Origin of the sequence: Oscillibacter sp. ER4 (assembly GCF_000765235.1) — a bacterium.
Lineage (GTDB): Bacteria > Bacillota > Clostridia > Oscillospirales > Oscillospiraceae > Hominicoprocola > Hominicoprocola fusiformis.
On sequence record NZ_JPJG01000019.1, the window covers coordinates 1 to 57080 of the forward strand.

The 57080-nt window shown below is 60.2% G+C and carries 49 protein-coding genes, 3 tRNA genes and 1 riboswitch; of the genes, 34 read left to right on the forward strand and 18 right to left on the reverse strand.

The window, feature by feature from the left end; all coding sequences use genetic code 11:
* Window positions 1-245 precede the first annotated feature (245 nt).
* From NI20_RS0103625 to NI20_RS0103670, 10 genes are all read left to right on the forward strand, one after another.
* Complete coding sequence (locus NI20_RS0103625; protein ID WP_033120094.1) at window positions 246-947, forward strand: RadC family protein; 702 nt, start codon at window positions 246-248, stop codon at window positions 945-947.
* Complete coding sequence (uvrB, locus tag NI20_RS0103630; protein ID WP_033120095.1) at window positions 937-2907, forward strand: excinuclease ABC subunit UvrB; 1971 nt, start codon at window positions 937-939, stop codon at window positions 2905-2907. The genes NI20_RS0103625 and uvrB overlap by 11 nt, the downstream gene beginning before the upstream one ends.
* 19 nt (window positions 2908-2926) lie before the next feature.
* Window positions 2927-3787: a DMT family transporter gene (locus tag NI20_RS0103635; protein WP_033120096.1), complete on the forward strand. Its 861-nt coding sequence runs from the start codon at window positions 2927-2929 to the stop codon at window positions 3785-3787.
* A 33-nt stretch (window positions 3788-3820) separates the two neighbouring features.
* Window positions 3821-4312, forward strand: coding sequence for a Cys-tRNA(Pro) deacylase (gene ybaK, locus NI20_RS0103640; RefSeq protein ID WP_033120097.1), 492 nt, complete (start codon window positions 3821-3823; stop codon window positions 4310-4312).
* 72 nt (window positions 4313-4384) lie between these two features.
* Window positions 4385-7210, forward strand: coding sequence for an excinuclease ABC subunit UvrA (gene uvrA / locus NI20_RS0103645; protein WP_033120098.1), 2826 nt, complete (start codon window positions 4385-4387; stop codon window positions 7208-7210).
* Window positions 7211-7258: 48 nt separating this feature from the next.
* A complete protein-coding gene (locus NI20_RS0103650; protein WP_033120099.1) occupies window positions 7259-7591 on the forward strand; it encodes a hypothetical protein in 333 nt (110 codons plus the stop codon).
* A gap of 9 nt (window positions 7592-7600) precedes the next feature.
* On the forward strand, window positions 7601-9817 hold the full coding sequence (locus tag NI20_RS0103655; protein ID WP_033120100.1) for an ATP-dependent RecD-like DNA helicase: 2217 nt from the start codon (window positions 7601-7603) through the stop codon (window positions 9815-9817).
* Entirely contained in the window at window positions 9814-10458 is a 645-nt protein-coding gene (locus tag NI20_RS0103660) for a ComF family protein (protein ID WP_033120101.1), read from the forward strand. Before NI20_RS0103655 ends, NI20_RS0103660 begins: the two co-directional genes overlap by 4 nt.
* Before the next feature lie 320 nt (window positions 10459-10778).
* On the forward strand, window positions 10779-11807 hold the full coding sequence (locus NI20_RS0103665; protein WP_033120102.1) for a rod shape-determining protein: 1029 nt from the start codon (window positions 10779-10781) through the stop codon (window positions 11805-11807).
* An 18-nt stretch (window positions 11808-11825) separates the two neighbouring features.
* Window positions 11826-13274 (forward strand): aminoacyl-histidine dipeptidase, encoded by a 1449-nt coding sequence (locus NI20_RS0103670; RefSeq protein WP_033120103.1) that lies wholly within the window; start codon window positions 11826-11828, stop codon window positions 13272-13274.
* 67 nt (window positions 13275-13341) lie between these two features.
* Here NI20_RS0103670 and NI20_RS0103675 read toward each other — a convergent pair whose 3' ends face one another.
* Window positions 13342-14721 (reverse strand): S1C family serine protease, encoded by a 1380-nt coding sequence (locus NI20_RS0103675; protein ID WP_052084404.1) that lies wholly within the window; start codon window positions 14719-14721, stop codon window positions 13342-13344.
* Between the two features lie 222 nt (window positions 14722-14943).
* Here NI20_RS0103675 and NI20_RS0103680 point away from each other — a divergent pair, with 222 nt between their 5' ends.
* The 3 genes from NI20_RS0103680 to NI20_RS0103690 are packed head-to-tail and all read left to right on the forward strand — an operon-like array spanning window position 14944 to window position 18399.
* Window positions 14944-16539 (forward strand): NAD(P)/FAD-dependent oxidoreductase, encoded by a 1596-nt coding sequence (locus NI20_RS0103680; RefSeq protein WP_033120104.1) that lies wholly within the window; start codon window positions 14944-14946, stop codon window positions 16537-16539.
* Window positions 16532-17500 (forward strand): D-2-hydroxyacid dehydrogenase, encoded by a 969-nt coding sequence (locus tag NI20_RS0103685; RefSeq protein ID WP_033120105.1) that lies wholly within the window; start codon window positions 16532-16534, stop codon window positions 17498-17500. The genes NI20_RS0103680 and NI20_RS0103685 overlap by 8 nt, the downstream gene beginning before the upstream one ends.
* Before the next feature lie 56 nt (window positions 17501-17556).
* Entirely contained in the window at window positions 17557-18399 is an 843-nt protein-coding gene (locus NI20_RS0103690; RefSeq protein WP_033120106.1) for a DUF368 domain-containing protein, read from the forward strand.
* A gap of 34 nt (window positions 18400-18433) precedes the next feature.
* Here NI20_RS0103690 and NI20_RS0103695 read toward each other — a convergent pair whose 3' ends face one another.
* Together NI20_RS0103695 and NI20_RS14030 are read right to left on the reverse strand one after the other, a co-directional pair.
* Window positions 18434-19531 (reverse strand): GGDEF domain-containing protein, encoded by a 1098-nt coding sequence (locus NI20_RS0103695; protein ID WP_033120107.1) that lies wholly within the window; start codon window positions 19529-19531, stop codon window positions 18434-18436.
* Window positions 19532-19628: 97 nt separating this feature from the next.
* A complete protein-coding gene (locus tag NI20_RS14030) occupies window positions 19629-20081 on the reverse strand; it encodes an HAD hydrolase-like protein (protein WP_052084405.1) in 453 nt (150 codons plus the stop codon).
* Between the two features lie 325 nt (window positions 20082-20406).
* On the opposite strand from NI20_RS14030, the gene NI20_RS0103705 reads away from it, so the two are divergent.
* Window positions 20407-24159: a M14 family metallopeptidase gene (locus NI20_RS0103705; RefSeq protein ID WP_033120108.1), complete on the forward strand. Its 3753-nt coding sequence runs from the start codon at window positions 20407-20409 to the stop codon at window positions 24157-24159.
* A gap of 130 nt (window positions 24160-24289) precedes the next feature.
* On the opposite strand, the gene NI20_RS0103710 is transcribed toward NI20_RS0103705, so the two are convergent.
* The 4 genes from NI20_RS0103710 to NI20_RS0103725 all read right to left on the reverse strand — a co-directional run bounded on the left by NI20_RS0103710 (window position 24290) and on the right by NI20_RS0103725 (window position 25948).
* Window positions 24290-24366: transfer RNA gene (locus NI20_RS0103710), tRNA-Val, on the reverse strand.
* A gap of 4 nt (window positions 24367-24370) precedes the next feature.
* A tRNA-Glu gene (locus tag NI20_RS0103715) sits at window positions 24371-24445 on the reverse strand.
* A 36-nt stretch (window positions 24446-24481) separates the two neighbouring features.
* Window positions 24482-24558: transfer RNA gene (locus NI20_RS0103720), tRNA-Met, on the reverse strand.
* Window positions 24559-24688: 130 nt separating this feature from the next.
* Entirely contained in the window at window positions 24689-25948 is a 1260-nt protein-coding gene (locus NI20_RS0103725) for an amidohydrolase family protein (RefSeq protein WP_033120109.1), read from the reverse strand.
* Between the two features lie 57 nt (window positions 25949-26005).
* Window positions 26006-26105: riboswitch (purine riboswitch) on the reverse strand.
* Window positions 26106-26207: 102 nt separating this feature from the next.
* Between NI20_RS0103725 and spoIIP the strand changes: the two genes are divergently transcribed.
* Window positions 26208-27362 (forward strand): stage II sporulation protein P, encoded by a 1155-nt coding sequence (gene spoIIP / locus NI20_RS0103730; protein ID WP_081958361.1) that lies wholly within the window; start codon window positions 26208-26210, stop codon window positions 27360-27362.
* Window positions 27363-27522: 160 nt separating this feature from the next.
* Entirely contained in the window at window positions 27523-28098 is a 576-nt protein-coding gene (locus NI20_RS0103735; protein WP_033120110.1) for a xanthine phosphoribosyltransferase, read from the forward strand.
* Window positions 28099-28478: 380 nt separating this feature from the next.
* On the opposite strand, the gene NI20_RS0103740 is transcribed toward NI20_RS0103735, so the two are convergent.
* The 6 genes from NI20_RS0103740 to NI20_RS0103760 form a co-directional block, all read right to left on the reverse strand.
* The gene (locus tag NI20_RS0103740; protein ID WP_033120111.1) at window positions 28479-28928 is read right to left on the reverse strand and encodes a hypothetical protein; all 450 of its coding nucleotides are present in this window, start codon (window positions 28926-28928) and stop codon (window positions 28479-28481) included.
* 46 nt (window positions 28929-28974) lie between these two features.
* Window positions 28975-29169 carry a hypothetical protein gene (locus NI20_RS15595; RefSeq protein WP_242842910.1) on the reverse strand — a complete coding sequence of 65 codons (195 nt, stop codon included), beginning with the start codon at window positions 29167-29169 and terminating at the stop codon, window positions 28975-28977.
* Between the two features lie 66 nt (window positions 29170-29235).
* Window positions 29236-29469 carry a hypothetical protein gene (locus tag NI20_RS15600; RefSeq protein ID WP_242842911.1) on the reverse strand — a complete coding sequence of 78 codons (234 nt, stop codon included), beginning with the start codon at window positions 29467-29469 and terminating at the stop codon, window positions 29236-29238.
* A gap of 38 nt (window positions 29470-29507) precedes the next feature.
* Complete coding sequence (locus NI20_RS0103750; protein ID WP_033120139.1) at window positions 29508-30296, reverse strand: carbon-nitrogen family hydrolase; 789 nt, start codon at window positions 30294-30296, stop codon at window positions 29508-29510.
* Window positions 30297-30590: 294 nt separating this feature from the next.
* Window positions 30591-32474 carry a heavy metal translocating P-type ATPase gene (locus NI20_RS0103755; RefSeq protein WP_033120112.1) on the reverse strand — a complete coding sequence of 628 codons (1884 nt, stop codon included), beginning with the start codon at window positions 32472-32474 and terminating at the stop codon, window positions 30591-30593.
* 91 nt (window positions 32475-32565) lie between these two features.
* Window positions 32566-32784, reverse strand: coding sequence for a cation transporter (locus NI20_RS0103760; protein WP_033120113.1), 219 nt, complete (start codon window positions 32782-32784; stop codon window positions 32566-32568).
* Between the two features lie 189 nt (window positions 32785-32973).
* Here NI20_RS0103760 and NI20_RS15965 point away from each other — a divergent pair, with 189 nt between their 5' ends.
* Entirely contained in the window at window positions 32974-33741 is a 768-nt protein-coding gene (locus NI20_RS15965) for a metalloregulator ArsR/SmtB family transcription factor (protein ID WP_033120114.1), read from the forward strand.
* 70 nt (window positions 33742-33811) lie between these two features.
* On the opposite strand, the gene NI20_RS0103770 is transcribed toward NI20_RS15965, so the two are convergent.
* The 3 genes from NI20_RS0103770 to NI20_RS0103780 form a co-directional block, all read right to left on the reverse strand.
* A complete protein-coding gene (locus NI20_RS0103770; protein ID WP_033120115.1) occupies window positions 33812-34099 on the reverse strand; it encodes a hypothetical protein in 288 nt (95 codons plus the stop codon).
* A 24-nt stretch (window positions 34100-34123) separates the two neighbouring features.
* Window positions 34124-34672 (reverse strand): hypothetical protein, encoded by a 549-nt coding sequence (locus NI20_RS0103775; RefSeq protein ID WP_033120116.1) that lies wholly within the window; start codon window positions 34670-34672, stop codon window positions 34124-34126.
* A 67-nt stretch (window positions 34673-34739) separates the two neighbouring features.
* Complete coding sequence (locus tag NI20_RS0103780; RefSeq protein WP_033120117.1) at window positions 34740-36284, reverse strand: hypothetical protein; 1545 nt, start codon at window positions 36282-36284, stop codon at window positions 34740-34742.
* Between the two features lie 179 nt (window positions 36285-36463).
* Here NI20_RS0103780 and miaB point away from each other — a divergent pair, with 179 nt between their 5' ends.
* The 13 genes from miaB (at window position 36464) to NI20_RS0103845 (ending at window position 50417) form a co-directional block, all read left to right on the forward strand.
* The gene (gene miaB, locus NI20_RS0103785; protein WP_033120118.1) at window positions 36464-37882 is read left to right on the forward strand and encodes a tRNA (N6-isopentenyl adenosine(37)-C2)-methylthiotransferase MiaB; all 1419 of its coding nucleotides are present in this window, start codon (window positions 36464-36466) and stop codon (window positions 37880-37882) included.
* Between the two features lie 19 nt (window positions 37883-37901).
* Complete coding sequence (locus tag NI20_RS0103790; RefSeq protein ID WP_033120119.1) at window positions 37902-38729, forward strand: MBL fold metallo-hydrolase; 828 nt, start codon at window positions 37902-37904, stop codon at window positions 38727-38729.
* 38 nt (window positions 38730-38767) lie between these two features.
* Entirely contained in the window at window positions 38768-41359 is a 2592-nt protein-coding gene (gene mutS, locus NI20_RS0103795) for a DNA mismatch repair protein MutS (RefSeq protein ID WP_033120120.1), read from the forward strand.
* A 24-nt stretch (window positions 41360-41383) separates the two neighbouring features.
* Window positions 41384-42097: a CPBP family intramembrane glutamic endopeptidase gene (locus tag NI20_RS0103800; protein WP_033120121.1), complete on the forward strand. Its 714-nt coding sequence runs from the start codon at window positions 41384-41386 to the stop codon at window positions 42095-42097.
* 13 nt (window positions 42098-42110) lie between these two features.
* The gene (gene mutL, locus NI20_RS0103805; protein WP_033120122.1) at window positions 42111-44201 is read left to right on the forward strand and encodes a DNA mismatch repair endonuclease MutL; all 2091 of its coding nucleotides are present in this window, start codon (window positions 42111-42113) and stop codon (window positions 44199-44201) included.
* A gap of 16 nt (window positions 44202-44217) precedes the next feature.
* On the forward strand, window positions 44218-45156 hold the full coding sequence (gene miaA / locus NI20_RS0103810) for a tRNA (adenosine(37)-N6)-dimethylallyltransferase MiaA (protein WP_033120123.1): 939 nt from the start codon (window positions 44218-44220) through the stop codon (window positions 45154-45156).
* Between the two features lie 47 nt (window positions 45157-45203).
* Window positions 45204-45443 (forward strand): RNA chaperone Hfq, encoded by a 240-nt coding sequence (gene hfq, locus NI20_RS0103815; protein ID WP_033120124.1) that lies wholly within the window; start codon window positions 45204-45206, stop codon window positions 45441-45443.
* A 24-nt stretch (window positions 45444-45467) separates the two neighbouring features.
* A complete protein-coding gene (locus tag NI20_RS0103820; RefSeq protein ID WP_033120125.1) occupies window positions 45468-46700 on the forward strand; it encodes an HlyD family efflux transporter periplasmic adaptor subunit in 1233 nt (410 codons plus the stop codon).
* Window positions 46701-46702: 2 nt separating this feature from the next.
* A complete protein-coding gene (locus NI20_RS0103825; RefSeq protein WP_033120126.1) occupies window positions 46703-47398 on the forward strand; it encodes a YggS family pyridoxal phosphate-dependent enzyme in 696 nt (231 codons plus the stop codon).
* Window positions 47399-47417: 19 nt separating this feature from the next.
* Window positions 47418-47873: a cell division protein SepF gene (locus NI20_RS0103830; RefSeq protein WP_033120127.1), complete on the forward strand. Its 456-nt coding sequence runs from the start codon at window positions 47418-47420 to the stop codon at window positions 47871-47873.
* A gap of 21 nt (window positions 47874-47894) precedes the next feature.
* A complete protein-coding gene (locus tag NI20_RS0103835; RefSeq protein ID WP_033120128.1) occupies window positions 47895-48626 on the forward strand; it encodes a DivIVA domain-containing protein in 732 nt (243 codons plus the stop codon).
* Between the two features lie 97 nt (window positions 48627-48723).
* Window positions 48724-49602 carry an HAD family hydrolase gene (locus tag NI20_RS0103840; protein WP_033120129.1) on the forward strand — a complete coding sequence of 293 codons (879 nt, stop codon included), beginning with the start codon at window positions 48724-48726 and terminating at the stop codon, window positions 49600-49602.
* Window positions 49602-50417 carry a putative RNA methyltransferase gene (locus NI20_RS0103845; RefSeq protein WP_052084407.1) on the forward strand — a complete coding sequence of 272 codons (816 nt, stop codon included), beginning with the start codon at window positions 49602-49604 and terminating at the stop codon, window positions 50415-50417. The genes NI20_RS0103840 and NI20_RS0103845 overlap by 1 nt, the downstream gene beginning before the upstream one ends.
* 618 nt (window positions 50418-51035) lie before the next feature.
* Here NI20_RS0103845 and NI20_RS0103850 read toward each other — a convergent pair.
* Window positions 51036-52154 (reverse strand): class I SAM-dependent RNA methyltransferase, encoded by a 1119-nt coding sequence (locus NI20_RS0103850; protein WP_033120131.1) that lies wholly within the window; start codon window positions 52152-52154, stop codon window positions 51036-51038.
* A 263-nt stretch (window positions 52155-52417) separates the two neighbouring features.
* Between NI20_RS0103850 and NI20_RS14475 the strand changes: the two genes are divergently transcribed.
* A complete protein-coding gene (locus NI20_RS14475) occupies window positions 52418-53257 on the forward strand; it encodes an NfeD family protein (protein WP_197055349.1) in 840 nt (279 codons plus the stop codon).
* A 36-nt stretch (window positions 53258-53293) separates the two neighbouring features.
* Window positions 53294-54232 carry an SPFH domain-containing protein gene (locus NI20_RS0103860; RefSeq protein WP_033120132.1) on the forward strand — a complete coding sequence of 313 codons (939 nt, stop codon included), beginning with the start codon at window positions 53294-53296 and terminating at the stop codon, window positions 54230-54232.
* 248 nt (window positions 54233-54480) lie between these two features.
* Here NI20_RS0103860 and NI20_RS0103865 read toward each other — a convergent pair whose 3' ends face one another.
* Window positions 54481-54957, reverse strand: coding sequence for a hypothetical protein (locus NI20_RS0103865; RefSeq protein WP_033120133.1), 477 nt, complete (start codon window positions 54955-54957; stop codon window positions 54481-54483).
* Between the two features lie 272 nt (window positions 54958-55229).
* On the opposite strand from NI20_RS0103865, the gene NI20_RS0103870 reads away from it, so the two are divergent.
* Together NI20_RS0103870 and NI20_RS0103875 are read left to right on the forward strand one after the other, a co-directional pair.
* The gene (locus NI20_RS0103870; RefSeq protein ID WP_033120134.1) at window positions 55230-55655 is read left to right on the forward strand and encodes an EamA family transporter; all 426 of its coding nucleotides are present in this window, start codon (window positions 55230-55232) and stop codon (window positions 55653-55655) included.
* A gap of 64 nt (window positions 55656-55719) precedes the next feature.
* Window positions 55720-56955, forward strand: coding sequence for a class I SAM-dependent rRNA methyltransferase (locus tag NI20_RS0103875; protein WP_033120135.1), 1236 nt, complete (start codon window positions 55720-55722; stop codon window positions 56953-56955).
* Window positions 56956-57080: the final 125 nt, after the last annotated feature.

Below are 57080 nucleotides of genomic sequence, written 5' to 3' on the forward strand. Positions count from 1 at the left end.
TTGGTCGTTAGGGGGTGCAGGGGGCGAAATCGAAACGCCCCCTGCCTTTCTCTTGGGGGATTCAAAGGGGGAGGTTCTCTTTTGAAAGAGAACCTCCCCCTTTGTCTGCGCATCTCCCCGCGGGAGATAAAATTCAAAAAACACTTGTACGATTTTTCTCTCCGTGATAAAATACAATATTAAGACAAAAATAGGAGAAGACTGCCGCGTTTTGCGGCAAAAACGCCCCGGAAAGGAGAGCACACATGCCGGTACACGAAGGACATCGCTCGCGCAAAAAAGAGCAGTTCCGCGCCCACGGGCTCGATGCGTTCGCCGACCACGAGGTGCTCGAGCTTCTCCTTTACTACGCCGTGCCGCGGCAGGATACGAACCCTATCGCGCACCGGCTGATGGAAAAATTCGGTTCGCTCGACGCGGTGTTTGCCGCCGATCGCGCGGCGCTTGAGGAGGTCGAGGGCATCGGCGAGAACGCCTCGACGCTCATCTCTCTCATGTTCCCGCTGATGCGCCGCATCCGCGCGTCCTCCGGCGCGCACGAGACGATACTCAGCGATACCGAGCAGGCGGGCGCGTACTTTTTAGACCTCTTTTTCGGCGAGCGGGAGGAAAAGCTCTACGAGGCGTGCCTTGACGCCAAGGGCCGGCTCCTCGCTTGCCATTTGGTCGCCGAGGGCGACACTGAGAGCGTCCAGCTCAATATGCGCAGAATTGTGGAAAATGCGCTCAAGTGCGGCGCGAGCAGCGTGCTTCTTTCCCACAACCACCCGAGCGGCGTGGCGCTCCCCTCCCCCGCGGACAACGCGACGACGCTGTCGGTCTTCGACGCGCTGCGTACCGTGGGCGTTGAGCTCGCCGACCACATCATCGTCGCGGACGACGACTTTGTCTCCCTGCGGCACAACGGACTTCTGCCCGAAAGAAAGGGAAACGGATATGGAATTTAAGCTGCACGCGCCCTTCAAGCCCACGGGCGACCAGCCTGAGGCCATCGAAAAGCTGGCGCAGGGCGTGAAGATGGGCCTCGACGAGCAGGTCTTGCTCGGCGTCACGGGCTCGGGCAAGACGTTCACGATGGCGAGCGTCATCGAAAAGGTCCAGCGGCCGACGCTCGTGCTGGCGCACAACAAGACCCTCGCCGCGCAGCTGTGCGCGGAATTCAAAGAGTTTTTTCCCGAAAACGCGGTGGAATACTTCGTTTCGTACTACGACTATTACCAGCCCGAGGCCTATATCCCCCACACCGACACCTATATCGCCAAGGACGCCTCGACGAACGAGGAGATCGACCGCCTGCGGCTATCGGCCACCTGCGCGCTGCTCGAGCGGCGCGACGTGATCGTCGTCTCGTCCGTCTCGTGCATTTACGGCCTCGGCGAGCCGGAGGACTTTGAAAAGCTGATGATCTCGCTCCGCCCGGGCATGACGATGGAGCGCGACTTCCTATTAAAGCGGCTCATCGAAATTCGCTACGAGCGCAACGACGTCGCATTTGAGCGCAACCGCTTCCGCGTGCGCGGCGACACGGTGGAGCTCTACCCTGCGTACTACCGCGACAAGGCCGTGCGCGTCGAGTTCTTCGGCGACGAAATTGACCGGATCAGCGAATTCAACCCCGTCAACGGTCAGGTGACGCGCACGCTCCAGCACATCGCCATCTATCCCGCGTCGCACTATGTCACGACGAAGGACAAGCTCGAGCGCGCCATTGTTGAGATCGACAAGGAGCTTGACGAGCGCGAGGCGCAGTTTTTGGCTGAGGGCAAGGCCGTCGAGGCCCAGCGCATCCGCCAGCGCACGCGCTATGATATCGAGATGCTGCGCGAGCTGGGCTACTGCACGGGCATCGAGAACTATTCCCGCGTCATCAGCGGGCGGCCCGTCGGCTCGCCGCCGCTGACGCTCATCGACTACTTCCCCAAGGATTTCCTGCTTTTTGTGGATGAATCGCACGTCACGCTGCCGCAGGTGCGCGCGATGTACAACGGCGACCGCGCGCGCAAAGAGAGCCTTGTCGAGTACGGCTTCCGCTTGCCCTGCGCGTTTGACAACCGCCCGCTCAAATTCGAGGAATTTGAGCAGCGCGTCCACCAGCGCATCTACGTTTCGGCCACGCCCGGCGACTATGAAAAGGACCGCGCGGGCCAGATCGTCGAGCAGGTCATCCGCCCGACGGGCTTACTCGACCCGAAGGTCGAGGTGCGCCCTGTCGAAAACCAGATCGATGATCTCGTCGGCGAGATCAACGCCCGCGCGGCGCGCAATGAGCGCGTGCTCGTCACCACGCTGACGAAAAAGATGGCCGAGGACCTGACGCAGTATCTGACCGGCGTCGGCATCCGCGTGCGCTACATGCACGCGGACGTCGAGACCATCGAGCGCATGGAGCTCATCCGCGGCCTGCGCCTCGGCGAGTTCGACGTGCTCGTCGGCATCAACCTCCTGCGCGAGGGCCTTGACATCCCCGAGGTCTCGATGGTTGCGATTCTGGACGCGGATAAGGAAGGCTTCCTCCGCAGCGAAACGAGCCTCATCCAGACCATCGGCCGCGCCGCGCGAAACGCCGACGGCCTTGTCGTGCTCTACGCCGACACCGTCACCCCCTCGATGCGCCGCGCCATGGACGAGACTGAGCGCCGCCGCAAAATTCAGGACGACTACAACAAGGCGCACGGCATCATTCCGCAGACCATCCGAAAGGACGTGCGCGAGATCATCGAAATTTCGAAGAAGGACGAGGAATCCGCCCGCCGCCGCGGCAAGCGCAAGATCTCCGAGCGCGAGCGGGACGAGGAGATCAGAAAGCTCGAAAAGCAGATGCAGGAGGCAAGCAAAATGCTCGAATTCGAGTACGCCGCCATCCTGCGCGACCGTATCATCGAGCTGCGCAAGGAAAATACGAAATAACAAGAAAGAGACAAAGCCTGTGAAAAAATACGCTTCCTATGCCTGCATTTTAGCGGCCGCCGCCTGCTGGGGCTGCATCGGCCTATTCAACCGCCCGCTGCTCAATGCCGGCATCGCGCCGGAAAACCTTGTCGTCATCCGTAATCTGGGCGGTCTTGCGGTGCTCGCGCTCTTCTTCCTCTGCACCGACCGCAGCGTCTTTAAGATGCGAGCAAAGCACCTGCCGATCTTTGCTGCGACAGGCATCATCAGCGTCGTTCTGTTTACGCTCTGCTACTTCAACGCGCAGAAGCTTTGTTCCATCTCAGTCAGCGCGATTTTGCTCTACACCGCGCCCGCGATGGTGGTTCCGATGAGCGCGCTCGTCTTCAAAGAGAAGATCACGGGCAAAAAGCTCCTTGCCCTCGCGCTGGCGCTGCTCGGCTGCGCGCTCGTGACGGACATTTTTACGGGCGGACTGTCGCTGACGACGAAGGGGCTTCTCTTCGGCCTCGGCGCGGCATTTTTCTACGCGCTCTATTCGATTTTCGCGCCCTTCGGCCTGCGGCACTACAGCCCGCTCGCCGTCGTATTCTGGACGTTCGTGTTCGCCGCGCTCGGCGCGCTGTTCGTCGCCGACTGGGGCAACCTTATGACGGTTCTGAGCGTGCCGCAAAACGCCCTCCTCGCTGCGGGGCTGGTGCTGCTCTCCACCGTCGCGCCCTACATCCTCTACACCAAGGGCCTTGCCAACGTCGAGAGCGGCAAGGCCAGCATCATGGCGAGCATCGAGCCGGTCGTCGGCACGCTCGTCGGCACCCTCGTCTTCGGCGAGCCCATCAGCGCGGGTGTGTTCTTAGGCCTTGCCTGCATTTTGGCTTGTGTTTACATTCTGCGGTGATTTTATCCCCGTTTTCCACATAGGAGGTCCCTTATGGCAAAGAATAAAGAAGAAAAAACCAACGTCATGCGCGTTTTGGAGCAGAAGAAAATCGCCTACACCGCGCACACCTACCCGCATGAGGAGGGCGTCGCGGTCGACGGCGTCACGGTGGCGAAGTCCATGGGCTTTGACCCCGCCATCGTCTTCAAGACCCTTGTTGCGCGCGGCGCGAGCAAACAGTATTACGTCTTCGACGTGCCGGTCGCGGAGAATCTTGACCTCAAAAAGGCCGCGAAGGCTGTGGGCGAAAAGTCCATCGAAATGATCCACCAGAAAGAGCTGCTGCCGCTCACGGGCTACGTCCACGGCGGCTGCTCGCCCGTCGGGATGAAGAAACTCTTCCCCACGGTGTTCCATGAAACCGCGGAAAACCTTGAAACAATGATCGTCTCGGCGGGCAAGATCGGCTATCAGGTCGAGCTTGCGCCGCACGATCTCGCCGCGCTCGTGCGCGCAAAATTTGCGGATATCATTGTTGAATGAGGTTGACATAAAAAATTCAGAAGAGTACGCTGGTCTCGCAGCTGCGAATCCAGCAACAGGAGTTATCGATTCATGCCAAGTAATATTTTTGTCAAAGGCGCAAGAGAAAATAATCTCAAGAACATCGACGTTGAGATCCCACGCGACGCGCTGACCGTCATCACGGGCCTGTCCGGCAGCGGAAAGTCGTCGCTCGCGTTCGACACCATCTATGCCGAGGGCCAGCGCCGCTATGTGGAGAGCCTGTCGTCCTACGCCCGTATGTTCCTTGGGCAGAAGGAAAAGCCCGACGTCGACTATATCGAAGGCCTCTCCCCCGCCATTTCCATCGACCAGAAGACCACCTCGCAGAACCCCCGCTCCACCGTCGGCACGGTGACGGAGGTGTACGACTATCTGCGCCTGCTCTGGGCGCGCGTCGGCACGCCGCACTGTCCGAACTGCGGCAAGGAGATCCGCCAGCAGTCCATCGACCAGATCATCGACCAGCTCATGGCGCTGGGCGAGGGGACGCGCGTGCAGATCATGGCGCCGGTCATCCGCGGCAAAAAGGGCGAGCATGTAAAAATTTTCGAGGACGCGCGCCGCTCGGGCTATGTCCGCGTCCGCGCCGACGGGAACATGTATGACCTCAGCGAGGAAATTTCCCTCGAAAAGAACAAAAAGCACAATATCGAGGTCGTCGTCGACCGCCTCATCCTCCGCCCCGACGTCGTCCACCGCCTGACGGACTCGTGCGAGACCGCGGCGGCGCTTTCGGGCGGTCTCATTCTCGCAAATATCCTGCCAGATGACCGCGATATCCTCTTTTCGCAGAACTACGCGTGCGAGGACTGCGGCATCTCCATCGAAGAGCTGACGCCGCGCATGTTCTCGTTTAACAACCCGTTCGGCGCGTGCCCGACGTGCACAGGCCTCGGCACGCAGCTCAAGGTCGACCCCGAGCTCGTCATCCCGAATAAGAGCGTTTCCCTGCTCGACGGCGCGATCTGCGCTTCGGGCTGGAACAACGTGCGCGGCGACGGCATCTCGCGCATGTACTTTGAAGCGCTGTCGAAAAAGTATCATTTCTCGCTCCGCGACCCTGTGGAAAAGCTCTCCAAAGAGGTCATGGACGTCATTCTCTACGGCACAAAGGGCGAAAAGCTGGAGCTCCAGTATGACCAGCCGCGCGGCAAGGGAGTTTTGTATCAGGCGTTCGAGGGCGTTATCCCCAACCTGGAGCGCCGCTACAAGGAGACGCAGAGCGACGGCGTGCGCGAGGAGTTAGAGTCCTGCATGAGCGAGTGTCCCTGCCCCGCCTGCGGCGGCAAGAGACTGCGCCGCGAATCTCTCGCGGTCACGGTCGGGGACCTTAGCATCAGCGACTACTGCGAAAAATCCGTCGTCGACGCGCTCGACTTTGTGGATAAGCTGACGCTGACCGAGCAGCAAATGCGCATCGGCGAACGCATTTTAAAGGAGATCAAAAACCGCCTCGGCTTCCTGCGCTCGGTAGGTTTGGAATACCTGACGCTCTCGCGCGCGAGCGCGACGCTCTCCGGCGGCGAGGCGCAGCGTATCCGTCTCGCGACGCAGATCGGCTCAAGCCTGATGGGCGTGCTCTATATCCTCGACGAGCCGTCCATCGGATTGCACCAGCGCGACAACGACAAGCTGCTCGCCACCTTGAAACGTTTGCGCGACCTCGGCAACACGCTCATCGTCGTCGAGCACGATGAGGACACGATGCGCGCGGCGGACTACCTCATCGACATCGGCCCCGGCGCGGGCGCGCACGGCGGCCAGGTCGTGGCCTGCGGCACGCCGGCAGAGGTCATGGCAAACCCGAATTCCCTGACCGGCCAGTATTTGAGCGGAAAGAAAAAGATCGAAGTGCCGAAAGAGCGCCGAAAAGGCAACGGCAATTTCCTCACCGTGCGCGGCGCGCAGGAAAATAACCTCAAAAATCTCGACGTCTCGATCCCGCTCGGCACGTTCACGTGCGTCACGGGCGTGTCCGGCAGCGGCAAATCGTCGCTCGTCAACGAGATCATCTATAAAAAGCTCGGCGCGGACTTAAACCGCATGAAGGTCCACCCCGGCCGCTGTAAGGCTATCGAGGGCGAGGAATTCCTCGACAAGGTCATCTGCATCGACCAGAGCCCCATCGGCCGCACGCCGCGCTCCAACCCCGCAACGTATACGAATTTATTTAACGACATCCGCGACCTCTTCGCCTCGACCCCGGACGCGAAGGCGCGCGGCTATGCCGCGGGCCGCTTCAGCTTCAATGTCCGCGGCGGCCGGTGCGAGGCCTGCTCGGGCGACGGTCAGCTCAAGATCGAGATGCACTTCCTGCCCGATATCTACGTGCCCTGCGAGGTCTGCAAGGGCAAGCGCTACAACCGCGAAACGCTCGAGGTTCACTACAAGGGCAAGAGCATCGCGGACGTGCTGGAAATGACCGTGGAGGAGGCGCTTGAATTCTTCCGCGACCTTCCAAAGCTCGAAGCGAAGCTCCGCACGCTCAGCGAGGTCGGCCTCGGCTATATCCGCCTCGGCCAGTCGTCTACGACGCTCTCCGGCGGCGAAGCCCAGCGCGTCAAGCTCGCGACCGAGCTTTCTAAGCGCTCCACGGGGCGCACCATCTATATCCTCGACGAGCCGACCACGGGTCTCCACACGGACGATGTGAAAAAGCTCCTTGAGGTTTTGCAGCGCCTTGTCGACGCGGGCAACACCGTGCTCGTCATTGAGCACAATCTGGACGTCATCAAGTGCGCGGATTATCTGTTCGACCTCGGCCCCGAGGGCGGCAGCGGCGGCGGTACGCTCGTCACCTGCGGCACGCCCGAGGCGGTCGCCGCGTGCGAGCAGTCCTATACGGGCCAGTATCTCAGAAAAATGCTGCGTTAAGATTCACCCATCGCCCGTCCGCGCCGTAGAATGGCGCGAGGTGATGATATGCGGCTTTTACAGGACGGCGTTGTCGCGGCGCTCGCTGCCATCGGCTTAACGGCGGTGATCTTTCTGCTCGTTTCGGCCATCGTGCACCCGCGGCGGCGCGGCACCATCCCCGCCACGGCGGTCATCGAGACGTGCGGCGAGGCAAAGACGCTCGAATACACGGTGCGCGCGCTGCTGAGGTCGCGCTATGAAGAGGGCGGCTTTTCGCGCGTCGTCATCGTGGACTGCGGCCTTGCCGACGAGCCGCGCCGCGTGGCGGAGCTCTTGTGCCGCAGCGAATACGAGGTCTACCTCTGCCAAAGGGAAGAACTGACCGATTTTTTCACTTAGGAGACAGTTATGGGAGAAGAAACGACCATCATGGGCACGGTTCTGTCCGTCGTTTTCCAGAATGAGGAAAACGGCTATGCCGTGCTGCGCCTTGTGACGGACGACGGCGAGCTTTTAACGCTCGTTGGCTGCGTCCCCTGCGCGGCGCCGGGCGAAAACCTGACGGCGACCGGCTCGTTTTCCTCCCACCCGCAGTACGGCGAGCAGTTTTCCGCGAGCGAGGTCGAGCGGTACCTGCCGTCGAACGAGACGGAGATTTTAAACTACCTCGCTTCCGGCGTCGTGCGCGGCGTCGGCCCTGCGACGGCGGAAAAGCTCGTCGCCAGATTTGGCATCGAGACGCTGCAGGTGCTCGAATCCGAGCCGGAAAAGCTCACGGCCATCAAGGGCATGACCGCCCGCCGCGCGCAGGAGATCTCCGCCGCGTTCAACGAGCAGATGGGCCTTCGCCGCGTGATGGAATTTCTGGCGCATTACGATCTGCCCGCCGCACTCAGCGTGCCGCTCTACCGCCGCTTCGGCGCAAACGCCATGGCCGCGCTCGAGCGCAACCCGTACTTACTGTCCGACAGCGCGTTCGGCGTGGATTTTTCCGTCTGTGACGAGATCGCGCTCTCGATGGGCTTTGGCGGCGACGCGTCGCTCCGCACCGAGGCGGGACTTCTCTTCGAGCTCTCCCACAACCGCGACGCGGGCGGACACGTCTTCCTCCCGCGCGAAAAGCTCCTCGCCGCGACGGCCCAGCTTTTGGACTGCGACATTGACGCCGCGGAAAAGAGCCTCGACGATCTCATCGCCATCCACCGCATCGTGCAGGAGGGTGTCGCGAACGTGACAGCCTGCTATTTGCGTCAGTCGTGGGAGGATGAGACCTACGTTGTCACGCGCATCGAGGCGATGCTCGCGGACAAGCCCGACGCCCTGCGCGGCGTCGAGCGCGTCATCAAAGAAATCGAGCGCGAGCAGGGCGTGCAGTATGCGCCGCTTCAGCGTCAGGCTGTCGAGCTCGCGGCAAAGGAAGAATTGCTGCTGCTGACCGGCGGTCCCGGCACGGGCAAGACGACGAGCGTGCGCGCCATCGTCGCGCTCTTCGAGCGCATGGGATTGAACGTTCTGCTTGCCGCCCCCACGGGCCGCGCCGCCAAGCGCATGGGCGAGCTCTGCGACCGCGACGCGCAGACCATCCACCGCATGCTCGGCATGACCTTCAACGACCAGACCGGTGAGGTGACGTTCACCAAAGGCGAAAAGGAACCGCTCGAGGCCGACGCGCTCATTGTGGACGAGACCTCGATGGTCGACCTCTCGCTCATGCGCGCGCTGCTCGCGGCGCTGCGCCCGGGCTGCCGCCTTGTTCTGGTCGGCGACCCCGACCAGCTGCCGAGCGTCGGCGCGGGGAACGTATTTTCCGACCTCATCCGCAGCGGGCGCATCGCGACTGTCGCCCTGCGCGACATTTTCCGTCAGGCCGAGCAGTCGATGATCGTGCGCAACGCGCACCTCGTCAACACCGGCATGCCGCCCAAGCTCAAAAACGCGGCGGCGAACGACTTTTTCTTCCTTCCCCGCCGCGACAGCGTGCGATTGGTCGAAACCGTGGTCGAGCTGTGCAAAACAAGGCTGCCCGACAAAATGGGCATCCCCGCGGACGAATTGCAGGTCCTCACCCCGACGCGCCGCGGCGACGCGGGCACGCGCTCACTCAATTTCGCCCTGCAAGCCGCGCTAAACCCGCCGAAGCCCGGCAAACAGGAGCGCCGCTTCGGCGAACTCGTCTTCCGCGAGGGCGACCGCGTCATGCAGACGCGCAACGACTACGACGTCGTCTGGCAGAAAGAGGACGGCACCGCCGGCACGGGCATCTTCAACGGCGATGTCGGTAAGATCGCAAAGATCGACCCGAGCGGAGAACTTTTGGAGATCGTCTTCGACGACCGCACCGCGACCTACACGTCCGACATGCTCGCAGAGCTCGACATGGCCTACGCCATGACCGTACATAAGGCGCAGGGCAGCGAATACCGCGGCGTCGTGTTCGTCGGCGCGCCGTGTGCGCCGTCGCTGATGGTGCGCGGCGTGCTCTATACCGCCATCACCCGCGCGCGAGAGCTGCTCGTCATCGTCGGCGACGACAGCGCCGTGAACAAAATGGCGGAAAACGACCGCCGCAGCCGCCGCTACAGCGGCCTCAAGTGGCGGCTCAGGAAGGGTGGGGAGGAAAAATGAGCTTTTTGGAATCGCTCGCGTCCTTACTTTTTCCACCGCGCTGCGCGTTCTGTGGAAAACCCGGCGTTCACGGCGTGTGTTCTGAGTGCGAAAAGGCGCTCCCCTACTGCAAAACGCCGCTCCATGAGAGAGCGGAGATCGGCGCGTGCCTTGCCCCGCTCAAGTACGAGGGCATAGTGCGCGAAGCGCTGCTGAACTACAAATTCCACGGCAGTCAAAGCCGCTGCACGGGCTTTGGCGACATTCTGGCGCAGGCCGCCGCCGAGCATTTCGGCGGAGAGTTCGATTTGGTGACCTACGTCCCCGTGTCGAAAAAGCGCAAACAAGAGCGCGGCTACGACCAGTCGTATCTGCTCGCGCGCGAGACCTGCCGCCACTGGAGCGTCGCGCCGGAAACGCTGCTGCAAAAGACGAAGGACAACGTCGCGCAGTCGTCGCTTTCGTCCCGTGAGGAGCGGCAGAAAAACGTCGTCGGCGCGTATACCGCCGTCAATGAGGATAAGATCAAAGGCAAGCGCATCCTGCTCATCGACGACATCCTTACCACCGGCGCCACACTGCGCGAAGCCGCGAGAGTTTTACGGGAAGCTGGCGCGGAAAGAGTCATTTGCGCCACCCTCGCCGCGGCGGACGAAGACTAAAGTCTTCAAAAAAGAGGCGACGCCTCTTTTTTGAGAAAGTTTCGCTGCGCTTCGTGCCTCACAGGTTCGACACGCGCTCCGCGCAAAGTGTTTTTACCCACGTACACGCCGCGGGTAAAAACGATTCAAATGTTTCGCGTCTGCGGACGCGAAAATCAGCGGCGCAGAGGTATGTTTTTCCTTATTTTCCCCTGATACCGTACGGAAAATCGCGCACAATGCTATTGCAAACTCAATTTCGAGCCGTTATAATAAAAACATCATGGGAAAGTATGAGCATCGCTCATTTTAGTTTTCAGAAAAATAAGAGGTAACACGCTATGTTTTCTTTTACCAAAGACATCGGTATGGATCTTGGCACCGCGTCGGTGCTGATCTACATTAAGGATAAAGGCATCGTGCTCAACGAGCCCTCGGTCGTGGCGCTCGACAAGAACACCGGCAAGCTCTTAAAGGTCGGCGCGGATGCGCAGGCCATGCTGGGCCGCACGCCGGGCAACATCATCGCCATCCGTCCCCTGCGCGAGGGCGTGATCTCCGACTACGAGGTCACCGAGCGCATGATCAAGGAATTTCTGCACAAGGTCATGGGCTTCCAGCTCTTCAAGCCGCGCATCATCATCTGCGTTCCCTCCGGCATCACCGAGGTCGAGGAGCGCGCGGTCATCGACGCGGGCATTCAGGCCGGCGCGCGCCGCGTCTACCTCATTGAAGAGCCTGTCGCCGCCGCCATCGGTGCGGGCATCGACATCACCCAGCCCGAGGGCCACATGATCATCGACATCGGCGGCGGTACGTCCGATATCGCGGTCATCTCGCTCTCCGGCGTCGTCGAGTCGTCCTCCATCAAGATCGCGGGCGACCAGTTCAACGAGGCCGTCGTCAAGTATATGCGCCGCAAGCACAACCTGCTCGTCGGCGAGCGCACGGCCGAGCAGATGAAGATGCAGATCGGCTGCGTCTTCCCGCCGGAAGAGGAAATGACCATGGAGGTCAAGGGCAGAAGCCTTATCACAGGACTTCCCGAGCTCATCTCCGTCTCGTCTGCGGAAATGCTCGAGGCCTTTGAAGAGCCCGTCGAGCGCATCATGGAGGAGGTCCACCTCGTGCTTGAAAAGACCCCGCCCGAGCTCGTGGCCGATATCTCGAACAACGGCATCGTCATGACCGGCGGCGGCAGCTTAGTCCGCGGCTTTGATAAGCTCGTCACCGCCCGCACCGGCATCCACGCCATGGTGGCCGAGAACGCCATCCAGTGCGTGGCCGAGGGCACGGGTAAGAGCCTCGACAGCATTCAGGACATGCAGGACGGCACGATGAACCTGAGCCGCCGCAAGCAGATCAACTAATCGCTATGGGAGGGTATCATGGCTGCATTATCCGGAATCAAACCTGAAAAGGTATTCTACTATTTTGAACAGCTCTGCTCCGTTCCCCACGGCAGCGGAAATACGAAGAGAATCAGCGACCTGTGCGTCGGCTTTGCGAAGGAATTGGGCCTTAAATACCGTCAGGAGGCGTGCAACAACGTCATTATCTGGAAGAACGGCTCTTGCGGCTATGAAAACGCCGCGCCCATTATCTTGCAAGGCCATATCGACATGGTCTGCGCCAAGACCGAGGACTGCACCAAGGACATGACGCGCGACGGGCTCGACGTCCGTACCGACGGCGAATGGGTCTGGGCAGACAAGACGTCGCTTGGCGGCGACAACGGCATCGCCGTTGCGATGATCCTCGCGATTTTATCCGACGAAACGCTCCCCCATCCCCCCATCGAGGCGGTCTTCACCGTCGACGAGGAGGTCGGTATGGACGGCGCGTTCGCGCTGGACTGCTCGGACTTGAAGGGCAAAAAGCTTTTGAACCTCGACTCTGAGGAAGAGGGCGTTTTCACCGTGTCCTGCGCAGGCGGCGTGCGCCTTGACTGCGCGCTTGAACTCAAGCAGGAGAGCGCGGACGGCATGACCGGCTACCGCGTGACGATCTCGGGTCTCAAGGGCGGCCACTCCGGCATGAACATCAATCAGGGCCGCGGCAACGCCAACTGCCTGATGGCGCGCACGCTGTATAGCGCGATGGAGCACTGCCCCTCGCTGCGCGTGAGTGATCTCACGGGCGGACAGTTTGACAACGTCATCTGCCTGAGAAACGACGCGCTCGTCGCGCTCTCCGCGTCCGACGCGCCCGCATTCGAGGCGTTCATCAAGGAATTCGATGCAACGCTCAAAAATGAGTACGCCGTTACCGACGGCGGCATTTCCCTCGTGTGCGAAAAGGCTGACGTTCCGGTCGCATTCTCCGCAGCGGACACGTCGAGACTGCTGCATGTGCTCCTTGCCCTGCCGCAGGGCGTGCAGGAGATGAGCGCCGACTTCCCCGGTCTTGTGCAGACTTCTCTCAACCTCGGCGTGATGCGCACGGACGAGCACGGCGTGAAGTGCTCCTTCTCCGTCCGCTCCTGCATCGCCTCGCAGAAGGATATGCTCATCCAGCGCGTGAAGGCCATCGTCGAATTCGGTGGCGGCACCGTGGGCGAGCGCAGCAACTATCCCGGCTGGCAGTACGACCGCGATTCTGCCCTCCGCAAGGAGATCGAAGCGGTCTACCGCGACCTCACCGGCCGCGACGGGAAGATCGAAGCCACCCACGGCGGCCTTGAGTGCGGACTCTTCATCGAAAAGATCCCCGGCCTTGACGCGCTGTCCATGGGACCGGAGCTGCACGATGTGCACTCCGTGAACGAGCGGCTGAACGTCGCCTCCACCGCGCGCGTCTATGAGCTCGTGTGCGAGGTGCTCAAGCGCAGCAAATAAAACCGCGAACAAAGAAAAAAGGCGGAACTTCTAAAAGAGGTTCCGCCTTTTTGCTGCTTTGCGGCATTTAGCCGCCGTAGCCGAAGAAATTATTGAAGAAATCCCAGGGATTGGAGTAGTAGCCGTTGCCGCCATTGCCGTACCCGCCGTTACCATTGTAGCTGTTGTCGGTGCTCTGGTCGGAGGAACTCGTCTCCGTCGTCTCGGGGGCCGCGTCGAAGGTGAGCTGGACCTCCATCGTCTGGCCGCCGCGGTACACGGTCAGCGTCACGGTGTCGCCCGCGCTGTAGCTCTTCTTGGCCGCGACGAGGTCTTCATAGGATGCAATATCCTTGTCGTCCATCTTCGTGATGACATCGCCCAGCTTGAGCCCCGCCTTGGCGGCGGCGCTGTCCGGGTCAACGGAGCAGACGAACACGCCCTCCGTCACGTCGTAGCGGTACTGCTGCGCCATCTGCGCGGTCATCGTCTGCGGGGTGATGCCCATGTAGGCCTTGTTGGTCACATAGCCGTTGGTCATGATGTCCTTGACGAGAGAGACCACGTCGTTGATGGGAATGGCAAAGCCGATGCCCTCCACGGTGGTGTTCGAGTAGCTCGAATACTTGGCCGACACGATGCCGATGACCTCGCCGTAGCTATTGAAGAGCGGGCCGCCGGAGTTGCCGGGGTTGATGGAGCAGTCGACCTGGATCATGTTGAACGGCGTGCCGTCCACATTGATGGCGCGGTTGACGCAGGAGACGATGCCCTCGCTCATCGAGAACGTCAGTTCGCCGAGCGGGTTGCCGACAGCGGCGACGGATTCGCCGATGGCGACCTTGCTCGAATCGCCCAGTACCACGGGCGTCGCGCCCGTCACGTCGATCTTGATGACGGCGATATCGTAATCCTCATCGCTGCCGATGACGGTCGCGTCATACGTTTCGCCGTTGTAGAGCGTCACCTTCACGGTGCTCGCACCGGAGATGACGTGGTGGTTCGTCAGGATGTAGCCGTCCTGCGTGATGAAAAAGCCCGTGCCGCTCGCGGCGGTCTGCACGGTCTGGCCGAAATAGTTGGTCGAGGTGGCGGAGACGTTGATCGAAACGACGCTGTTGACGTTTGAGGCGTAGACCTCCGACATCGACATCTGCGTCTTGCCGTCGACCTTGACGGTCTGCACCTGCGCGACCTCGCGGTCGCTGACCTGAACGCTCGTCTTGTTCACCTTGGTCGTCGCGCCGCTCACGCCTGCGCCAATAAAGCCGCCGACGAGCGCGCACACCAGCGCCAGCGCCACGATCTTGCCGGAAAGACCGCTGCCGCCCTTTTTCTTCGGGCTGCCGCCGGGATTCTTATCCCACGGGTCCTCGGCGTAGTTCTTCGTGTCGATCGGGGCGTTGGGGTTCTGCTCGTCGCCCTTGCGATAGCTGTAATGATACAGGTTGTTTTCGTCTTCGTACATAATGATGACCTCCTATGGAATGAGCCCCTTGTTTGCGGCCTCTTGACTTTCGATGGTGCTATCATAGGGCATATTTATGTATATTTCTTGAACGCTATTTGACGATTTCTTAAATTCCCGATGACTTTTTTAAGAATCTGTGATAATCGCGCGATTCCCCTTGCGCTTTCCTTTCCGTCATAATAAAATGAAACGAGACTTGAGAAAAAGGAGGTGGCGCACATGCTTCGCATCGACAATCTGAAGCTCCCCGTGGGGGTAAAGGAAGACAAGCTGCGCGCGGCCTGCGCGCACGCGCTGCGCGTGAGCGAGGAGGCGCTTGTTTCCGTTCATCTCCTGCGCCGCTCCATCGACGCGCGCGAGGGCGTGAAGCTCGTCTGCTCCTGCGCGGTCGAGGTCAAAAACGAATCCGGCGTTTTACGGCGCTGCAAGAATAAGAATGTGCAGCCCTACGCGCCGAAGAAATATACGCCGCCCGCGCCTGTTTCCGCGCCGGAGGGCTCCCCTGTCGTTATCGGCGCGGGGCCTGCGGGCCTTTTCTGCGCGCTGCTGCTGGCCCGCTGCGGCGCAAGACCCATTTTATTAGAGCGCGGGCGCGCGGTCGATCAGCGAAAGCGCGATGTCGAGCACTTCTGGCGCACGGGCGAGCTTGATCTGACCTCGAACGTGCAATTTGGCGAAGGCGGCGCGGGCGCGTTTTCCGACGGCAAGCTCAACACCGGCACAAAGGACCTGCGCCACGGCTATATTTTAGAGGAGTTTGTCCGCTTCGGCGCGAGCGAGGATATTTTAGTCGACGCCAAGCCCCATGTCGGCACCGACAAATTATATGTGGTGCTGCAAAATCTCCGCCGCGAGATCATCGACCGCGGCGGCGAGGTGAGGTTTTCCCACAAGGTTGTGGATATCGAGCAGAACAGCGGAAGCGTCACGGCGCTGCGCGTGAGCGCCCCCGAGGGGGAGTACACGCTGCCCACAAAGCACGTCGTGCTCGCGCCCGGCCACAGCGCGCGCGATACGTTCGAAATGCTGCAAAAGCGCGGCGTACCGATGGAGCCCAAGCCCTTTGCCGTCGGCGTGCGCATCGAGCACCGCCAGCGCGACATGGACTTAGCGCAATATAAGGAGGCGGCGGGCCGCTACGGCCTCCCACCCACGTCGTACAAGCTCTCCTGCCACACGGAAAAGGGACGCGGCGTGTTCTCGTTCTGCGTCTGCCCCGGCGGCGAGGTCGTCGCCGCCGCGTCGGAGGAAAAGCGCGTCGTGACAAACGGCATGAGCGAATTTGCGCGCGACGGCGAGAATATCAACGGCGGACTGCTCGTCTCTGTCACACCGGATGATTTCCCGTCCGGCGATACCCTCGCGGGCGTCGCATTCCAGCGGGAGCTGGAGGGCGCGGCCTATCACCTTGGCGGTGGAAATTACGCCGCCCCCGCCCAGCGGGTCGAAGATTTCCTCGCCCACCGTCCGTCAACGGGTGCGGGAAAGGTCGTCCCGACCTATCTTCCCTCCGTCCGCTGGTGCGACCTGCACGACTGTCTCCCGCCCTTTGTGTGCGAGGCGCTCGAAGAGGGGATCCCGATGCTGGGGAAAAAGCTCAAGGGCTTCGATTCTCCCGACGCCGTCCTGACGGCGGTGGAGACGCGCTCTTCGTCGCCTGTGCGCATCGTGCGCGACAGCTTGAGTTTTCAATCCGCCCTGCGCGGTCTATATCCCTGCGGCGAGGGCGCGGGCTACGCCGGCGGCATCATGAGTGCTGCGGCCGACGGCCTGCGCGTCGCAGAAATGATTTTGGAGGAATTGAACCATGAATGAAAAAATCGGCATCATCATCGACTTCCTGACTCCGGCATACGAAAAGACGCTGCGCGACACCGCCGCGCGCTGCGGCTACGACATCGTCTTCTTCCCCTCGTCCAAGGCGGCGGAGGGCAATGTGGACGACTGCACGATCCTCTACGGCCATCCGTCCCAGCGCGTTATCGCGGGCGCACGCAATCTCAAGTGGTACGCGAGCTGCTGGGCGGGCGTGGACCACTTCTGCCGCGACGACCTGTATCAGAATCCCGACTGCCTGCTGACGAACGCCTCGGGCGCTTACGGCACGACGATCGCCGAGCATTCCGTCATGGTCTCGCTGATGCTGCTGCGCCGCCAGATGGAGTACACCGAGATCATCCGCGAGGGCGACTGGCGCGTGCTCCCGGGCGGCATTCACTCGCTCCACGGCGCGCGCGTCACGTGCCTCGGCACGGGCGACATCGGCACGGAATTTGCCCGCCGCGTGCGCGCGTTCCATCCCGCGAGCCTGACCGGCGTCAGCCGCAGCGGCCGCGCGAACGCGGACTTTGACGCCGTTCATCCCGTCACGGAGCTCGATCAGCTCCTGCCCGAGACTGACCTTCTCTTCATGTCTCTCCCCTCGGTGAGCGACACGGTGAACATTCTGAATGCCGAGCGCATGGCGCTGCTCCCGAAGGGCGCTTATGTCGTCAACGTCGGCCGCGGCACGGCCATCGATCAGGACGCGCTGATCAAAGCGCTGGATTCCGACCACCTCGCCGGTGCGGCGCTCGATGTCGTCGTGCCCGAACCGCTGCCTGCGGATCATCCGCTGCGTAAGGCCAAGAACCTCCTGCTCACGCCGCACGTCGCGGGCAACATGACGCTCGGCTACACCTGCGAGCGCAACGTGCAGCTCTTCTGCGAAAATCTGGAAAATTACGCCGCGGGCCGCCCGATGCACCACCTCGTCGACCGCAGAAAGGGCTATTAAACCGCGTCGCGTTCCGCCGCTTTTCCGGTGGGCGCAGCACATAAAAAGGCAGCAATATGAAAAATTCCCGCATCAAAAACGGTATCCTGCGCATTGTGCAGGGTATCATCATCGGCGCGGGCGCGATTTTGCCGGGCATCTCCGGCGGCGTGCTCGCAGTCGTATTCGGCATCTACCGCCCCGCGATGGAGCTGCTCACGCACCCCAGGCGCGCGCTTCAACGCTACTGGCGGATGCTGCTCGCCGTCGGCATCGGCTGGGCGATCGGCTTTTTGGGCGGCGGCAGCGTGATCCTTGCGCTGTTTCACCAGTCGGAAACCGTCGCCACGTGCCTCTTCATCGGGCTCATCCTCGGCACGCTGCCCGACCTCTGGCACGAGGCGGGTACGCAGGGGCGCGGCAACGGTTCGTACATCTCGCTGATCGTCAGCTTCCTCGCCCTGTTCGGCGCGCTGATGGCCGTCAAGTTCAGTTCATTTGCCGAGATGCCCGCAAACTTCTGGGGCTTTCTCTTCTGCGGCGTGCTGTGGGGCTTCAGCTTCATCATCCCGGGGATGACGTCGTCATCCATCCTGATGGCGGTCGGCCTTCTCACGCCGCTGATCGACGGCATTGCGCAGCTTGATTTCACCGTGCTCGTCCCATGGGGGCTTGGCATGGTCGGCGTGATGGCGCTGTTTGCCCGCATTGTGAGCAGGCTTTTCGACACGCACTACTCCATCGCTTATCACGCCGTCATCGGCATCGTGCTGGCCTCCACGCTCATCATCATTCCGACGGACTTTGCCTCGACAGCGGAGATGGTCTGGGGCGTCGCGTGCGCCATCCTCGGCGTGGTGCTCGCGTATTTTGGCAGCAAGCTCCAGCCGCAGGAAGACGCGGAGATCGAGGCGAAATAAAAGCAGATACAAAAAGCTGACGGTCAAAAGATCGTCAGCTTTTTACGGTATCATCATTTGTGAGCGCTTCGCTTTTGAGCTTGCGCTTGTAGTGGTACATCATCCGGTCGGCGCGTTTGATCGCATCCTCTACGCTGCCGAGCACCGGATTGAAGCACGCATAGCCGACCGACACGTGCGGCAGGTGCTCGTTTTTCACTCGCCGTGCCGTCAGCTCGCGCAGGAATTCCGAAAGATACTTTTCCGCCGCCGTGTCGGAGATTTGCGCGATGACGCAGAATTCGTCGCCGCCGATGCGGTAGCAGTAGCCGACCTTGGAGAACACGGCGTAGATCGTGCTGCCGACCTCGGCAAGCACCGCGTCGCCCACGCCATGGCCGAAGGTGTCGTTGACGGACTTGAACTCGTCCACGTCGAAATAGTAGATGACTGCGTGCCCGCGCAACGAGGCGAGACGGCTCTCATAGCTGCTGCGGTTCAGAAGATGAGTCAGCATGTCGATTTTCTGCGTGAGCTCGGAATACAGGATGTAAACCATCAGAACATCGACCGCTGAGCACGCCCACATGATGCGCACTCCGGCACCATACTGGAGGAACAGCCCACAGAAGAAAAAGACCGGCAGGATGATAACGAGCGCCCGATACAGGCCATAATGGTGCGAACTCTCGCTCAGCAGCTGACCAATGAACAGCAGAACGCCGCTGGCATAGGCCAGCACGTAGACCCAGTAAAACGTTTCGTGATGATAAACGTTTTGTGCGTCGACCGAGAAGATGAAGCCGAAGAAAGCCGACAGCACCTCGAGCCCCGCGTGGACGCCGATGAGGGTATAAATGAGCTTTTTATGCTTGAGCGGCGTTATCAGGTCGCTGCAAAGCACCGTGATGATCGGCGCTGTGGACAGCTCAATGGTCTTAACGAGGATGTGCAGCGTCCGCAGCGACGGATCGGCTCCGTTCATCCAAACGCCGAACCATTCCGATACCATGCATGCGATCACCAGTACGGAGATCGTGTAAACCGTCTGCTTTTTGTCATGCTCCATCAGATCATTGCCGCTCACGAGCATGTCCATGATAATCATAATAAAGACCGAAAGGAAGATGGTAGCCGAGTAGAAATCCGACATGGCGCGAACCTTCCTTTCTGATAGTTATATTCTTACTATATCACAGTTGAGAAAAACTGCAACTAAAAAACGTCGAATCCTGTCGCTTTTCCAAAATTCACACAGAATCTTCCAACAATTCGCTGTACTGCGCAAGGCTCTGCGTGGCGAGTTGCTGCATCGTCGACCAGTCCGCCGCGCCCGCACTTCCCTGCACCGCCACGGTGCGAAAACCCGCGTCCTTCGCGTTTTGGATCGCCGCAAGCGAGCCGGAAAAGACGATCGTATCGTCCTTTTGCGAGTGCAGGCGCTTCATCGCGCGCTCGAACATCGTGCCGCTGTTCGCCTTGCAGAGCGCGACGGATTCTGTCAGCACGAAGCGGAAATAAGAGTGAAGCCCCGCCTTTTCGAGCGCTTTTTGCGCGTCCTCCGCGCTGAGCGCCGTCACCGCGCCGAGCCACACGCCCTCCATCTTAAAAAGTGAAAGCGCCTTGTCGAGTCCCTCGTGCGCCGCGCCGTCGGGGGTGAAGAGGGTATCGTCCAGTGTAAAGATTGCGCTTTGCAGCCGCATATTCGGTTCCTCCTGCGTTTGAATGATGATTGCCTCTTATTATAATGCGCCCCGCCGTCATTTGCAATCGCGGCGAAGAAGAATATCCTATGCAGCACGGTTCTGTATAAATTTGCGAATACATTCACAAAAGGATCTGAAAGACGGGGGCTTGACGCACTGCTTTGTGAAAAATAATGAACAAAAATACAGATTCAACGCTGAAATTTGGCATGATTAGGTATGAATATTCTCTTGACTATGTATTTTTATTGAGTTACACTAAACTCATCAACTTTCCGCCGCTGTGTGTGGCGGCATAAGACCACTCTGGAGGACGAAAACCATGAAACATTATCCAAACTCTGTCAGCAAAGCGCTCGCGCTGCTGATGGCCCTGGTAATGACGCTCTCGCTCGCGGTCACGTCCGCGTTTGCCGTCAGCTACCAGGACATGAACCCCAAGGACGATGCGCTGCTGGGAACGAAATTCCCGGTCGACGCGACCATCACCCTTGTCACCGATGAAAACGGCAAGGACGTGTCCCTCTCCATCCCCGTGTCGGGCATGACGAAGGATGCGCTCGCCGCGGCCGTCAGCGCCGGTACCGTCTCGCTCTCGCTCGAGCGCGACGATTCCCGCCCCTACGTCAACGAGGAGCTGTTCCCCTACGCTTACGCGGGCGGGGATCTTGACAGCTGGATGACCGAGGGCAAGGACGAGCACCAGTTCACAGACATCAAGCTGACGGCGAATGAGAAAAACGGCAAGGCCGTGCTCGATGTGAGCTTCCACGTGAATAACTACTTCTACTCCACCAACCGCAGAACCGGCGAGACGACACCCGATTACAGCGTGCCCCATGTGAACGGCGGCTACTACATCGACCTGTGCGGTTACTTCGACCTGACGGCCCAAAATAGCGGCAAGGCGATCGGCTCCGCACCTGTCAAGGTTGCGCCGTATGAAAACTTCAACACCATGTGGGAGATCTACAAGGAGCTCGATACGATCGTGGCAAACGGCACGAAAAACGGTCTCTACGTGGAAGAATTTTCCATGGGCCAGTCCACCGCGGGCCGTGATATGCCCTACCTGATCGTCGCCGACTCCAAGGCGAGCGTGAGCAAGTGGCTCGCGCTGACCGAGCAGGCCGAAACAGACCCGGACGCCGTGCTCGCGCAGATCAAGTCCGGCAAGCTCGACGAGATCCGCGTTCCTGTGATGTACTCCAACATCCACTCCAACGAGGTCGCCGCCACCGACGGCGTGCTCGACTTTGCCAAGATGATCACGAGCGAAAAGACCATCGACTACAAGACGCTCACGGGCTTCACCGCCGCGGGCGAAAAAGAGTTCAAGGAAGAGATGGGCCCTGTGGGCGCGGAGGGCAGCGTCGCCATCCCCGACCTCGTCAAGGATAAGGCCAGCTACTTAGGTTACCTGACGGTCGATAACAACGGCAAGTCCGGCAAGGTCGGCCTTGAAGAGTATTACACCGTCGAAAATAAGAGCGTGAACGTCAAGGACGAGCTTTTGTCCGACGTGTTCTTCATCCTCGTCCCCGAGGAGAACGTCGACGGCCGTACTTACCTGACGAGACATTCCACCAATGGCTATGACCTCAACCGCGACAACTCCTTCCAGACCACGAGCGAGACGGCCAACATGCAGCAGCTCATCGGCACGTTCAACCCCATGTCGCTTGCTGAGTTCCACGGCCGCGTGCAGGCCTTCCAGTGCGAGCCCTGCGATCCCCCGCACGAGCCGAACTTTGAGTACGACCTGCTCGCCGAGCACCTCATCACCGGCGGCGAGGCGCTGGGCATCGCGGCGGTCGCCAACAACGACGGCTACAACAGCTATGTCATCCCCCAGCGCGATTACCTGAGCTACACCGGCAACGGCACCGAGACCTACTGGGAAGACCCGTGGGACGATATGTCCACGAGCTACACTCCCCAGTTTGCCATGCTGCAGGGCACCGTTGCCTACACCGTTGAGCTGCCCGCCTACAACGACGATACCGCTCAGGCGGCGCAGTATGGTATCCTCGGCAACGCCGCCTATGTGGCTGCCGAAAAGCTTTCCTACCTTGCATCTCAGGTCACGATCTTCCAGCGCGGCGTGAAGAATCTAAACTCCGACGCGTATGAGCTCGTCGGCCAGTGGTTGTGCGACCAGAACGACGTCGAGGGCGCGGAGATGGACGTCTTCCGTCCCGAGTACAACGGCACGGGCCAGAACGGCAACTTCTATCCCGAGTGCTACATCATCCCGCTTGACGGCGAAAATCAGACCAACCTCCAGGCCGCGGCCGACATGATGGAGTGGCTCACGAGAAACGACGTCAAGGTCAACGTGACTGAAAAGGAATTCACCTATGACGGCGTTACCTACCCCGCCGGTACGATGATCGTCTCGATGTATCAGGCCAAGCGTTCTGTCGCCAACGGCGTGCTGTATGACGGCACGCTCATCAACGGCTGGACCGTCCTCTACTCCGAGGGCATCACCTCCTTCAATGAAACGCGCGGCTTCGACATGGTCACCGTGGCCGAGCCCGCCGCCTACAAGAGCATCTCTGCCGTTTGCGGCAGCCCCATGGATCACGATGACGCCCTCGCTTACACCAAGGCGCTGACCTCCTACTTCACCGGCGACAAGAACAAGGACGTCATCCTCTCCAACGCCTCTGAAGACTCCACCGCCGCCGTCAACGAGCTTCTCAAGGCCGGCAAGACCGTCGGCATGGTCACGAGCGGCGACCACATGGGCGATTTCATCTGCTCCTACGCCGACTATCAGACCGTCGCGGGCAAGTATCTGCTCTCTGCCGCGGGCGTCGACAAGACGAGCGTGAAGGCGAAGATCATCACCAAGTCCCCGACCGTCTACGTCCCCGGCACGCCTGCTGAAAGCGAGAAGGGATTTGTCTACACGCCGCAGATCAGCCAGAGCGCCGGCTGGAACTATGATACCGCCGCGATGAACCTCATGGGCTTCACCACGACCTCCGACGTGACCAAGGCGGACGCCGCCGCAGGTGCGACGAAGCTCGACGCCGCCGCAAAGACCGCCGTGAAAAACGGCCTGCCGTACATCGGTTACAGCTATTCCGCAGCGTCCTCCGCCTCTGACCTCATCGCCGGCGTGGAATACACCGAGCTGGACGGCGCGATGGACTGCCTGACTCCCGTTGTCTATCCCAACAAGACCCTTGTGAACGCGAGCTACATTGCTGACGGCGACGATATCCTCTACGCCTACGGCCTCGGCTACTTCTCCAAGGTCCCCGCCTCCGCGACGGTCCTCGTCAAGAGCGATAAGACCAAGACGCCCACCGAGGGCTTCATCCCCACGAACACTGCCGAGCGCGCCGCGGGCTTCAAGGCCTACCTAAACGGCGGCGTGCAGGGCTTTGCCTACAAGGAAAACGGCATGAACGTTGTCCTCTTTGCAAACTCCCTGACCAACAAGGTCCACCAGAGAGACGAGTACGCGTACCTCAGCAACTTCCTCTTCTCCTCTGTCCTGAGCGACAAGAACTATGACGGCTCCGCGTCGCTTCCCTTTACCGATGTCGCCGACGACGCCTACTATGCCGACGCCGTTGTCTGGGCCGTTGCGAAGAACATCACCTCCGGCGCGACCGCCACGACCTTTGCGCCGAACGCGGGCTGCACGCGCGGCCAGATGGTCACCTTCCTGTGGAGAGCCAACGGCAGCCCCGAGCCGAAGTCCATGACCACGTCCTTCACCGACGTGAAGAGCGGCGCGTATTACGAAAAGGCCGTTGCGTGGGCGGTGGAAAACAACGTGACCACCGGCACGATCAGCACGACCTTCTCCCCGGATGCCTCCGTCACGCGCGCACAGGCCGTCACCTTCCAGTGGAGAGCGAACGCCAGCCCGGCTGCGGCCAGCGCGAGCAACTTCACCGACGTCGCCGCGAGCGCCTACTACGCCTCCGCCGTCAACTGGGCGGTCGAGAACAATGTGACCACCGGCACGAGCACGACCACGTTCTCCCCGAACGCCGACTGCACGCGCGCCCAGATCGTCACCTTCCTCTACCGTGCAGCGAGTGCCAAGTAAGCAACCACTATCTGATGAAAAAAGAGGGAACGGTTTTTCCGTTCCCCCTTTTTGTTTTTTCCCGAGAAAGACACGATGTCTTTCTTTTGCCGAAAACAAGAAAAACCTCACTTCCGAAGAAGTGAGGTTTTGGTGGAGACTGCTGGACTCGAACCAGTGACCTCCTGCGTGTGAAGCAGGCGCTCTAACCAGCTGAGCTAAGCCTCCAAGTTGGTGACCCGTACGGGATTCGAACCCATGTTACAGCCGTGAAAGGGCCGTGTCTTAACCACTTGACCAACGGGCCATATGAGACACGGGATGCTTTCGCATCCCGTGCATCTGGTAGCGGCACCTGGATTTGAACCGGGGACACTGCGGGTATGAACCGCATGCTCTAGCCAGCTGAGCTATGCCGCCAAATATTCCTGCTCGACAGGACAGAAGCTACTATACCAAATAAGGAGGCCTTTTGTCAATAGTTTGTCCAAAAATTTTTGCGATTTTCCAAAATCGGGGAGAGGGGCGCGCCCTCTCCCCTTACTTTTCATCAGCAAACGACGTTTTTTCCCTCCGACCAGACGGAGATGATGTTGTGCCGGTGCATCATGTAGATCGCGCGCTCGAAGCGCTCGCGCACCGAGAGCGGATGCGCGGCCTCGGTAAAGTCGGAGTCGTCGACGACAATGGCGTGGAGCTTGTCGCCGGGGACAAATCCGCCGTGCCCGCCGAAATACTCATGCCCCGCGCTGGAGCCGAGGTAGTAGCCCTCCTCGACGGTCAGAAATTCGTCCTTCCCGTCGCTCTGCATGTGGCGGAACTTCGACGCGCGGATGGACATGGTGATGACCTTGTTCATCGCCAGCAGCGCGCCGCCCGCAATGTCGGACCCGAGCGTGACGAGGTTGCCCTCGCGCAGCAGCGTCCGCACGGGCGCGACGCCCGAGCAGATGTTGATGTTCGACCCCGCGCAGTGCGCCGTGACGACGCCGTGCTCGCGCATCGCCTCGCGCTCACGCTCATCGGAGTGGACGCAGTGCGCCATGACGGTGTGATCCTTCCACAGCCCTGCGCGGTCGTAGCTCTCCCAATATTGCGCGCAGTCGGGGCAGAGCTCTTTGACCCACGCGATCTCACCCTTATTTTCAGACAGGTGCGACTGGACGTACAGCCCGCGCTCCGCGGCGAGCTTGCCGAGCCAGCTCATCAGCTCGTCGGTGCACGATGGGGTGAAGCGCGGCGTCAGGATGGGCTTGACGGTCTTAAAGCGCCCGCACGCATCCAGCCAGCGCAGCGTTTCGCGCTTGGACTGCTCGGTCGTTTCCTGAAGCTCGGGGCTGCCGTTGCGGTCCATGTTGACCTTGCCGACATAGCCCGTGACGCCCGCCTTTTCGAGCTCTTCCATCAAAATGAGCGTCGCGTCCGTGTGGAGGGAGGAAAACATGCAAACGCGCGTCGTGCCGCTCGTGATGAGGTCGCTCGCGAGCTTTTTGTAAATGCGGCGGGCGTAGTCGCTGTCTTCAAAGCGCGCCTCGGTCTTGAACGTGTAGGTGTTGAGCCAGTCGATCAGCGGCAGGTCCATGCCCATGCCGAGCATGGGATACTGCGGCGCGTGCAGGTGCATGTCGACGAAGGACGGCATGATGAGCGCGTCGCCGTAGTCGATGACCTCTGCGTCGGCATTCTGCGGCACGGCCTTTTCAACGCTTTGGATGCTGCCGTCGTCATGCAGGACGAGGCAGCCGTGCTCGATGATCTCGAGCTTGCCGAGCGCCGGTGCGGAAACGAGATTGCCCTTGAGGATCTTCATATCAGTCACTCCTGTTTTAGCTTTGTGCAAAAGAAAAAGCGCCCCGCCCGGGGACTTCTCCCCCGGCTGAGCACCCATAGCAGAGCCTTTCGGCGGCTCCGTAGAAACTTTCGCGCCATGTAAGCGAAACTATATGAGTTTTTCTCCGCTGTCATCACCATACCACGCGAACGCGAAAATTGCAAGCGAAAAGCGGCGGGCGCGCTATGTCATATCGGCGCAAGTGCGCACATAGGATTGTCCCAAGAGGTGAAACGCGATGCAAAAGAAACGGACAGGACGGATGCTGTGCTCGCTCGCGCTCTCGGCGGTGACGCTCTGGGGCGTGAGCGTCACGGCGCCGGCGAAGGACGCGCGCGACGCGCTCCGCTCGCTCAAGGACGAAACGCTGGGCGTGATGCTGCTGAGATATGAGCGCGGCGACGGCGGGGAGGACTTTCTCAGCCTGCGAACGTCGCTCGCGCTGCACGCGACGCCGCTTCTGCGCGAGGGCGAGGAGAACATCGCGCAGGCATGGTCGGCAGAACTCGAGCAAAAACCCGACGACAGCAGCGGCGAAACGGGCGACGCGCAGGACAGCGAGGGCACGGTGCTCGCGCAGGAGGAGACGCCGGACGAGATCGCCGTGACGGAAAACGGCTCGCCCGCCCGCACGCTCAAGGCGTCCGACCCCTCGGGCTATACGGTATTCGGCAATGTGTACATCAACAACGGCTCGGATGCCGCGCTCGACGCCTCGATGCTTGCAGGCGATTATGCAGCAAAGCTCGGTGCGGAGGGGCCGCAGGTGCTCATCATCCACACTCACGGCTCGGAGAGCTACACCATGCCGCCGGGGCAGGAATACGACGTGTCCGACACGTTCCGCACGCTGGACACGAACTGCAACATGATCCGCATCGGCGACGAGATGGCGCAGGTGCTGACCGACGCGGGCATTAGCGTCGTGCACGACCGCTCGCTCTACGACTATCCGAGCTATTCGGGCGCGTACAACCGCTCGCTCGCGTCGATCGAGAGCTATCTGCAAAAGTACCCCTCGATCTCGTTCGTGCTCGATGTGCACCGCGACGCGGTGCAGGACGCGAACGGCCAGCAGTTCAAGCTGCTGTGCGGCGAAGATAAAAACGCCGCACAGCTCGAATTCGTCATCGGGTCGAACGGCGGAGGCCTGAGCCACGACCTCTGGCGCGAGAACTTAAAGCTCGCCTGCGCCGTGCAGGAAACGCTGTACAAGGATTACCCCACATTGATGCGCCCCATCACCGTGCGCAACTCCCGCTATAACCAGCACGCGACGACGGGCTCGCTTCTCGTCGAGGTCGGCACGGCGGGCAATTCGCTCGAAGAAGCCGTCAACGCCGCGCGGCTTTTTGCCGCGGGCTTTGCCAAAACGATACAAAACGGGACGTAACGGCGCTCCCGCCGCCAAAATAGACGGAAAGAGGCAAAAAAAGCACAAATTCTTGTCAAAGTTGCCGTGTTGCATTCTGCACAAAAATCCTGTTAAATGGAAGTTACCATTTCAATCGAAAAATTTCGTCAGAAATTATTTTTTCAGGAGGGGTAATTCCATGGAGCTTCTTCAGGAGCGCATCCGCCGCGAGGGCAGAGTCCTGCCCGGCAACATCGTCAAGGTCGACGGTTTCCTCAACCACCGCGTCGACACCCGTCTGCTCGAGGACATTGCGGACGAGTTCGCCAAGTATTTCGACACCAGCAAGATCACTGTCGTTCTGACGGCGGAGGCCAGCGGCATCGCGCTTGCGACCATCTGCGCGCAGAAGTACGGCGTCCCCATGCTCTTTGCCAAGAAGGCCAAGAGCGACAACATCGAAAGCGGCCTGTACCAGAGCGAGGTCTTCTCCTACACCTACAAGAAGAGAGTCACGCTGCTCGTCTCTCAGGAGTGGCTGAACGCGGACGACCACGTGCTCATCATTGACGACTTCATGGCCAACGGCTTCGCCGTGCAGGGCCTTGTCGATATCGTCAACGAGGCGGGCGCGAAGCTCGAAGGCATCGGCATCGCCGTGGAAAAGGGCTTCCAGGGCGGCGGTGACCGCTTCCGCGCGAGCGGTATCCCCTACAAGGCGCTCGCCGTCATCGAAAAGGCGGACGAGAACGGATTTGTCTTCCGCGAGGAATAAGTTCTTCAAAAAAGAGAGGCTGGCCATTTGGCCGGCCTCTCTTTTTTTGAGGGGGGATGGCAGCCCGCTGCGTGCATAATTCGCCCGCCATTGGCGGGCGAATTCCACACTTGCGGGCTGAGAAGTGTAAATGCCAACGCACATGTCGTTGAAATTTACGATTGAAATTTATTTGCCGCTGTGCGCGGCGGCAAAGTCTGCGGCGCTGGCGCCTGTTTTCTGCCCATTCGGGCAGAAAATGCGGCGGGTGGTGAACGGGAGAGGGTGCGTGGATTTTTAGTGCGGAGGGCCTGTTCACTGCCGGAGGCAGCGAATGCGGCACGGGAGGGATTTTGCCTGTTTGCCGCCGGAGGCGGCAAATGCGGCAGGAAAAATTATAGTTAGTTGCCGTTCATTGCTTCTGTGGGGACAAAGTAGTTTTCTGAGGCGATGATCGTGCCGTCGTTCAGGGTGACCATCATACGGTCCATGTCTTTGTCGATGTCGATACTTTCCACATCGAGCGGTGAAAAGTTGCCCGCGTAGAAAAATGTGAGGATCGGATACTCGTTGTCCCCCCAGTTGATCTTGGCTTCGACGCCGTCTCTGCACGAGGGCTCGTAACTTTCCATGGCAAAGGTCCCCACGAAGCTGGTGGAAGACCACGTCTTTCTGAGCGTGCCGGAAATGGTGATGGAGGAGGGCGTGTAAGTCGTGCGGTTATCTTCGCAGACCCTTGTGGGGACTGCTTTGTCGATGGTTTTTCGCGTCCCGCGGATGCCGAGCAGGACGATCACGCAGAGGATGGCGAGCAGAAGAATGAGGGCCGTTTTTCTCTTTTTGCGGTTCATCGTGTGTGTCTCCTTGTCCTATTAAATTTTGATGTGAAATTGTACCTCAAAAAAGCGTGCAAACCCATGCGAGGGCGGCGGAGAAAGGGATATAGAGCAAAAAGTGCATGAAGTGCGCTTTTTTGTTGTACCCGAACAGCTGCGGGCCGACGATGCCCTTGACCTCGGGGTAAAAATGAGGAAAGAAGTTCGAATGGCACAGCAGCACCCAGTCGAAAAAGAGAATGTCGTAGACCTCCATGACATAGAGGATGACGAGGTAGCGCGCGAAAAACGCGCCGAAGGGGAAACTGTTTTTGATGTCGTCCTACGCGGCGAGGACTGCCGCACCGAGAAACAGCAGCATCGCCAAGATGCCGAGGTACCAGCCGAGGATATGCGCACCGCGGAAGCGCTCGGCTTTTCTCTCAGGAACGGCGGCGAAGACCTCACGCGGCGCGGAGGAGAAGAATTTCTTCTCCTGAATGAGCCCGACGCCGGCGTACAGTAGGAGAAAATACGCCGCCATGACGAGAAACGATGCAAGCAGGGTGATCTTCATTTCCGTTGATGCCTCTTTTGCTGTCGGTTTTTGCCGCTTTACAGGCGGTAGAGCTCCGGCCGCCGGTCGTGAAAAACGGGGACGGCTTTGCGGAGTGGCGCGATGGAGGAAAGGTCCAAGTCAGCGGTGACGATCTCCTCTTCCCCGCCGCCCTGGGCTAAGACCGCGCCCAGCGGGTCGAGGATGCGCGAAAAGCCGCCATACAGCGTGCCGTCGCGCTCGCCGCAGGCGTTGCACGAGACGACAAAGAGCTGGTTTTCGATCGCGCGGACGGCGGTGAGCGTTTCCCAGTGGTACTGCCGCGCGGCCGTCCACTGGGCGGGCAGGAAGACGACTTCCGCCCCGCGCAGCGCAAGCGTGCGCCAGAGCTCGGGGAAGCGCACCTCGTAGCAGATGAGAAGGCCGCAGCGCACGCCGTCGAGCGTGAAGGTGACGAGGTGATCGCCGGGAGTGTAGACCTCGTGCTCGCCCATCGGCGTGAAGGGGTGGGTCTTGTCGTATTCGGCAATGCACGCGCCCGCGCGGTCGAAGACGCAGGCGGTGTTGTAGATCTTGCCATTGCGGAGATTCGACACGCTTCCCGCGACGATGTTGACATTCAGCTCGCGCGCGAGCGGGGAAAAGCGCGCGCGGACGGCCTTTGCGTTTTCATCGCACGATGCGGCAAGGTCGCCCGCGGGCATGAAGCCCGTGTTCCACGTCTCGGGCAGGACGACAACGTCGGGGCCGTTTTCCCCGACAGCGCGGCGCACGAGCGCCTCCGCGCGGTCAAAGTTCGCTTTGCTCTCCAGCGAGCGCATATTCATCTGGATCACGCTGACCTTCATGGTGGTGTCCTCCAAAATCGTTTTGATACGGTCATTATACGAAAAGAAAGCCTGCATTGCAATGCACAACAAAAAGAGGACGGCAAATGCCGTCCTCTCGTTTGTAAAAGCGTCGCAGACTTTGCCGCCCGCAAAATAAGCGTCGCAGACTTTGCGCCGCGCACGGCGCAAATAAATTGAAATCGTTTTTGGAACGACATGTGCGTGCCAAAAAACACTTTGCACGGAGCGAACGTGCGCGCCTTTGGCGCGTGCGCTGAGCGCAGTGAAATTCTGCTCAAAAAACTGACTTTGTCAGTTTTTTGAAGTGCGCAGCGCTCTGATTGCATTGAGAACCGCTAAGACCATCACGCCGACGTCGGCGAAGATGCCCATCCACATGTTGGCAATACCGATGGCGACGAGCAGCAGGCACGTCAGCTTCACGCCGAGCGAGAAGACGATGTTCTCGTACACGATGCGAATGCACTTGCGCGAGATCTGGATGCCCTTGGCGATCTTCATCGGATCGTCGTCCATCAGCACGACGTCCGCTGCCTCAATGGCGGCGTCGGAGCCCATCGCGCCCATCGCGATGCCGATATCCGCGCGGGAGAGCACGGGCGCGTCATTGATGCCGTCGCCGACGAAGGCGAGGCAGTCATCCTTGCCCTTTTCACCCAGCAGTCGCTCGACCTGCGCGACCTTGTCGCCCGGGAGCAGCTCTGCGTGCACTTCGTCGACGCCGAGCTCCTGCGCCACGTGATCGGCGACCTTCTTGATGTCGCCCGTGAGCATGACGGTCTTCTGCACGCCCGCGCGCTTGAGGGCCGCGATGGCATCGCGCGCGTCGCTCTTTACCACGTCGGAGATCACGATGTGGCCGGCGTACTCGCCGTCGACCGCCATGTGGACGATCGTGCCGACGCTGTGGCAGTCCTGCCACTTGACGCCGAGCTCATCCATGAGCTTGCCGTTGCCCGCGGCCACGCTGTGGCCATCCACGGTCGCGACCACGCCGCGGCCGCCGCGCTCTTCGATGTCCGTCACGCGGGAGCGGTCGAGCTCCACGCCGCAGGCCTTCTGTAAGCTCCTGCTGATGGGGTGCGAGGACGCGCACTCGGCGAGCGCCGCGTATTCAAGCAGCTTGCGGTCCTCCATCGGGCTGTGGTGCACGCCCGTGACCTCGAACACGCCCTGCGTGAGCGTGCCGGTCTTGTCGAAGACGACGATCTTGGTCTTGGACAGCGCCTCTAAGTAGTTCGAGCCCTTGATGAGAATGCCCTCGTGTCCTGCGCCGCCGAGGCCCGCGAAGAAGCTGAGGGGGATGCTGATGACCAGCGCGCAGGGACACGAAATGACAAGGAACGTGAGCGCGCGGTAGACCCACACGCCCCACGCGGAGGCATTGCCCATCAAAAGATTGATGACCGGGGGAAGAATAGCCAGCGCCAGCGCGCTGTAGCACACGGCGGGGGTGTAGACGCGGGCAAACCGGGAGATGAACGCCTCGGAGCGGGACTTGTGCGAGCTGGAGTTTTCCATCAGCTCCAAAATCTTCGAGACGGTGGACTCGCCGAAGGCCTTCGTTGTCTTGACCTTCAGAACGCCCGTCATGTTGATGCAGCCGCTGATGACCTCGTCGCCGGTCATCACGTCGCGCGGGAGGCTCTCGCCCGTCAGCGCCGCGGTGTTGAGCGTGGACGAGCCCTCGACGATACATCCGTCGATGGGAATTTTCTCGCCCGGCTGGACGGTGATGACCGTGCCGACGGCCACGTCGTCGGGATCAACCTGTTCGAGCTTGCCGTCGCGCTCGATGTTCGCGTAGTCGGGGCGGATGTCCATCAGCGCCGTGATGTTGCGGCGGGACTTGCCGACGGCGTAGCTCTGGAACAGCTCGCCGATCTGGTAGAAGAGCATGACCGCCACGGCCTCGGCATAGTCGCCGCTCTTTTCATAGATGGCGAGCGCGATGGCGCCAATCGTGGCGACCGCCATCAGGAAGTTTTCGTCGAACACCTGATGGTTACAGATGCCCTTCCATGCCTTGCGCAGAATGTCGTAGCCGATGGTGACATAGGCGGCGAAGTAGAGCGCGGTGGAGACGAGCATTGGCATGGGAATGAATTTCGCGGCGAGGAACAGCACCGCCGCGATCAGGATGCGGTAGAGCATCTTTTTCTGCTTTTTCGTCATAAAGATGACCTCCTTGAAGGGGGAGAATTTGAATTTTGCCTAAGAACGCGCCCCGGCGCGTTCGTCCGGGGCGTGAGAGGGAGAAGATCTCTTACAGATAGATCTCGCAGTCGTCCTCGACCTTCTTGCAATTTTTGAGGACGGCCTTCATCACGGCCTTGGGGTCCTGACCCTCGGCGAACTCGACGGTCATCTTCTGGGTCATGAAGTTCACGACGGCGTCGGCGACGCCCTCGGTCTTCTTGGTGGCTTCTTCCATGAGGTTGGCGCAGTTGGCGCAGTCGACTTCGATCTGATAGGTCTTTTTCATGGTATGTTTCTCCTTTTCGGCACAAAATATTTAACGATTAAGTGCTTGTTTAATCTTGATGACCGTACTATAATGTCCGCAAAGGCAAAAGTCAAGGGCTGCTCGCATGTCTCTTCCGTTCGGGCGAAACAAACTTCCAAACGGGATACGGACGCGCCCGCAGACCTCGAAAAGAAAGGAGGAACATCGATGAGCGAAGTGCATTTACCCCACCAGCACAGCGACGAGGGCACGATGCGGGAGCTGCAGGAATCGGTGGAGACGATCGGCAGCTTCCAGACCGTGGCGGACGTGTTCAAGCAGCTCTCCGACAGCAGCCGCGTGCGCATTTTCTGGCTGCTGTGCCACTGCGAGGAGTGCGTCATCGACCTCTCCGCGATGGTCGGCATGAGCTCGCCCGCGGTGTCGCACCATTTGAGGCAGCTGCGTGAGAGCGGACTTCTCGTCTCGCGCCGCGTGGGGAAGGAGGTCTACTACCGCGCGTCGGACAGCGAGCAGGCGCAGCTATTGCACCGCATGATCGAGCGCACGATGGAGATTTCCTGTCCCGAGGAGGAGAGCAAGGCCGCCACCGGCGCGCCGCACCTGCCCCCGCTCGACGCCGAGGTGTACGAGGGCGGCGGCACGAGTGAGCAGATCGAGACCATCCGCGCCGTGCACGACTACCTGACGCAGCACTTAGACAGCCGCACGACGATCGACGAGCTGTCGCGCCGCTTTTTGATGAACCCCTCGACGATGAAGGCGCTCTTCAAGTCCGTCTACGGCAGCTCGCTCGCCTCGCACATCCGCGAGCACCGCATGCAGCACGCGGCAAAGCTGCTGCTCGAGGGCGACGAGAACGTCGCGCAGGTCGCGCGCGCCGTCGGCTACGAGAGCCAGAGCAAGTTCTCCACCGAATTCCACAAGGCCTTCGGCGTCCTGCCGACGGAGTACCGGAAAGCGCAGAAAAGGTAAGTCAGATTTATGAATATGATAAGGGTAGATAAAATGCCCTACCTTCCATTTTGAAAAGGTAGAGCATCTTTTAGTTAAATGTTATCATATATTCGGGAACATTATAACGACTTTTTTGATTAGGGTTGATGGCTATGTTTGTGTAATTTGCATCTCGAAGAATGGATTCAATTTTTTGTAGAGCGATATATACTGCTCTCTTTTCAGCAAGTTTACTGAATTTTATGACGTGTGGATTATGATTTAAATCAATGAAAAAGTCATAACCATTACCGATGTAACATTCAAAATTAACATCAGGACCCTGCAAGTCATAAGCAACATCTCGTAGCATTTCAAGTAAGCGTTCTTCTGGCATGTAAATATCCTCCTAAATTTAGTTTTATTTCATTCGCACGATTGTTCCATGCGCGACGATCATGTGGGAGGGCGACACCACGGAGATTTCTTTTTCGTAAGAGGAAAAGTACTGGAATTGTACGCCGATAACGGCATTTCCGCCAGCGTCAAATGCAAATTGTTTTAATGATGCATATATTTGAGCCTCTGCATTAAGAAGGGCTTTGGCGTTGTCAAAATTTGTTCCGACAGAGACGGAACGAATGCCCAAATAGGTCTCAATAGTGTGCCCCTCGAGGTTATTTGTGGTTGTCAATAAGACATTTTCGATTCCCTGAGCACGATTTTTTTCTTCTTGTTCGCGTTCCTGCCAAGTCATATTCTTTCGGCGAAGCTCTTCAGCTTGTTTTGCGGCTTCTTCAGCCTGCTTTTGCTTAGCCTCTTCTTCTCTCTGTTTGTTTTGCTCAGCCTTAATTTCTTCAAGGACCTGTGCAAAGCAGTCTTCGCAGTACATTTTGCCGTTGCATTCTACTGCATCAGAGAGAAAACCTGTTCGTAAAGTTTTTCCGCATCTTTCGCAAGTGGTTGCCATATTAGCGCACCTCCTGATAAAATGTGCAAAATTGCTATATTCAATATAACATAGCGAAGAAAATATGTCAAATAAGACAAAAACTTGCTGAAAGAGGAGTGAGCGCGAACGTCCCCTCTTTCCACGGAGTTTCGCGGAAGCCGATGCGCCAGCCGACGTGGTCGACTATCTCAAAGTGCAGCGACGAGCACGCGGTGTGAAGCTTCCCCTGCGCCGCTTCGCCCACAACGATAGCCGTTGGCCCGTCTGCGCCGCCGATGATGCCGAAGCAGAAGTCGTTCTGCGCCTCGGGCGCAAAGGAAGCGGTCTCGCGTCTGACCTGGCGCGGGCGGTCGCTCTCGGCGCAGTCCTCGACGAAGATCGAGTTTTCCGGCGGCTCGGGCGTGAGCGTAAAGCTGATGGCTGTGAAATGCGTCGGATAGTCGAACCGCGGGTCAAGGCTCATGCGCTCGCGCGGCAGTTCCTGCGGCTCGACCTCCTGTACGGCGAGCGTATACTCTGTGCCGCGGTAGGAGAAGGCAAACGTATCGCCAGCCTTGTCCGCGCGGAAGCGCGCCCCGGGGACGCGCACCTCGTCCGCCGTCATCGTGACGGCGAGTGATTTGAGCTTCGGCGCGCGCTTCGTGACGAACGGGAACGCCGCGCGGCGGATGCTCCAGCCATACGCGCGGTCGAGGCCGTAGTGCGCCATGGCGGGCTCTGCGTCGGCGCAGAAGCCGGGCTGCTCCGGCAGGAAGATGACGCCGCAGCCGTGGCTCGTGCGGAGCTTCGCACCGTTCAAGGTGAGGCTGGGGGTAAAACCGAGGCTGAGCGGGTGCTCGCGCTCCATCTGTTCGCGTTCGTCGCGCGTGAAGTTGATGGATTCGTCGCTTTCGGGATCGATCCCCCACTTTTCCATAAAGCCGCGCAGCGCGGAAGCCTCCGTGCGCATACAAAAATCAACGACAATGCCCTTTGAACAAACGTAAACCGACGGCACGAACCAGTCGCGCCCCGCCCACGAAAACCACTTTTGTACAGGCACTTCCCTGCCCGCGCGCTCACGACCGTGATGTCCCCAGAAGCTGCCGTCAAAGTAGACCTTCCAGTCCGTTTTCTGTTCGGGCGCGTCGCCGTTCATTTCGGGATCATAAAAGTCCTCGGTGAATTTGAGCTTGCTGAGATCGAACTCCGCTTGCAGCTTGCGCAGGTATTGCCACGGCCGCTCCATCGGCGTGAGGGAAAAGACTGTGGAAATCTGCGAGAGCACCGCCTTCTGCTCGTCCGTCGGCGGATTCTCGGCAAGAAAGGCGTCGAATTGCGCCTCGTCCCACTGCCACGCCTGCTCGAGCGCCGCACTGTCGCCGGTCGCGAGCAGCAGGCGCAGAAAATCGCTGAAATCGCGCGCGATGACGTGCACGCAGTCCTTGCCACCGTTCATCGGGCTCACGGCGAAGACCACCTCGCCAAAACCGCGGACAAAGCAGAAGTGGATGCCGTCGACGCCCGCCCAGCCGAAGATAGAAGCGCCCTTTGGCGTGCAGAAATAGGGATCGTTGTCCTCCTGCCGCATCACGCTGAGGGGCGATAAGTCAAGATGCTTGCGCAGAAATTTTTGATAAAACGCCGCCATGGAAAGCCCTCCTTTGGAGTTCCGGTTTTCCATAGCATACCACACGGGTGCGGAAAAGTCACCGGAATTGCAAAAGCTGTGGATTTTTCGCGCCGGAAGCCGTGCTGCGGCCTTGCCACGTTCTTGCGAACATGATATACTATATTGCTAAACTATCGAGATTCGGGAGGAAACATCCCTTGGAACGCAAAGAAGTCATCGTCAGCGAGCAGGAGCTCGCGCGTCAGAAGGAATTTACGCGCAAGATGCGCGAGATGAACGACCGCCGCACCCGCACGCCGCTCGCGCTGGTCGACACGTTCGGCTGCCAGCAGAACGTGGCCGACGGCGAGGTGCTCATGGGCATGCTGCGCGAGATGGGCTACGAGCTTACGCGCGACGAAAATCAGGCCGACGTCATCCTGCTCAACACCTGCGCCATCCGCGAGCACGCGGAAAAGCGCGTTTACGGCCACTTGGGCCGCCTCAGCCACACGAAGGCCGCCAAGCCGGACCAGATCATCTGCCTCTGCGGCTGCATGGCCCAGCAGAAGGTTGTGGCCGACAAGGTAAAAAATTCTTACCATCATGTCGACCTTGTGCTCGGCCCCCAGGCCGAATGGCGGCTCCCCGAGCTGCTGCACGAGGTGTACACCAAGAATAAGCGCGTTTTCTCCATCGAGAACGAGCACGGCCGCATCGCCGAGGACCTTCCCATCGTGCGCGAGGGCGGCGTGCGCGCGTGGGTGAGCATCATGTACGGGTGCAATAACTTCTGCTCGTACTGCATCGTGCCCTATGTCCGCGGCCGCGAGCGCAGCCGCGAGCCGGAGAAGATCATCGAGGAGTGCCGCGGCCTCATCGCCGAGGGCTACAAGGAGATCACCCTCCTCGGCCAGAACGTGAACAGCTACGGAAAAGATTTGGACACCGAGTACGACTTTGCAGACCTCCTTTCCGCCATCAACGCCATTCCCGGCGACTATTGGCTCCGCTTTATGTCGAGCCAGCCGAAGGACGCGACCAACAAACTTTTCGACACGATGGCACGCTGCGAGCACGTTGCAAAGCAGCTCCACCTCCCCGTCCAGTCCGGGTGCGACCGCGTTCTGAAAGCGATGAACCGCCCCTATACGCGCGCAAAGTACGAGGAAATGATTGCCTACGCGCGAAGCGTCATGCCAAGCATGGTGCTCACGAGCGACGTCATCATCGGCTTCCCGGGAGAGACCGAGGACGAAGCGATGCAGACTGTCGATCTTGTAGAAAAGACGCAGTTCGACGCGCTCTTCACCTTTATTTTCTCCCCGCGTCCCGGCACGCCGGCGGCGAAGATGGACGACCCCGTCTCGCGCGAGGAAAAGCAGGTCTGGTTTGAAAAGCTCGTCGACGCGCAGAACGCCATCAGCGCGAAAAAGCACGCGGCCTACATCGGCAGGACGGTGAAAGTCCTTGTCGACGGCGAGAGCGACGACGAGGCATTCCCCCTCGCCGCGCGCACGGAGGGCAACCGCCTCGTGCGCATGAAAGGCGACAAGGCCCTGATCGGCACATTTGCCAAAGCGAAGATCACCGACAGCAACACCTGGGCGCTCTACGGCGAAGCGGTAGAGGAATAAAGAAAAGGGGGGCTTTTTGATGAAAGTCGTCATTTTGATGGAAAACAGCACGTGCAGAGACACCGTCGCCTGCGCGCACGGCCTGTCGATGTATATTGAGACCGACAAGCACAAAATTCTTTTCGACATGGGACCCGACGCGCAGTTTATCGACAATGCCAAGGCGCTCGGCGTCGATTTGACGCAGGTCGATATCGCCTTTTTGTCCCACGCGCACAACGACCACTGCGGCGGCCTCGAAGCGTTCTTGAAGCTGAACGACCGCGCCAAGGTCTATATGCAGAAGGCCGTCTGGGGCCAGTACTACGTCGTCACGCCCAGCAAGTGCGCCTACATCGGCATGGACGCGGTGCTCAAGAATTACGAGGACCGCTTCGTTCTCTGCGATGGCGTGCAGAAGCTTGACGAAGAACTGACGGTTTTCTCCGCCGTTCCGGGCCGCGAGCTGTGGAGCGGCGCGAACGACACGCTGCGCGAGAAGATCGGTGAGGACTATCCGCGCGACACGTTCCGCCACGAGCAGGATCTATTGGTCACGGAAAACGGCAAGACCGCGCTGTTCGCGGGCTGCGCGCACTGCGGCATCGTGAATATCCTGAAAAGCGCCGAGGACGTGCTCGGCAGAGCGCCCGACGCGGTGTTTGCGGGCTTCCACCTCTATAACCCCTCGCTCGGCAAGAGCGAGCCGGACGAGCTGGTCGACGCCGTGGGCGAAAAGCTGCGCGGCGACAAGGTCGCGCACTACTTCACGGGCCACTGCACGGGCAAGGAAGCCTATGAAAGATTGAAACGTAAGCTCGGCGACCGCCTCGGTGAAATGCCCGCGGGCTCCGACTTTACCGTGTAAATTTTAGATTTTAGAGAGAAAGAAAGCGAGGACGAATCATGGCCGAGATCACGCCGATGATGAAGCAGTATTTGGAGATCAAGGAACAGAATAAGGATTCGATCCTCTTTTTCCGCTTGGGCGACTTCTACGAGATGTTCAACGAGGATGCTCAGCTCGCCTCGCGCGAGCTCGATTTGACGCTGACGACCCGCGACCGCGGCAAGGCGGCGGAGGATCAGACGCCGATGTGCGGCATTCCCTATCATTCGAGCGACGCCTACATCGCGCGCCTGATCGCCAAGGGCTACAAGGTCGCCATCTGCGAGCAGACCGAGGACCCTGCGCTCGCCAAGGGCCTTGTCAAGCGCGATATCATCCGCGTCATCACGCCCGGCACGGTCATCGACAGCGCATGCCTCGACGACCGGCGCGGCAACTTCCTCTGTGGCATCTTTTTGGACGGGCAGAACGCCGGCGCGGCCTTCTGCGACATGACGACCGGCCACACGCACGTGACCGCCTTTTCGGGCGACGACCGCGCAGAACACCTGTATAACGAGTTATCCCGTTTCTCCCCCGCCGAGGCGGTGCTGAGCGCGGGTGCTTACGACAACGGTGAGCTGGTCGAATACCTTCGCGATAAGCTGTCCTGCGCGGTCGAGCGCGGCGAGAACCGCTTTGAGCTCAAAGCGTGCGAAAAAGCCATCCGCGCGCAGTTTGGCGAGGAGCGCTTTGCAAGCCTTCCGCGCAACAACCCGGCCGCGTCGCTCGCGCTGGGCGCGCTGCTCTCGTATCTGCACGAGACGCAGAAGACCGATCTTTCCTACATCAAGGATTTAGAATACTACGAGCAGGGGCGCTTCATGGAGCTTGACCTCTCCGCGCGGCGCAATCTGGAGCTGACCGAGACCATCCGCGCCAAGGAAAAGCGCGGCAGCCTCCTCTGGGTGCTCGACAAGACGAAGACCGCCATGGGCGCGCGCAATCTGCGCGCATGGCTGACGCGTCCCCTGCGCGACGTCGCGGCCATCGAGCGCCGCCTCGGCGCGGTCGAGGCGCTGACGAAGAACACCGTCGCGCGCGAAGAGCTGATTCTATCGCTCTCCGGCATCAGCGACATGGAGCGTCTCATCGGCCGCATCGCCTACGGCACGGCGGGCGGGCGCGACTTTGCGTCGCTGCGCAACTCCATCGAGCGCATCACGGAGGTCAAAGCCCAGCTCGCGGCGTTCACGACGGGCAGGCTGCATGAGTTAGACAACGAGCTCGACACGCTCGCCGACGTGGCGCAGAGCATTCGCGACACGCTCGTTGATGAGCCGCCGTTTTCCGTGCGTGAGGGCGGCTTCATCCGCAAGGGCTTCAATGCCGAGGTCGACCGCCTGCACGAGATTTTGTCGGGCGGCAAGGGGCTTCTCGCCGACATCGAGACGCGCGAGAAGGAAAAGACCGGCATCCGCACGCTGAAGATCGGCTACAACAAGGTCTTCGGCTACTATATCGAGGTCTCGAATTCGTTCAAGGACCTCGTCCCCGATACTTACATCCGCAAGCAGACGCTCGTGAACGGCGAGCGCTACATCACCGAGGAACTTAAAAACCTTGAGCAGGAGATTTTGACCGCGGGAGATCGCGACAAGGCGCTCGAATTTGAAATTTTCACCGCCCTGCGCGAATCCGTCACCGCCGAGAGCGTGCGCATCCAGCGCGCGGCGGGGCTCATCGCCGAGCTCGACACGCTCTGCTCGCTCGCGTCCGTCGCGGTGAACAACAACTATTGCCGTCCGAGCGTGGACGACAGCGGCGTCATCGAAATTCACGACGGCCGCCACCCCGTCGTCGAGCGCGTGCTCAAGGACGCGCTCTTCGTCCCGAACGACACCTACATGGGCGAGCGCGAGGACCGCGCTGCCATCATCACCGGCCCCAACATGGCCGGTAAGTCGACCTACATGCGTCAGGTCGCGCTCATCACGCTCATGGCGCAGATCGGCTCGTTCGTGCCCGCGAAAAGCGCGCGCATCGGCGTGGTCGACCGCATCTTCACGCGTATCGGCGCGAGCGACGATCTCGCCGGCGGCCAGTCGACCTTCATGGTCGAAATGACCGAGGTGAGCGAAATTTTGCATCAGGCGACGCCACGCTCGCTGCTCATTCTCGACGAGATCGGCCGCGGCACGTCGACCTTCGACGGCATGAGCATCGCCCGCGCGGTGCTCGAATTCTGCGCCGACCCGAAAAAGCTCGGTGCCAAGACGCTGTTCGCCACGCACTACCACGAGCTCACGGAGCTTGAGGGCATTCTTCCCGGTGTGAAGAATTACAGCATTTCCATTAAAAAGCGCGGCGACGAGCTCATCTTCCTGCGCAAGATCGTCCCCGGCGGCGCCGACCGCAGCTACGGCATCGAGGTCGCAAAGTTAGCGGGCCTGCCGAACGAGGTCGTGAGGCGCGCGAACGTCATCCTAAAAGAGCTCGAGCAGGGCGGCGCGTATCAGGCAAAGCCCCGCGAGGAGACCGAGCAGGTCAGTCTTGACGCGATCGGCGAGGCTGAGGTGCTCGCGGCCATCCGCCGCGCCCAGCCGGACACGATGTCCCCCATCGAGGCGATGCAGCTCCTCTACGAGCTCAAGCAGAAGCTCTCGTAATTTCCCCGGAAAAGAGGTCTCCCCATGGCAAAAAAGAAAACCGCCTCCGGCGGCATGAACCGCACCGAGCGCGTCGCCGGAACGATCTTCTTCCTCGTCTATCTTCTGGTGATGCCGCTTTTGGCAACAAGAATATTCGACCTTCTGGAGGTCGTGCTCGACACCACCATCAACGATTCCCTGCGCAATGTGCTCTATTACTACACGCTCTTCGCCGTCACGGTGTTGCTGTTCCACTCGTATCTGGCGCACACATCGGGCCGGTTTTTAGACAACCTGAACCGCTCACTATCAACGCTTCTTCTTGGACTTCTCGTCTTCTACGGCGCGAACGAGCTCATATTCCGCGTGTGCAATGTGCTCTTCGACAGCCGCACGAACTTAAACGACATGACCATCGCCGCGCAGGTGGCCTCCGCCCCGCGCATGACGGCACTGATCGTCGTGCTGCTCGCGCCGTTTGTGGAGGAGGTGCTCTTCCGCGGCCTCGTGTTCGGGTGCCTGAAAGAAAAGAGCAGAATATTCGCCTACATTCTCTCCTGCGCGCTGTTTGCGTTTTTACACGTGTGGACGGCGGCGGTGTCCAACTGGGACTTAGGCTATCTCATTTTGATGCTGCAATACCTTGTGCCCGGCCTTGTGTTTGCCTGGGCGTATGAGCATTCGGGCACGCTGTGGACGTCGATCCTGCTCCACATGCTCGTCAATGCCCTTTCCCTTTTCACCATCGCTTCCTAAAAGGAGGAAATCAATGCCCCATATTCAGCAATTATCGCCGCATGTCGCCGACCTCATCGCCGCGGGCGAGGTGGTCGAGCGCCCCGCGAGCGTTGTCAAGGAGCTGCTGGAAAACGCCATCGACGCCGGCGCGCAGAGCGTGACGGTGGAGATGAAAAACGGCGGCATGACCTATCTTCGCGTCAGCGACGACGGCTGCGGCATCGCGCCGAGCGAGCTGCCGACGGCCTTTCTGCGCCACGCGACGAGCAAGCTGCGCACGGCGGAGGATTTGGCCGCCATCGGCACGCTGGGCTTCCGCGGCGAGGCGCTCGCGGCGATCTCTTCCGTTTCTCGGCTCGACATTTTCTCGCGCGAGCGCGGCGCGCTCAGCGGAGCAAAGCTCCACCTGGATGGCGGCGTCCCCGGCACGGTCGAGGATGCGGGCTGCCCCGAAGGCACGAGTATCATCGTGCGCGACCTCTTCTACAACACGCCCGCGCGCTTAAAGTTTATGAAGCGCGACAGCGCGGAAGCCACGGCCATCGCGGGCCTTGTCGGGCACCTTGCGCTCTCGCATCCCGAGGTGTCGTTCAAGCTCATCAAGGACGGCACGCAGACGCTGCTGACCCCCGGCGATGGCGCGCTGCGCTCCGCCATTTACGCCTCTCTCGGGCGTGAGTTCACGCTCTCGCTCCTTGAGGTCAAGGGCGCGGACGGCGACATGGGCGTCACGGGCTTTGTGACCTCGCCCATCGCCTCGCGCGGCACGCGCGGCATGCAGACGTTTTTTGTCAACGGGCGTCTCGTCAAATCCCAGCTTCTTACCGCTGCGCTCGAAGAAGCCTACTCCAACCGCATGATGAAGGGCAAGTTCCCCGGCTGCGTGCTGCTCGTCGAGCTGCCGCGCGACATGGTGGATGTGAACGTCCACCCTGCCAAGACCATCGTGAAGTTCGTGGGCGAAAAGCGCGTGTTTGATCTCGTTTACCACGCGGTCATGGCCGCGCTCGACAAGCGCGAAGAGGCCGAGCGCCCCCAGCCAAAGCCCGCGTCTCAAGTACAGAATCCGCGCGGCGATTTCTTCGCCAACATGACCTCGCAGCAGTACCGCGAGAGCCAGAGGGCGGCGGAAAAGCCCGCCTATACACCTGCCGGTGCGCGTCCCGTGTCCGCGCCGCAGAGCGCGCCGGTGAAGCCCTCGCCCGCCCCGCAGTGGCAGACGAGAGTGCCCGCCATCGACACGCAGAGCGGCGGCAAAGCGGCGCTTTCCGACTATGTGCGCCATGAAACGCCCGCGTCCGCGCCGGTACTGTCAGCACAGCAGTCACAGCCTGTGGAAAAGTCTGTCCATTCTGTGGAAAACCATGACGACGAGGTCGTCACGCTGCCGATGCCGGAGGAAGACGCCCGCCCCGTCGTGACCGGCCCAATCATCGGACCGGCGGCGGAGACTGCGGCAGAGCCCGAGCCGGAAGCGCCCGCCGTCCCCGTGTTTGCCCCTGCGAAGCAGGAAGAGCCCGAGATCGAGCAGACGACGTTCGTTCCCCCGTCCGCCGCGCCGTGGCGCATCGCGGGTGAGGTGCTCGACACCTACATCGTCTGCGAGGACGAGGATAAAAACATCTGGCTCATCGACAAGCACGCCGCGCACGAGCGCGTGAATTTCGACCGCATGAAGGCCAACCAGGAGCCACTGATGTGCCAGGCCCTGCTCGCTCCCCTCGTGGCGGAGTTCGCCGCCGAGGAATACAGCGCGCTCACGGCGAATTTGGACCTTCTGCGCGAGTTCGGCTTTGAGTGCGAGGAATTCGGCGGCGGGAGCCTCATTCTGCGCGCCATCCCCGCCGATATCGACAGCGGTGACGCCATCCCCGCGCTCGAAGAGCTCGCCGACAAGCTCGTCACCGCCCACACCGTCGACCCCGCCGCCGCGCGCGACGCGCTGCTGCACACGATGGCCTGCAAGGCGGCCATCAAGGGTGGATGGAAGAGCGACCTAAGCGAGCTGCGTGTGCTCGTCGACAAGGTGCAGAGCGGCGAGGTGCAGTTCTGCCCGCACGGACGGCCCGTGAAAGCCAAGCTCACGAAGTACGAGCTCGAAAAAATGTTCAAGCGCGCGTGAGCGCAGGAGGGAGAAAATGAAACTCGTATGCGTCGTCGGCCCGACGGGCTGCGGCAAAACGTGGCTCGGTGTCGAGCTTGCGAAAATGCTCGGCGGCGAGGTCGTCTCCTGCGACTCGATGCAGATCTACCGCGGCATGCTCATCGGTACCGCCGCGCCGACGGCGGAGGAGATGCAGGGCATTCCGCATCACATGGTCGGCGTCGCCGACCCGCGGGAAAACTACTCCGTCGCCCGCTACGCGGACGACGCGGCGAAGTGCGTCGACGATATTCTCTCGCGCGGGAAGCAGCCCGTCATCGTCGGCGGCACGGGGCTTTACCTCAATGCCCTGCTCGCCGGTCACGGCTTTGCCGGCGGCGACAAGGACGGCAGATACCGCGCGGAGTTGGAATCCCGCTGGGACAAGGAGGGCGGCGAGGCGATGTTCGCCGAGCTCCGACGCATCGACCCCGAGACCGCCGGAAATCTCCATTTGAACGACAAAAAGCGCATCCTCCGCGCGCTCGAGGTCTACTACGAGACCGGCAAGACCATGGCACAGCACAACGCGGAGACGAAACTCATCCCCCCGCGCTACGATTCCGTGCGCATCGGCCTTGCCTATGAGGATCGGGACGACATGAAGCGCGCCATCGACCTCCGCGTCGACAAAATGGTCGAGGCGGGGCTTTTCGACGAGGTCAGAGCGCTGCTCGATTCCGGACTTCCCCGCGACGTGACGGCCATGCAGGCCATCGGGTATAAAGAGGCGCTTGCCTACTTGGACGGCGAGGCCACGCGCGAGGAGGCCATCGACGAGATCAAGCTCCGCTCCCGCCAGTATGCCAAGCGCCAGCTCACGTGGCTGCGGCGCGACCCCAGCATCCACTGGTTTTATTGGAAAAAAACGAGGATTCTCCCCGATTGCCTCGCTTTTTCGACAGAAATTCTCCATACCTATGGCGTATCCTGACTTTAACGCGGACAAGCCGTCCGCAAAAAAGAAAGGAAAGAAAAGCCATGAAAAAAATTGCAAACCTTCAGGACCTATTTCTCCTCTCTGCGCGCCGCAATCGCACGAGCGTGACGGTATTTCTCGTCAACGGCTTCCAGATGCGCGGCGTCATCACGGGCTTTGACAGCTTTGTCGTCATCTTGGAGAGCGACGGCAAGCAGCAGATGCTCTACAAGCACGCGATCTCGACGATCGTGCCCATCGCGGTCATCGACCTCAAAGGCGCGGAGGAAAGCGAGGAGTAAGCACGCCTGATCCGGGAGTGTGCCATGAAATCTACATCCGTTTCCAAAAAGATCATCACGATCCTGCTCCTTTTGGCGGTCATCGGGTATTTCGCCGTGCAGGGCTACAACTACTTTGTCAGCCCCGAGACGACGACGCTCGTCTACCGCTATCACAGCGAGCAGTCCATTGCCCTGCGGGGCTACGTGGTGCGCGACGAGCAGGTCGTGGACTGCAATGAAACGCTCATCGAGCTCAAGCACGCCGAGGGCGAGCGCGTGGGCCAGGGCGACACCATCGCCTCCGTCTACCGCTCGGCCGACGCGCTGAACGCCACGCAGCAGCTCGAGACACTGCGCGCGCAGAAAGAGCAGCTTGAGTACGCCAAGAGCGCCTCGAGCGACGCGGCCACCGCGCTGCGTCTGGATACCGACATCCGCGAGCAGATCATCTCCGTGCGCGCGGCCTACGAGTCGGGCGCGTACAGCTCGCTCGACACGCTGATCCCTCAGCTCAAAACGACGGTCTTGAAGCGCGAATACGCCTACAACGGCAGCGATGACTTAACGGCGAAGCTCGACGAGCTGAACGCGCAGATCACCGCGCTCTCGGGCGCGGCGAGCGGCGGCACGACGCGCATCACAGCGCCCGTGTCGGGGACTTACAGCGCCGTGGCCGACGGGTACGAGAGCGTGCTGACGCCGGAGGCCCTTGAGACGATGACGCCCTCGCAGCTTTCGTCCGCCGCGCCGCAGAGCGTTTCGACCACGGTGGGCAAGCTCATTCAGGGCAGCGCGTGGTACTTCGCCGCGAACGTGAACGAGGAGGACGCCGCGTCCCTGAAGGAGAACAGCAGGCTGACGCTCCGCATGGCGTCGGGCGTCGGCTTTGACCTGCCCGTCACGCTCACGCGCATCAGCGCCGCGGAGAACGGCAAATGCCTGATCGTGCTCAAGAGCACGCGGTACTTATCCTACATGACGCTGCTGCGCGAGCAGAACGCCGAGCTCATCATCAGCGCATACGACGGCCTGCGCGTGCCGAAAAACGCGCTGCGCGTGGATGAAAACGGCGTGTCAGGCGTTTACTGCCTCGTCGGGCGCGTGGCGTACTTCAAGCCTGTGAGCATCGTCTATCAGGGCAGCGACTACTGTCTGGTGGAGCCCGGCACGATCGAAGCCGCCACGGAGAGCCAAAAGTCCCTTTACACCCTGCGCCCGAACGATGAGGTCATCGTTTCGGCAGGGGAGCTATATAACGGAAAGGTCGTAGATTAGAAATGAGCATTGCTGAAAACATCGCGCGCGTGCGCGCAAACATCGCCGCGGCCGCCAAAGAGGCGGGCCGCAATGTAAGCGAAATTACCCTCGTCGGCGCGAGCAAGATGAACGACGCGGACGCCTGCCGCGCCGCCATCGCCGCGGGCATCGACGTGCTGGGCGAGAACCGCGAGCAGGAGATGACGAAAAAGCTCGCCGAGCACGCCTATGACGGCGCGCCCCTGCACTTTATCGGCCACCTCCAGCGCAACAAGGTGAAAAATGTCGTCGGCAAGGTCGCGATGATCGAATCGGTCGGCTCGCTCGAGCTGCTCTCGACCATCGACAAGCAGGCTGAGAAGCTGGGCATCGTGCAGGATATCCTGCTTGAGGTGAATATCGGCGGCGAGGAGGCCAAGAGCGGCTTTGCGCCCGAGAGCCTGGAGCAGGCGGCGGAAGAGGCCAAAAAGTGCGCAAATGTCCGCGTGCGCGGCCTCATGTGTATCCCGCCGGTCGCCGAGGGCGAGCACGGCAGCCTGCCCTACTTTGAAAAAGTTCATGCACTTTTTGTTGACATCAATGCCAAGTTGTATGATAATACACTTGATATACTGTCAATGGGCATGAGCGGCGACTATGAAGACGCGGTGCGCGCAGGCGCGACGATGGTGCGCGTCGGCACGGCGATCTTCGGCGCCCGCAATTATACGATTTGATCGAGGAGGTCTTGATACCATGGGTATTTTGGATGATCTGAAAAAGTGGGCTCACCCCTACGAGGATGAGGACGAGGAATATGAAGATGATTTCCCCGATCTGAGAGACCGCGGCGACACGGGCGCCTTTGCCGACCGCCGCAGCGCCGAGCGCAAGGCGGAGGACCGCCGCAACAAGGTCGTGAACATCAACGCGACCACGCAGCTCAAGGTCGTGCTCGTCAAGCCCGAGCGCTTTGAAAACGCGAGCGAGATCGCCGACCATCTGAAGGAAAAGCGCACGGTGGTCATCAACCTTGAGTCCACGAACAAGGACATTGCAAGAAGACTGATCGACTTCCTCTCCGGCGTGGCCTACGCGGGCGAGGGCAAGATCAAAAAGGTCGCGGCCAACACGTACATCATCACGCCCTATCATGTGGATATCATGGGCGATCTGATCGACGAGCTGGAAAATAACGGCCTCTACCTGTAAAGAAACGGAGAGTGGGATAGTATGCTGACACCGCAGGAAGTTTCCGGCCGCGCTTTCAGCAAAGCGGCCTTCGGTGGATATAATATGGCGATGGTCGACGAGTTTCTCGACGAGCTGACCGACGATTATACCTCGCTCTATAAAGAAAACGCCGCCCTCAAGGCCAAGCTCAAGGTGCTGGTCGACAAGGTGGAGGAGTACCGCGCGACGGAGGATTCCATGCGCGCCGCCCTCCTGACCGCCCAGCGCATGGCCAACACCATGGTCGAAGAGGCCGAGGAGAAGAAAAAGGCCATGCTCGTCGGCGCGGAGGACGAAGCCCGCGCCAAGATCGGCGCGCTGCAGAGCGATGTCGAGCTTGAGCAGCGCCGATTGAACGCGGCCAAGGCCGCGACGGCGGAATTTTTGCAGAAGACGCGCGAGCTTGCGCAGGCGCAGCTTGCGCTCATCGAGCGCGCGCCCGACCTGACGCCCGAGGAGATCGCGGGCGGCGAAAAGGCCGAGCAGAAGGCCGAGGCCGACGTGAACGCCATCGAGGAAAAGATCCTCGCGTCCTTCTGCCCCGCGGCGGAGGAGGCCGCGCCCGAAAAGACGCAGGAGACCGCTCCGGCGGAAGAGCAGAGCGCGCCGAAGGCCGAAGAGCCCAAGGCAGAGCCGCTCGAGCCGGACGACAGCCCGTTTGTAGAAACGGCCAGCCATGCCATCCGTCTGGATGACCTCAAGTTCGGCCGCAACTATCACGGAGAAGAGTAACAGCAAAAGGGCGGTTTTGGCCGGCTCCACAGAGGAGCCGGTTTCAGACCGCCCTTTTATTTTTTCTTTGGCCGCAGCGCGGTGAAAAGGAGACGACATGAACAAAAAGCCCATCATCGCCTTTCTCTACGACTTTGACAAGACCCTCTGCACGACCGACATGCAGGACTATACGTTCATCCCCTCGCTCGGCTACACGCCCGGCGAGTTCTGGAGCATCGCGAATTCCTTCGGCTTTGAGAACCGCATGGACGGCCTGCTCGCCTACATGTACACGATGATCGAGGAGTGCCGCAAAAAGGGCATCCGCCTGGACCGCGACTACCTCGTCTCCTGCGGGCATGCGATCGAGCTGTTCCCCGGCGTGCAGGACTGGTTCTCGCGCATCAACGCCTTCGGCGAAACGCTGGGCGTGGAGATCGAGCACTACGTGCTCTCCTCCGGCCTGCGCGAAATCATCGAGGGCAGCGGCGTGAGCCACGAATTTAAGGAAATTTACGCCTGTGAGTTTTTCTACAACGAAGAGGGCCTCGCCTCGTGGCCGAAGCTCGACGTCAACTTCACAAACAAGACCCAGTTTGTCTACCGCATCAACAAGGGAATACTCGACGTCGCGAAGGACAAGGAGCTCAACGCCTCGATGCCCGACGACTCCAAGCGCATTCCGTTCACGAACATGATTTACATCGGCGACGGCCTTTCCGACGTGCCGTGCATGAAGATGATGCGCGCCTACGGCGGGCAGGCCGTGGCCGTGTATCAGGACAGCAACCGCGCGGGCGTGGAGGACCTGCTCGCCAAGGGGCGCGTGGACTTCATCTTCCCCGCGGACTACCGCGACGGGACGCTCTTTGACGAGACGATGAAAAATATCGTCCGCAAGATCGCCATCGCCGACGCGCTGGCCGAGGAAAACCAGCAGCAGCTCCGCTCGCTCGGCCGGAGCGAGGTGCCGCAGCAGGTGGGGCTGTTCTGATGGTCAATTTGCGCTGCCCCGTCTGCGCTGGGGCGCTTGAAAAACGCGCGGGGGCCTATCTCTGCCCGAAAAACCACAGCTTTGACATCGCCAAGAGCGGATACGTCAACCTCCTGCTCAACTCCTCGCAGGGCCACCACGGGGATGACAAGCTCATGGTACGCGCCCGCCGCGACTTTTTGGACAAGGGCTATTACGACCGCTTCATCGCCGCCGTTGCGGACGCCGCGGCGGAGTTCACGCCGCAGGAGGCGACGGTCCTCGACGCAGGCTGCGGCGAGGGGATTTATTCTCTTGCCGTTCTGCGCGCCATCGAAAAAGCGGGCAAGCACGGCGAGCTTTTAGGCGTCGACATCTCGAAGACCGCGCTCCAGTACGCATCGAAGCGCTCGCCGGACTTCACGCTCTGTGTCGCCTCGTGCGCGCACCTGCCGGTCGAAGACGGCAGCGTCGACGAGGTGCTCAATATCTTCTCCCCTTTCGTGCCGGAGGAATTTGCGCGCGTGCTGAAGCCGGGCGGCTATCTTCTGCGCGCCTATCCCCTGCGCGAGCATCTGTGGGAGCTCAAAGCGCTCATCTACGACACGCCGCGCGACAACCCGCCCACGCCGCTTACGACCGAGGGCTTCACGCTCGTCGAAACGCGCGAAGTGCGCGATATCATTCATTTATCCTGTAATGAGGATATTCTATCTTTGTTCCGCATGACACCATACTATTATAAAACTGGCGCTAAAGACCAGCAAAAGGCTGAGCGAGCTCAGGAGCTGGATGTTCAATTAGCGTTTGGACTTGCTGTTTATCAAAAGGATTGATAATGTTCCCGCACCTGTGCGGGAGGGAGTTCCCTGCGCCGCGCAGGGGTGCAAGTCAAAGGGGCCATTCTCTTTCGCAAAAGAGAATGGCCCCTTTGGAACCCCAAGAGAAAGGCTTTTAATTGGCAGTCTCAGGCTTGAATGCCCTTTTTGCCTCTGGAATGAAACTGCCTGCGCGGCGAAGCCGCGTTTAGAGTTGCTATACGACTTGCCTCTGCTTCTACTACCCGCTGCCGCTCTGCTGATCTTGTAGAAGTGCAGCCTAATTTCCGTCTATCGCCAGCCTCATCAATGCGGCGAGCGCAGCAATGCCGCTATTTCGCACGCAGTCCGCCGCCAAGCAAACGTCACTCGCGCCTCACGATAGTAAGGCGCGGTTGCAAGCGGTCACGACTCGCAGGGATTCATGGCGAAGCCATGTACACCGCACTTACATTGCACAGCGCGTGCAGCTCTTCAAGATCGAGACTGCCAATGTGCGGGGTCGAGGGGGAAGGCCCCTCGTCCTTTCTCTTGGGGGATTAAAAGGGGGATATTCTCTTTCTGAGAAAGAGAATATCCCCCTTTAACGCACCCCCGCACGGTGCGAGAGCTCCCCCTGCCGCGCAGCGCGCGGCATTATAATCTTTTTCCATACATGAAAAGATCACATTTGAGCATGCCATTGTACAACTTACGTTTCTTATCGGCAAAGCGCCCGTAGCAGCGCTCAAAGTCAGGATGTGACGACAGCACATACACCCGCCAGGTGTCGGGCAGCTTGTCCATCGCCTTGCCGAAGGCTTTATAGAGCTCGCCCGCCTCTTCGCGCTCAAGAAGCCGCTCGCCATACGGCGGGTTCGTCACGATGCGGCCATACAAGCCGCCCCAGTGGAAACGCGTGGCGTCGTCGACCTCGAACTTGACGATGTCGTCGACCTCGGCGAGCTCGGCGTTGTGGCGCGAGAGCTCGACGGCGTCGGGGTCGATGTCGCCGCCCCAGATCTCGTACTTGCCGTGGAACTCGTTGTCCATGGCCTCGTCGGCTGCGTCGAGCCAGAGCATTTTATCGAGCGTGGCCCAGTGCTGGGCGGCAAAGCTGCGGTTGAGGCCCGGCGCACGGTTGCGCGCGATGAGCGCCGCCTCGATGGCGATGGTGCCGCTGCCGCAGAAGGGGTCACAGAACGGGTCGCGCCCATTGTAGTGCGAGAGCTTGACCATCGCGGCGGCGAGCGTTTCCTTGAGGGGGGCCGCCACGCCGTGGGCGCGGTAGCCGCGCTTGTAAAGGCCCTCGCCCGAGGTGTCGAGCCCGACGGTCACTTCGTCCTTCATGATGGAAAAGCGCACCTGATAGCGCCGCCCCGTTTCGGGGAACTGCGCGATGCCGTAGGCCGCGCTCAGGCGGTCGACGACCGCCTTTTTGACGATCGACTGGCAGGCGGGTACGGAGTGGAGCGTCGAGTTGATGGAATAGCCCACGACGGGGAATTCGCCCTCGCGCGGGATCCAGTCCTCCCAGTGCACCGCGCGCACGCCCTGAAAGAGCGATTCAAAATCCGTCGCGCGGAACTTATGCAGAACTAGAATGACGCGCGCACCGCAGCGCAGATTGATGTTGAGGCGCGCGATGTCGCGCGCTTCGCCGCGGCAGAGGACGCGGCCATTCTCGACGCGCACATCAGAAAGCCCCAGCTTTTTGATCTCATCGCCAACGAGACTTTCCAGTCCCAGCAGGCAGGGAATGACAAATTCCAGCATAATAACGCTCCCGAAAAAATGATTTGACTTTAGTATAGCGGATGGGAACAAAAAAGCAATCGCCGCGTCAAAATAAGCATGGTAAAGCGGTGGAGCGTGTGGTACAATAGGAAAAACAGCGCGGAAAGCGCGCTGTCACATGGATGTAACATCAAACTTGCGCGAAATTTTCCGAAAAAATACGGAATGCAACACTAAAGTTGCTGGAAATGGACGCGCGGTTTTGCTATCTTATCCTCAGACAGAGAAACGGAGGGAACGCAATGGCATTTGGCGAGCGGCTCCAGGAGGTCCGCAAACGCAGCGGACTGACGCAGGAGGAATTTGCCGAACAGCTTCAGGTCTCGCGCCAGTCGGTCTCGCGCTGGGAGTCGGGCCGCGGCTACCCTGAGATGGAGAAGATCATCTTCATCTGCAACCGCTACGGCGTAACGATGGACGAGCTGTTCAAAGAAGAAGTCCCCACCCCCGGCGAGCCGCCGGTCGAAGCCCCGCTGCTGTCCGCGCGCACGCTCGGCAGCGAGTTGTCAAACCTGTACGCGAATCTGTCACCCTACAACAAAAGCATCGGGATCATGCTGCTGACCGTCATCGCGATGATCGGTCCGGCATACGTCTACTGTATGCGCAGTTTGAAAGGAGGAGCAGATGAAATGATGACCATTATCTGGATCACCGCCATCATCATCTTCGGCATTGCCGAGGCGGCGACGGCGGGGCTGATGTCGATCTGGTTCGTCGTGGGCGCGGTGGCCGCGCTGGTGGCGACGGAGCTGGGCGCGGCGCTGTGGCTGCAATTCGCGGTCTTCCTGATCGTATCCATTCTGGCGCTCATCGCAACAAGGCCCCTTGCGCGCAAGATGCTGGATAAGACTATCGTGCCCACGAATGCCGACCGTGTGCTGCACCACGAGGCCAAGGTGACCGAAACGGTGGACAACGAGAACGCCACGGGCGCTGTGTACATCGACGGCAAGACATGGACGGCGCGCAGCGAAGACGGCAATATCATCCCTAAGGGGAAAATGGTAAGAATCGTTCGCATGGAGGGCGTTAAGCTCTACGTGCGCGAGAGTAAAGAACCCAGCGAGAGAAGAGAGTAAACCCAAACTACACAACATTTTAGGAGGAAAAGAACTATGCAATGGATCGGCTATATCGGTATCGGCATTTTAGTGCTGCTGGTGCTTCTGGTGCTTGTCACGAACATCCAGATCGTGCAGCAGTCGCGCGCCTACGTCGTTGAGCGCCTCGGCGCTTACAGCGCGACATGGGGCGTGGGCCTGCACTTCAAAATTCCGTTTTTCGAGCGCGTTGTGAAGAAGGTCAGCCTCAAAGAGCAGGTGGCCGACTTCGATCCCCAGCCCGTCATCACGAAGGATAACGTCACGATGCAGATCGACACGGTCATCTACTTCCAGATCACCGACCCCAAGCTCTACACCTATGGTGTCGAGCACCCGATGAACGCCATCGAGAACCTGACGGCGACGACCCTTCGTAACATCATCGGCGAGATGGAGCTCGACCAGTCGCTCACGAGCCGCGATGTCATCAACGCCAAGATGCGCTCTATCCTCGATGAGGCCACCGACCCGTGGGGCATCAAGGTCAACCGCGTGGAGCTCAAGAACATCCTGCCGCCGCGTGAGATCCAGAACGCGATGGAAAAGCAGATGAAGGCCGAGCGCGAACGCCGCGAGTCCATCTTGCAGGCCGAGGGCCAGAAGCAGTCCCAGATCCTCGTGGCCGAGGGCGAAAAGCAGTCCACCATCCTGCGCGCGGACGCCGAAAAGCAGGCGGCCATCCTCAAGGCCGAGGCCGAGCGTCAGGCCGCCATCCTCAAGGCCGAGGGTGAAGCGCAGGCCATCCTGAACGTGCAGCAGGCACTTGCCGACTCCATCAAGATGCTCAATGAGGCCAACCCCAACGAGCAGGTCATCAAGATCAAGGCGCTCGAATCGTTCGAAAAGGCCGCCGACGGTCAGGCGACGAAGATCATCGTCCCGAGCGAGATTCAGAGCCTCGCCGGTCTCGCCGCGAGCTTTAAGGGGCTGCTTGAAGAAGACAAGAAGTAATTTCAAAAAAGAGGCAGAGCCTCTTTTTTGAAAAAGCCGCACTCCGCTTCGTGCCTTGCCGCCCTTGGCGGCTGCGACACGCGCGGAGCGAGAGGAGTAAATCGCCACGCGCCGGTCGCGGCGATTTACAACCTCAATTTTTTCCGCGTCTGCGGACGCGGAATTCTGCGAAGCATTTTGTCATAGTCAAAAAAGGAAGAGGTTCCCATCGGGAACCTCTTCCTTTTTTGATGTAAGGTGTTGCGAACTCAGCCCTCGGAATCCGTGCGGTTTCTCCAGGAGATCTCCTGCTCGAGCTCGTAGCGCAGCTTCTTGTTCTCCTCGACAAGCTCGTCGTAGTGCTCGCCCTGCACGTAATACTTGACGAACGTGAACGTTGCCTCGTCAAGCTCCTCTTCCGTGTAGGACGGGAGAAGCGAGCCGTTCTTGCGCTGAAGGCCGGAGATATTCACGACCACCAGGCGGCGGTGCTGCTCGGAGAGCTGGAAGAGCTGGAGCTTTGCGGGAATTTCAAGCCCTAAGTCATAGGTGCTGTTCACGCGCTCCATGATGTTGCGGTACTCGGGCTTGGCCGAGACGATGACGCCGTGCTGCATAAACAGTTTCTTGAGGTAGTCCACAGAAACGTCCTCGCGGGTGATCGTGCCCTTGCCGAGACCTGTGAGCATCGTGTTAGACAGATTCAGGCTGACGTAAACTTCTTCGCCGGTCTTGGGATAGCTCATAATTTGCCTCCATTAAAGTCTGCGCCGCAAGCGCGGCTGGGATTGATATGACATTTTTATGGTAGCATGGCGGAGCGGAAAATACAAGCGGCAGGTTGTATGAACTGTCGCTTACAAATTTGTCGGAATCGCCGCCGCGGCGGGATTTTCCTTGACAAGAGCGCGCGCCGCTGATACACTTTCCTTGTCTATTACGGGTGCGCACCTACCGGCAGTCAGGCGGAAGTCTGGCTGCCGTTTTGCATCCGGCATTTGAATAGGAGGGAATATTTATGGCTTACTTCTGGCCGCTCATTCTCGTTGTGGCGTCGAACAGCGTGTATCACATCTGCGCCAAATCGCTGCCCGAGAGCGTTGATCCGCTCGCGTCGCTCACGGTCACGTATCTGATCGGCTCAATCTTTTCGGGCATCCTGTATTTTGTGACGAACCGCGGCGGGGCGAACCTTCTGCACGAATACAGCCAGATGAACTGGGCGCCGTACCTGCTCGGTCTCGCGGTCGTCGGTTTGGAAGCTGGCAGCATGCACGCCTACAAGGCGGGCTGGCCGGTCAGCGCGTTTCAGGTGTCGTCTGCGGCGGCCATCGCGACGATTTTGGTGTTCATTGGGTATCTTGTCTACCACGAGGCCATCACGGTCAACAAGCTCGTGGGCCTTGCGCTGTGCCTTGTCGGGCTGTTTTTCCTCAACAAATGAGTTGTGCCGCGGCTTTTGCCGTGGTATGATTGGGAAAACTGATTGGAAGAAGGAATTTTGACCTATGAAAGCTGCACGCGACTATCCGATCTTGACCGTCACCGCCAAGGGCACGCGCTGGCTCGAGAGCGGCCACCCCTGGGTGTACGACTCCGACGTCGCCCGCGAGCCGGACGAGAGCGAGTGTGAAAACGGTGCGCTCGTCGACGTGGTGTCGGAAAAGGGCAAATATCTCGGCACGGGCTTTTTGAGCAGACTCAGTAAGCTCCGCGTGCGCATCGTCTCGCGCAACGCGAACGACCGCTTTGATGAAAGCTTCTGGCGGCGGCGCGTACGCTACGCCTGGGACTACCGCAAGGCGGTCATGGACGGGCAGACCGGCTGCTGCCGCCTGATCTTCGGCGAGGCGGACGCCTTCCCCGGCCTGACGGTCGACCGGTTTGAAAATCTTCTCGTCACGCAGACGCTCTCGCTCGGCATGGAAAAGATCAAGGACATGCTCTTCCCCCTCATTGTCGAGGTGCTGGAGCAGGACGGCGAGACGATCGACGGCCTTTTTGAGCGCAACGATGTCGTGCTTCGCGAAAAGGAGGGCTTGACGCAGAACAAGGGGTGGTTTCCCCTCCCCAGCAAAAAAACGCCCGAGAGCCCCATCACTGAAATTTGCGAGAACGGCGTTTTCTACCGTGTGGATGTCGAAAACGGGCAGAAGACAGGCTTTTTCCTCGACCAGAAGTTCAATCGCCTCGCCGTCGCGCACCTCGCGCGCGGCAAGCGCGTGCTCGACTGCTTCACGCACACGGGCTCGTTCGCACTCAACGCCGCCAAAGGCGGCGCAGAGCACGTGACGGCGGTGGACGTGTCCGAGAGCGCCATCGAAATGGCGCGCGCGAACGCAGCGCGCAACGGCCTTGAGGACAAAATGGACTTTCTCGCCGCCGACGTCTTCGACCTGCTCCCGCAGCTCGAGGCCGCGCACGAAAAGCCCTATGACTTCATCATCCTCGATCCCCCGGCGTTCACAAAGTCTCGCCGCACGGCGAACAACGCCGAAAAGGGGTACAAGGAGATCAACCTGCGCGCGATGCGCCTGCTGCCGCGCGGCGGCTACCTTGCGACCGCGTCGTGCAGCCACTTCATGCCCGCCGAACGCTTTGAGCGGATGCTGCGCTCCGCCGCCGCGGACGCGGGCGTCGAGCTGCGGCAGATCGAGGTGCGCGCACAATCAAGCGACCACCCCATCCTCTGGAACGTGCCGGAGACGGATTACCTCAAGTTCTACTTATTCCAAGTGGTATAAATTGATATAAAAAATCCTCGCTGTTTTGAAGTTACCCCAAAAAGTTAGACAATATTCTGAAGTAAAAATTGTTCAAGCAGCTGAAAGGGCTTGCTGTCTGTGAATTGCAGGCGGCAAGCCCTTTA

Bases quoted from the DNA above. Each gene is read 5' to 3' on its own strand.
- NI20_RS0103685 (WP_033120105.1), top strand. From the start codon at position 16,532: ATGAATGAAAAAATCGGCATCATCATCGACTTCCTGACTCCGGCATAC.
- NI20_RS0103790 (WP_033120119.1), top strand. From the start codon at position 37,902: ATGAAAGTCGTCATTTTGATGGAAAACAGCACGTGCAGAGACACCGTC.
- NI20_RS0103665 (WP_033120102.1), top strand. From the start codon at position 10,779: ATGTTTTCTTTTACCAAAGACATCGGTATGGATCTTGGCACCGCGTCG.
- NI20_RS0103740 (WP_033120111.1), bottom strand. From the start codon at position 28,928: ATGAACCGCAAAAAGAGAAAAACGGCCCTCATTCTTCTGCTCGCCATC.
- NI20_RS0103770 (WP_033120115.1), bottom strand. From the start codon at position 34,099: ATGCCAGAAGAACGCTTACTTGAAATGCTACGAGATGTTGCTTATGAC.
- mutL (WP_033120122.1), top strand. From the start codon at position 42,111: ATGCCCCATATTCAGCAATTATCGCCGCATGTCGCCGACCTCATCGCC.
- NI20_RS0103755 (WP_033120112.1), bottom strand. From the start codon at position 32,474: ATGACGAAAAAGCAGAAAAAGATGCTCTACCGCATCCTGATCGCGGCG.
- miaA (WP_033120123.1), top strand. From the start codon at position 44,218: ATGAAACTCGTATGCGTCGTCGGCCCGACGGGCTGCGGCAAAACGTGG.
- NI20_RS0103875 (WP_033120135.1), top strand. From the start codon at position 55,720: ATGAAAGCTGCACGCGACTATCCGATCTTGACCGTCACCGCCAAGGGC.
- hfq (WP_033120124.1), top strand. From the start codon at position 45,204: ATGAAAAAAATTGCAAACCTTCAGGACCTATTTCTCCTCTCTGCGCGC.
- NI20_RS0103625 (WP_033120094.1), top strand. From the start codon at position 246: ATGCCGGTACACGAAGGACATCGCTCGCGCAAAAAAGAGCAGTTCCGC.
- NI20_RS0103750 (WP_033120139.1), bottom strand. From the start codon at position 30,296: ATGAAGGTCAGCGTGATCCAGATGAATATGCGCTCGCTGGAGAGCAAA.
- NI20_RS0103840 (WP_033120129.1), top strand. From the start codon at position 48,724: ATGAACAAAAAGCCCATCATCGCCTTTCTCTACGACTTTGACAAGACC.
- NI20_RS0103690 (WP_033120106.1), top strand. From the start codon at position 17,557: ATGAAAAATTCCCGCATCAAAAACGGTATCCTGCGCATTGTGCAGGGT.
- NI20_RS15965 (WP_033120114.1), top strand. From the start codon at position 32,974: ATGAGCGAAGTGCATTTACCCCACCAGCACAGCGACGAGGGCACGATG.
- NI20_RS0103650 (WP_033120099.1), top strand. From the start codon at position 7,259: ATGCGGCTTTTACAGGACGGCGTTGTCGCGGCGCTCGCTGCCATCGGC.
- spoIIP (WP_081958361.1), top strand. From the start codon at position 26,208: ATGCAAAAGAAACGGACAGGACGGATGCTGTGCTCGCTCGCGCTCTCG.
- NI20_RS0103735 (WP_033120110.1), top strand. From the start codon at position 27,523: ATGGAGCTTCTTCAGGAGCGCATCCGCCGCGAGGGCAGAGTCCTGCCC.
- NI20_RS0103670 (WP_033120103.1), top strand. From the start codon at position 11,826: ATGGCTGCATTATCCGGAATCAAACCTGAAAAGGTATTCTACTATTTT.
- NI20_RS0103760 (WP_033120113.1), bottom strand. From the start codon at position 32,784: ATGAAAAAGACCTATCAGATCGAAGTCGACTGCGCCAACTGCGCCAAC.
- NI20_RS0103825 (WP_033120126.1), top strand. From the start codon at position 46,703: ATGAGCATTGCTGAAAACATCGCGCGCGTGCGCGCAAACATCGCCGCG.
- NI20_RS0103860 (WP_033120132.1), top strand. From the start codon at position 53,294: ATGCAATGGATCGGCTATATCGGTATCGGCATTTTAGTGCTGCTGGTG.
- NI20_RS0103705 (WP_033120108.1), top strand. From the start codon at position 20,407: ATGAAACATTATCCAAACTCTGTCAGCAAAGCGCTCGCGCTGCTGATG.
- mutS (WP_033120120.1), top strand. From the start codon at position 38,768: ATGGCCGAGATCACGCCGATGATGAAGCAGTATTTGGAGATCAAGGAA.
- NI20_RS0103775 (WP_033120116.1), bottom strand. From the start codon at position 34,672: ATGGCAACCACTTGCGAAAGATGCGGAAAAACTTTACGAACAGGTTTT.
- NI20_RS0103830 (WP_033120127.1), top strand. From the start codon at position 47,418: ATGGGTATTTTGGATGATCTGAAAAAGTGGGCTCACCCCTACGAGGAT.
- NI20_RS0103870 (WP_033120134.1), top strand. From the start codon at position 55,230: ATGGCTTACTTCTGGCCGCTCATTCTCGTTGTGGCGTCGAACAGCGTG.
- NI20_RS0103675 (WP_052084404.1), bottom strand. From the start codon at position 14,721: ATGTACGAAGACGAAAACAACCTGTATCATTACAGCTATCGCAAGGGC.
- NI20_RS0103850 (WP_033120131.1), bottom strand. From the start codon at position 52,154: ATGCTGGAATTTGTCATTCCCTGCCTGCTGGGACTGGAAAGTCTCGTT.
- NI20_RS15600 (WP_242842911.1), bottom strand. From the start codon at position 29,469: ATGAAGATCACCCTGCTTGCATCGTTTCTCGTCATGGCGGCGTATTTT.
- NI20_RS0103725 (WP_033120109.1), bottom strand. From the start codon at position 25,948: ATGAAGATCCTCAAGGGCAATCTCGTTTCCGCACCGGCGCTCGGCAAG.
- uvrB (WP_033120095.1), top strand. From the start codon at position 937: ATGGAATTTAAGCTGCACGCGCCCTTCAAGCCCACGGGCGACCAGCCT.
- NI20_RS0103800 (WP_033120121.1), top strand. From the start codon at position 41,384: ATGGCAAAAAAGAAAACCGCCTCCGGCGGCATGAACCGCACCGAGCGC.
- NI20_RS15595 (WP_242842910.1), bottom strand. From the start codon at position 29,169: ATGGAGGTCTACGACATTCTCTTTTTCGACTGGGTGCTGCTGTGCCAT.
- NI20_RS0103865 (WP_033120133.1), bottom strand. From the start codon at position 54,957: ATGAGCTATCCCAAGACCGGCGAAGAAGTTTACGTCAGCCTGAATCTG.
- NI20_RS0103845 (WP_052084407.1), top strand. From the start codon at position 49,602: ATGGTCAATTTGCGCTGCCCCGTCTGCGCTGGGGCGCTTGAAAAACGC.
- uvrA (WP_033120098.1), top strand. From the start codon at position 4,385: ATGCCAAGTAATATTTTTGTCAAAGGCGCAAGAGAAAATAATCTCAAG.
- NI20_RS0103660 (WP_033120101.1), top strand. From the start codon at position 9,814: ATGAGCTTTTTGGAATCGCTCGCGTCCTTACTTTTTCCACCGCGCTGC.
- NI20_RS0103655 (WP_033120100.1), top strand. From the start codon at position 7,601: ATGGGAGAAGAAACGACCATCATGGGCACGGTTCTGTCCGTCGTTTTC.
- ybaK (WP_033120097.1), top strand. From the start codon at position 3,821: ATGGCAAAGAATAAAGAAGAAAAAACCAACGTCATGCGCGTTTTGGAG.
- NI20_RS0103680 (WP_033120104.1), top strand. From the start codon at position 14,944: ATGCTTCGCATCGACAATCTGAAGCTCCCCGTGGGGGTAAAGGAAGAC.
- NI20_RS0103820 (WP_033120125.1), top strand. From the start codon at position 45,468: ATGAAATCTACATCCGTTTCCAAAAAGATCATCACGATCCTGCTCCTT.
- NI20_RS0103835 (WP_033120128.1), top strand. From the start codon at position 47,895: ATGCTGACACCGCAGGAAGTTTCCGGCCGCGCTTTCAGCAAAGCGGCC.
- NI20_RS0103695 (WP_033120107.1), bottom strand. From the start codon at position 19,531: ATGTCGGATTTCTACTCGGCTACCATCTTCCTTTCGGTCTTTATTATG.
- NI20_RS14030 (WP_052084405.1), bottom strand. From the start codon at position 20,081: ATGCGGCTGCAAAGCGCAATCTTTACACTGGACGATACCCTCTTCACC.
- NI20_RS14475 (WP_197055349.1), top strand. From the start codon at position 52,418: ATGGCATTTGGCGAGCGGCTCCAGGAGGTCCGCAAACGCAGCGGACTG.
- NI20_RS0103780 (WP_033120117.1), bottom strand. From the start codon at position 36,284: ATGGCGGCGTTTTATCAAAAATTTCTGCGCAAGCATCTTGACTTATCG.